Genomic DNA, 57,671 nt, shown 5'->3' on the forward strand with positions numbered 1-57,671 from the left:
GTATCGACCTAAATAATACTCGAGCGATTGATTGTAAAAACTCCAATAAATCGACCATTCATTCAGATCTAATTGGCGAATTTGAGTTTTACAATTGACTGGCATGCGACGTAAAAAAACTTCTTGTAACTGTTCGGCTGCCTGTAGCGAATCTAATTTGTATTGTTGTTGAAAGAAAATTTCCGCAATATCATCAAAAAGTTGCTGTTCATATTCATCTACTTCAATGACTTGATCGACGTCACGAATAGCATCATCATTCGATGCTAAAGAGATACTTTTCGATTTTTTTGGTGCTTGGTAACGCGTATATTTTTGACGATATTTTTCTGTTTTTATTATTTTTTTGACCACGATTCCTGCTGCAGACAACGCAATCAGAATACACATCACAATGAGAAAATTAACCATAATAACAACCTACTGCCGATGACGCGCATACACATCATTAATCACCGAATATTTTTATGGACTAATATAACGCACAATAACGTTTAAAATTCATACAAAATTATTTTAAAGCTGAAATCCTGCCTATTTTCTTTGCTAATTTATTTCAAACTATTACACCTGCTGAAATCATTGAGTATGTATACATTTCTAAAAAATCTATTATTACTTTTAAAACAGTATAGTTAGATGCATTTATGTGGTTATTTATCCGTATTTAATGATTAATTTATAAGTATACATTTGTAAATTTTGCAACAATTTTGAAATAAAAACCCAACCCAACGGCGCAATGGCTGCAAAAAAACATAAAACGCAACAAGAAGCCTCTTTAAGCACAAGGCGATATCTTCTGAAATGACAGGCTGTTGGAGTTTTCTATAAAAAGAAAAAATTATGATACGCGAAGCACAAATTCAGGATATACCCGAAATTATTCACGTGATTCACAACAGCATTCGTTCATGTATCCAGGACCATCAACGTAATGAAAGTGTGATTCAAACTTGGCTTGAGGAGGCAAATCAATCAAATATCTTAATGTGGATGCTTTATAACGATAGTTGGGTCTACGTCAGTGACAATCGAGTGGTCGGCTTTATTTTAGTCAGTGATCAGGGACAAATTTTACTGAACTATATCTGCCCTGAACGTCAGTACCAAGGCATTGGTAAGGCATTATTGTTAAACATGATGCACTGTGTCAGGAAAAAGAATATTACCGAGATCAGTCTAGAAAGTACTCATACGGCACTCGCCTTTTACCAAAAATATGGCTTTGTCGCACATCAGGATTTTGAGCCTGCCGATGTTCCGCTCAAATTGGTCAAACAGCTCTGTTAGTAGAGAGGCAAACCTCATAAAAAGATAGATTTTCAAATAGGATGATTATGATAGGTGAATTTAAAAAGAGATCAATCTAAATAAGTATTGGCAAAGGATACTAGCGATAGCACCGCAAAGTTTTCACCGTTTATAACTAGGTATCAAGGCTTAAGTTGATCGCGTCCTGCCTGTTTAGCCATATATAAATAATGGTCTGCACGCTTCATTAAGGCTTCGATACTGTCGAAGTCATTTTGCTTATCCATCCATGCCATGCCCAAACTCAGTGTGACGTAATTTTTATCATCACCCCGATTAACATGTTCAAGCTGTTCATTACGCATGGCTTCGAGTACCAATTGGAATTGCTCTTGGGCAATCGCATACGGAACATCATGCATCAATATGGCAAACTCTTCTCCCCCATATCGAGCCACATAGGCTGAACTTGGCAGGGTATTTTGCATGGTTTTCACGATCTGCTGTAACACCTCATCGCCTTTGAGATGTCCATAGTGGTCATTATAATTTTTAAAATAATCGACATCTAACATGGCAAAGACCAATGTTCGATGACTATGAAAACGGACTTCTGAATATAAACGTTGAATTTCGGCATTCAAAGCACGACGGTTGAATGCCCCCGTTAAGGCATCAATACGAATTTGTAGCTCTAATTTTTTATTCAGCTCATGGAGCTGTAAGGTGCGCTCTTTGACTTTCTGATCGAGTGAACTGTTTAGCTCAAGCAGACTATTATTTAACTGCTCGGTATGCATCGACTGCTGTGCATAATGGTGCGATTGCTGAAACATGATCAACAAGGCATACAAACTGGTTGAAATGAACGATAAATTGACTGAATCAATCAAATTCATCATCAGCAAAAAGTCGTTTAAAAAAGTAATGCACAGGAAAATAACCGCGATTAAATTTAATTTTGAATACGGCTCTTTCTTTTTCAGTGTTAGGTAAAAACCATAAGCAAAATTACTTAGAACAACGATCACATAGGCAAAACTGTAAGTTGCCAAAGGTTGAAAAATTTCAGGCGTCGAAACAAAAGTCACTGAAATATTCAACGACAACAGCAACATCGCGATCTGATAATTTAAGGTAAATAAATAGCGACGACTGAGCAAGTGGATATAACTTAAAAAGAAAATCGATGCCAAATAGGTAAATAAGTATTCTAATCGCGTGCCCCACAACCAATTAATATCGGTAAAAGTGGTATAGGCATAAGGTGCTGAAAATAAATTATGGAGTGCTAAAAAGACAATAAATAAGCCAAACACCAAATTACTTCGGCTATTGCGACCGCGTAAACCTCGAAAGACTGAAAATAGGATCGTAAATAATCCCACACCCAAGACGGCGCCAGACACCATCCCGATACTCATCATTTGTTGTTGGAATTGGCGGTTTACTGTCTTGGCGATACCAATACGCATTGGGTTTTCAAACCCGCCATGCATACTGTTAAAACTTGAAGCCTGAATGGTTAAAGTGAAATATTCATCTTGTGCCACAAAATAGGCAATTCGCGGCGCATTCTCCGTTTTTTGTTCTGCTTCAGTACGCCCAACTTCTCCCAAACGAACGATCACATCACCATTTAAAAATACCCGATATGCACCGTACTGATTTGGAATCAATACCGCGATACGTCGGCCAATAAATTGTTTGGGAATTTGGAAATGCCCAGTGTATGTCCCAAAACCTTTACTGTCCCCTGTAATATCTTTAAATGAAGCAGGCAGATAGACCGTTTGACCGACTAGAACTGAACTCGGAGACGTTAAAAATTGATTTGGATAAAACAACCATTTGCCTTGTAAGAGGCTACTGGTGTCTTCCGTGAAGTAGATTTGGTTAACTTCGTTTTGATGTTTTAAATAAAACGATTTAGGAGCAGTTTCATACTGTGCTTGAGCAGTCGATACAGTGAATGCCAATATAAAAATAATAAAGGTAAGAACCCAGAACAATCTGGTGCAAGGCAACTGTAAAGACAACGACTTTGATTCCTGCGTTTATACTCGAGCAATTATTCTAATCTACGGTAAAAGACAAAAATAACAACTACTATTTTATCAAATTGATCAATAACTTCCATGTCACTGATCTAAAACAGTCGCTGTATTAATCGCGAGTTTTTACATCATACAATTCAATCTCAAAAATAAGATTTGAATTGGCAGGAATTACATTACCCATTTTACGTTCACCATAAGCCAAATGTGATGGCACGATTAACTTACGTTTACCACCGACTTTCATCCCCATGATGCCCTGATCCCATCCTTTAATTACACGGCCAGTACCAATCACCGTTTCAAAATAATTACCACGATCCAGTGATGAATCAAATTTTGTACCGTCTTCTAACCAGCCTGTATAGTGAGTTGTAATCAAAGCGCCTTTAACCGCTTCTTTACCTTCACCTACCACTAAGTCAATAATTTCTAATTCCGTGCTCATGCTCTCAACCTCAAATGCCGCAATCTAAATAAAGCACTATTATAAACAGAATCAGTCTGAACATGATGCCCTTGAATGCGTTAGAACTTACCGACTCAAAGTTGAGAACACAATGATTTAGATCAGCATGCAAAAAACATTTACATGGCAAAGGTCAAATGCCGTGAAATATAGGAGTATTCCTTTATCACCAAGATATGTAGAGCAAAACGAAACTAAAAAATCAAAACGCTTGAACACTTTGAACGTTCATTGAATGAAGGCGTTTATGCGGTAAGAACAACGCTATTTACATAGTTAATAAAGAGGATTCATCCATAGGCATTACATAAATGGGGGGCTAGAAAATTTCCCGAATTAAATTTTTATTTTGGTTTTAGGTCAACTGAGTTTTAAATCGACAGTTAAATTAACAGAATTGTATTAGCTGAAAAATAGTTATAGCGACAAGGATGCAAGCCTAAACTCACACCCATCATGAAAAGTTAAATCAAATAATAAACTTATTGCAATTGTGTCCATTCAATCACAGCTTGAGCTTTATCACCTATCAAAGTCCATTCGCCATCCATTACGTTTAATTGTAAAGACATGGTTCGTTCGCATAACTCTTGAATGGCAGCTGTACTCGCTTCAGATAATTGCCAAATTTCAACATTCTTCAATGTTTTCAGTTTGCTGTTGCGTTTATACCATTCGTCTACTGATGAGCCATAAGTAATCACAGCGACTTGTGGGCAACGAGCACTGGCTTTTTTGACTTTGTCTTCGTCAGGGCAACCGACTTCAATCCATTTCACCAATTGACCTGTTAAATCTTTTTCCCACAGCGCTGGTTCGTCTGTTTCGAAAAGATCTTTGGTAAATTCTAATGCTTCATCTGCATAGCGTGCATATGCCAAGACACGCACCATCAAACGTTCAATCGTTTCAGAAGGATGCAAAGCCATCGTCAATTGATAATCACCATATTGGTGTACATCCATATTGGCAATGTTCAAATCTGCTTTATAAATTGTAGCTTTTAGCGCCATGGTAAAGTCCTCAAATTTGGCGCCTAGCATATAAGATTTAGCAAGCTTTTGCTGCGTTGATTTACTTATTTCTCAGCTTTATCGGCATCGATACGACACTGCATTAAGCGATCTTCAAATTCGAGCCATTCACGATCAGTTTGGTAAATAATTTCGACACGATTATCGATACTTTCCTCGCTCGACTGATAATTAAACTGATCGGGATTAAAGTTAAAGGTTTTCCACCCTTGGTCTGTCTGAAAAATACCTTTGATCCGTAGCCAATCTTGCTGCTCACAGAGTAAATCTAACAGCTCAAAAAAGTCGAAGGTCCATCGTTTTGGGAGTTTCCAACCTGCGACACTATAGCCCTGAGCGGATTCAACATAATGATAAGGCAACTGTTTAATTTCTGTGGGCACATCGACCAACGTTTGCTTTTGTATCGCCAATAAAGGCTGAATTTTACGAGGACTTCCCACATAGGCAAGATCAATATTTGTTAGTTTTAAATCACCTTTTACAACATTGATCCATTGCTGCTGATACGGTAAATACGCTTGTTTGAGTCGTTCCAAACCAGCTTGATCGGCCTCACTCATACAATCGACATGCGACACCACCACGATTTGTGCCACTTTGAGTTGATCGGCATACAGATTTTGCGAAGTCCACTCTTGATCATGTAAGCGTGAGCCATCAACCACGGTTACCAATGCCCGCATGGCTAAATGCGGATGCCAATGTGGCTCGGTCAATTGCTCCAAAAGTTGCCCAGGATGTCCCAAACCTGTCGGTTCAATAAACAGTCGGTCGGGTTTCACCTCTGACAATAACCGTGACAACGCAATTTGCATCGGCAGTTGGCTGCTACAACATAGACAACCACCCAATAATTCCTTCACCGCAAAACCTTGATCTTGCGACAACATCTGTTGATCGACCCCGATTTGTCCAAACTCGTTCATCAGTACGGCCCAAGTTTCACCCGCTGGCTTTTGCTTCAATAACTGCTGTAAAACTGTGGTTTTACCCGCACCTAAAAAGCCAGAAATAATATGAACAGGAATCGCACCGTGGGTAGAAACTAATTTCAAAAGTGATTCACTCAAATAAATAGCCAATGATTGATGGCCTTTACCATAATGATTTCAAAAAAATGCCGCAAGTCTAGTCCTCATTTCTCTGTCTTCATTTTTCTAAAGCATAGATCAGCCTAGTATCCGAGGCATTGAATGATGATCTGGCTGTTAAACAGCCTGTTTATTCCATTTGCATGAATGCATGACATATCTGGTCATACTTTATTGGCAAAGTTAACTCTTATATTTAAAAAAATAGCCATATCGAAAAGAATCCTTACATTTGGATTTTAGGGAAATTTCTGGATTCTGCTTATTTACGACATCGATGTAATCATCATGTAAACAATGAATGAATCATGAAGCCGATTTGGTCATTTTTTCTTGCAAAGTTAAATGAAGATTCCGATATTTTTTACATTTAAAACACAGGATGGACGGTTATGTATTCATCCAGTTAACCAGTCTGTTTCACTTTGTTGCTCGCATTGATCACTCGGTTTTCTCGATTTAGCATGAGTTCTCTCCTGATGGACGTGATGATCTTTTCAGGACTTACTAAAATATATAAGGATGCTCAAAATGAAATTAACTCAAATTTTACTTGCTTCTACTCTAGCTGCTGCAGCTGCAACAAGTTTTGCTGCGAGCAAAGATAAACAAGAAGCGCCTGAACAAGAAAAAGTAGTGGTTAGCACTCAAGAACAGCCAGCGACTGAAACAACTGCTGCTGAAGGTACTGCTGCTCAACCTGCTTCAGAAGCAAATGCTGAAGGTTCTGCACCAGCTCAACCTGCTCAGTAATATACGAATAGCGTACTCCACACGCTAAATTCATTTAGTCTGCTGCTCAACATTTATCCCTCACTAATAGAATGTTGTGCTAAATGAATTAAAGTCGCCGGATCATTGAAAAATGGTTCGGCTTTTTTATGCTCAAAGCCACTGATTGATAGATTTTAATGATCGATAAATCATTCAAAATGATTGATGATTTTCATATAAATAAATATATATCATTCACTTAAAATAAAACCCTGCAAAAAACACGATAATTCGATTCATCGTTTCGACTTATGCCTAGCTTGTTGAAAGCCTAGCTTTAGAACTTAATAGTGGCATATGTGAAGTGATTGGATGTTTACGCATGAGCAATAAAGCAAATTACACAACGGAAGTTGCCATTCTGGGCGCAGGTCCTGTCGGCTTAACCATTGCAAACTACTTAAGTAAGCAAGGTGTCAAAGTCACTGTGATTGAACAACTAGACAGCCTGATTGACTACCCACGTGCGATTGGTATTGATGATGAATCATTACGTACCATCCAATCATTAGGTTTAGTGGACCAAGTGTTACCGCATACGACACCGAACCACGCGATGCGTTTCTTAACCCCTAAAGGCCGTTGTTTCGCAGACATTCAACCGCTCACTCGTGAATTTGGTTTCTCACGTCGTAATGCCTTTATTCAACCACAAGTCGATAATGTACTGCTAGAAGGTTTAAAACAGTACGAAACCACAAATATTTTATTCTCTCGTCAATTGTCTGATTTTAGCCAAGATGCCAAGGGTGTAACGCTCAATATTCAAAATAAAGACGGTGAAGCTGAAATAATTCAAGCGCAGTATTTGATTGCTTGTGATGGTGGTAACTCTGTGGTACGTCGTACCCTCAACATCGGCTTCGATGGTAAAACTGCACCGAACCAATGGATCGTGATCGACATCAATAATGACCCACTTGCAACGCCACACATTTACCTATGCTGTGACCCTGTGCGTCCTTATGTATCTGCTGCACTTCCACACGGTATTCGTCGTTTCGAATTTATGGTGATGCCTGGGGAGACTCAAGAAGAATTAAGCAAACCTGAAAACATTGCCAAATTATTGTCGAAAGTACTTCCAACGACCGATGGTATTGAAGTGATTCGTCAGCGCGTTTATACCCACAATGCCCGTATTGCAGATAAATTCCGTGTAGACCGTATTTTACTTGCAGGCGATGCTGCGCACATCATGCCAGTTTGGCAAGGTCAAGGCTATAACAGTGGTATGCGTGATGCGTTCAACCTTGCGTGGAAAGTTGCAATGGTTGTACAAGGCAAAGCTGGCCCAGCGCTTTTAGATACATACCAAGTTGAACGTAAAGATCATGCCAAAGCGATGATTGATCTTTCTGTAATGGCGGGTCATGTTCTTGCGCCACCAAAAAAATGGCAAGGTTTCGTGCGTGATGGTATCGCGTATGCGCTCAATTACATCAAACCGATCAAACAATATCTATTGGAAATGCGCTTCAAGCCAATGCCGAAGTACAACGACGGTGCGTTGATCAATAACGGTGTTAAAGACTCACCTGTGGGTAAAATGTTCATTCAACCACATGTTCAACTTGAATCTGGTGAGAAAGTCCTACTTGATGAAGTCATCGGTAACGACTTTGCAATCATTGCTTGGGGCGTCGATCCGAAATGGGGTCTGTCAGATGCAACCATGAAAAAATGGCAAAAATTGGGCGTTAAATTTATCCAAGTATTGCCTGCTGTTCAGCTTAGCAATGAAAATCGCACCAAGTACGACAATGTGATTACGATTGGTGATATTGGTACTGATATTCGTGGTTGGTTTGGTAAAACCACTGAATCTATTACGATTCTTCGACCAGACCGTTTTGTTGCAGCGATTGCAATTCCACAAACTTTAGACAGCGTGAGCCAACAATTGTTTGCAAAATTGCATGCTTAATTGGGTTTAGTACCCAATTAAAAAAACCACGCACATCGCGTGGTTTTTTTTGACGACAAATCGGTTTAAACCGACTGAAACCAATGCACATCTTTTACCGATTCACGTTGCTGAATCTGCTGAATAAAAGGTTTAAATTCCTCTAAATATGGCAATATTTTGAATGAAATGGCATACACCATCCAATAAGCTAAATACAAATCTGCTGCGCTAATTTTATCCCCCAACAGATATGGCTGGGCCTGCGCAAGCCCTGTTTTAATAAAATCTAAAAGTATTTTTTCATTACCAAAACTCAAACTGCCACGTTTCTCATCCATCAACTCTGTGCTAATGCCGACATTTTTCATGTCCATGTATTCAGTCAGCGGACCATGACAGAAAAACATCCATTTCAAATATTCACCACGTTTGGGATCATCCAAGGCGGGTGCCAAACCTTTGTCACTGAATTTATCGGCTAAATAACTAAAGATGGCTGCGGTCTCACTAATCACGACAATACCATCGACTAAGCAGGGAACTTTGCCCATGGGATTAATCTTGAGATATGCCGCTTGGTGCATCTCTTCATATGGCACTTCAATAATCTCAACTTCTGACTCGATGTCTAATTCTTTCAATAAAGGCAGAATAGTATTACTGCGTGAGCGTGGATTGCTGTAGAGTTTCATTGTTGGGTTCATTGTAGATATCCTTATTTTCATCCTTGTTGTTCTGTCTATTACTATACGCGGCTTTATGTAGAATTATGTTGCGTTCATCCCTGCTTTAAACACTTTCCGATACAATACGCCCGACTAATAATTACGCTAAATTTGAATTGATATTTAAAGCAAAAAGTATTTACTCCGACTTTCTGATAATCAAACAATTGAGCTCTACATCGATGAAAAATAAATATTTAATTGCCATGTTTACGGTAATTTTAATTTCAGGCTGTTCCAAGAAAACCGAAGAAATGGCAACTGAAGCCAGCGCAGATGCACAACCTGCTCAAGTCAGTACACAGCAAGATCAAGCAGCGGAAAGCACTTCCAATGAGCCGTCTACCACGCCTGCAACAACACAAAAACCTGAAACTATTTTAAATGAGCAGGTCAACCCAGCTGAAGCCTCACGTAAAATGGTACGAGAAGCCAATGTCAGTTTTGAGTCGAAAGATGTGGTTAAAACGGCCTTAGAAATTGAAAAACTGACGCTAAGTTTAGGCGGCTTTATTGAACAGAAAAATATCGACTTTGTGGTGCAAGAGAGTCAATCCTACCCGATTGCTGACGGCAAAATTAAAATCTTTGAAAAAGTAAATCCGCAAGCGGAAATGATCATTCGTGTGCCAACTGAAAAAGCTGCACATTTCGTTAATCAACTGTTGCCCCTTATGCATTTTTTGAACCGTCAGCAATATTCGGCAAAACGCTATGAGCTAAAACTACTCGAAGAAATAATGTCACAAACACAGGTCGTGCCCGACCATGTTGCAGCTGCGCAAGTCAATGAAATCTCACGACTGACCCGCTTAGAAGTTGAAGATCGTGTCCGCTATAGCACGATTGTGATTGGCTTTACTCAACCTGCCACTGTCCGTGAACATATCGATATTAACCTTGATGCTGTTGCGCAGTTAAATGGCGATAGTTTCTGGCAAAGAGCGTGGTATGGTATTCAAAAAGGTTGGCAATTTGTGTTGAGCCTACTGGTTATTCTCATTACGATTTGGCCAATCTATATGATTATTATTATCGGTTTGATTGCCTACCGTGTGATGAAACCTTATTTACAAAAGTGGTTTAAATAAATCAGAGTGACAATGACTATGTCTCATTGAGTCTTTGATTAAAAATACGATAAATAAAAAAATCCCGAAGCGCTTAATTCGGGATTTTTTCATTTAAATCTTAGGGCAATATTTAAAGGCTTAGAAAAAGCCCATATAGAACTGCTCTTTTAATACTTTTAAAATCAACTCGATCGCATCATTTTTACGATCTTTTCGATAGCTCGCATACAAACCAATGGTCGGCAAAGGTTCAACGGTACTTTTAACCAATATTTTATCACCGAGCAATGGAATGACATAAGACGGCACCAAACTCCATCCCACGCCCATACCGACCAAATTGACATTTAACAAAATATTGGTCGAATGCTGTACCAAGTTCACATTCAGTTTATTTTGCTTAAAGAAATCTTGAATAATTCGGTATAGCTCAGGTGATGAGTGTTCATCGCTAATAATAAAATCCTGATTATTCATGTTTTTAATGCTGATATGCCGCTGTTCTGCAACAGGCGAATTTTTCGGTACAATCAGCGCCAAAGGCTCAGTAAAAATCTGAACAAATTCTATATCAGGGCTTTCTTCGACATAACGGGTAAAGGCAATATCAATCTCTCCCTTACGCACTGCACTGATCTGATCGACATCCATTAAACTATGAAAATGAATTTTTAACTCAGGAAACTGAGCTCGAATATTTGGCATGATATAAGGAAAGACCTTCATTTCAGCCACAGGAACAAAGCCGATATTCAGTTGTTCTTTACTGAGCTGCGCGATTTGACGTGCATCTATCATGGCTTTTTCAGCATGCTCTAAACTCAAACGCGCTTCTTTTAAAAAGGCCTGACCTTCTGCAGTCAGCTCAACTTTTCGGTTGGTTCGCATCAATAATTGCACCCCAACTTCCTGTTCTAGGTCTTTAATTTGCTGACTTAAAGAAGGTTGCACAGTACACATTCGCTGCGCAGCCTTGGTAAAATTTAGCTCTTCGGCAACCGCAACAAAATATCGTAGATGTCGTAATTCCATTATTCAGCTCCTAAAGCACTGCGTTTAAATTGGTTTGCCACGAATAGACGATACATCCACAAAGTGAACAGCACCATCACCGCACAAAATAAATAGGTTGCCTGAAATCCAAAGTATGCAATCAGCACACCCATAATGACCGAACCGACAGCAAGGCCAATATCAAACAAGGCAAAAAAGGTGGATATTGCATGTCCTATTCGGGCTTTTTCTACCGTTTGAATCGCGACCGTTTGCAGGCATGGGAACACTGAACCGTAGCCGATGCCCATAAAAACTGCCGATATCCAAAGCACCCATTGATTCGTGAGAAAACTCACAACCACCAAACCAATGGCAAAGCAAATAAAGGATGGATAGATGACTGCACTCGGGCCTTTACGATCATAGACTTTGCCAACCCAAGGACGGACGAGCAACATCGACACAGCAAAGACAATAAAAAAGATACTGGTATAAGCGAGTAAATGCTTCAACTCTGCATAAGCGGTGATAAAACTCATCACACTCGAATATGCAAATGCGGTCAGCAATGCCACAAAACTGATGGCAAGTACCCGTGTTTCTATCACATCACGCCATTGGATGGCTGCGGATTGGCTCGCTTGATCACTTGATTTATGCTGTACGTGTTCTTGTATTTGAACTAACCACGTAAAAATATAGCCCACTGCAACCAATAAGGCTAATACTGCAAATAAGGTACTAAAACTGCTGAATTGAATCATACTCAGCGCTAAAAATGGCCCGATCACCACGCCTAAGTTGGTCGACATGACAAAGTAGCCCATGCCTTCGCCCTTTCGATGATCTGGGATGTAATCATTTACGATGGGAACATTGACCGTGGTTAATATACTGAACCAAAAACCATGTAAAAAACGAATGACCAACAACGACCACATGCTGTCAATCCACAAATAACTCAGCGCAAAAACGACAAAGATAAAGCCTGAAATACGTACAGAATTGGCTTTACCAAAACGTTCAATGATCATGCCGGAAAATGGACGAATCGCAATGGATGACACCAAAAACAGCGTTAAAGCCATACCCGCTTGCTGAATCGAACCACCCAATTCTTTCATAATATAAATGGGCAATATTGTCAGCAGCGCAAAGTAATAGCTAAATAAAAACAAGTTATTACACAGACAAAAAACGAAAGACTTGTTCCATAGCGATGCCTGATGTTGAGTAGTCATGAGGTCATTGCCTCGCTGCTACGCGTGGCTTGGGACTGCGTAAAAATCGGGTTTAGCGCCAACTGCACCAGTCGCTTGATATAGTCTTCATCTGGCTGGGTATTAAAGAAAATGATCTGATAATGAATCGGGCCATACAACATATCCAACATGAGTTCGAAAGGATAATCTGCGCGAATTTCTCCTCGTTGAATGGCCAATTGGATCAGCTCACGTGTCGCTTCTCGTCGAGGTAACAAATACTGTTTAAAAAACTCACCCGCTGCTTCACGATGCTCCACCAAAACCACGAGCAATGCTCGACCCACGTGCTGATTTAAAGCCCGTGATAGTTTGAGCAATTGTTGATTTAGATTGAACTCTAAACTTTGTGATAAATCAAGTTCAAACACCGACGCGGTGTGCGCTTTAAAAGCATCGAAAACCAGATCGGACTTATGCTTCCACCAACGGTAAATCGTCGATTTTCCCACGCCTGCACGAGCCGCAATATCTTCAATGGTCATGCTTCGATAATCACTTTCCGCTAAAGCATCTGTGACCGCTTGTAAGATACATTGCTTACGCCGAGAAGTTTTTTCAGTTTCACTCATAATTTAAAAACGAAACGCTACGTATCGTTTTATATTAAACAGTATTGGACTGAATGACTATCTTTAACTGAGCTTTGAAGGATAAACTTTAGTCGCACACTCGGAATTCAAATCCCTATTGCACTATCCAAAAGAATTTCAGAATAAAAAAAGATCGCCTAAGCGATCTTTTCAAATATTCAGCCACCAAAGTGATTAGCTTTGTGTCGACTTTTTATAAATACTGCAAGAAGGATGATGATTTTCCTGTAAACGTGCCACTTTACGTTGTTCCGCAGCTTCGAAACGACAACGTTTCCAGTCATTATCTAGATTCAATGCTGGAATTTGTTTCGGCTTACCTTGATCATCAACAGCGACCATTGTGAAATAGCAACTATTGGTATGACGTACTGTACGTTTTTGAATGTTCTGCGCTTCAACACGAATACCAATTTCCATTGAAGTACGACCAACATGGTTCACACTTGCAAGGAAAGTCACTAACTCACCCACGTGAATTGGTTCTTTAAAATTCACTTTATCAACTGATAGTGTCACCACGTAGCTACCAGAATAGCGACTTGCACAAGCATACGCGACTTGGTCTAACAATTTTAGAATCGTTCCACCATGCACATTACCCGAAAAATTCGCCATGTCAGGAGTCATTAAAACTGACATCGATAATTCTGACTGGTCGTCTAGTGCATTCGCAATTTGATCTAATGGGGACATCTTGTTTCTCTAGACTCGTGATATAACAATGATTAATGTGATTATTATATAGATTTTAATCCAAATTAAATGTTCAAATCGGCAAAAAAACCATCATTATTATTTATGGTGATCATACCATCATTCAGTAAAATATATATCGATAACGATATACACCCGATAAACAAGTAGTTATCGCGATTACTATCAGTTTTTTAATCCAAGCTATGCTGTGTTTTATATTTAAAACATATTCATTAAAACGCGTTGTTCATCGATTCAACATAGCACGGCATTAAACTTAATCTTCTAAGACTTTTAACATCTCGAAAGATACGTTGTCATAGCTGGTTTTTTGCCCAAAATCATTGGTACTTTCTAGCGTGTAAGAATTATCTACATGTACATGAGTGACAATAAATACCCTCTCTTCCATCATCGCAAGCTTTACTTTTTGTCCTACATCAAGCGTTTTCATCTACAGCTACCTTTAAAAAATTTATTGGTTTTAAGTATTAATAACCTGATGATATTCTAAACACTTCAACAGTATTGGTAAACGTAAGCACATGAATAAAAACGCTAATATAGGCATATACTCTTAAAATCTACGTAAAACCAATTAATATGATTTTTTTAATTAATTTCAAATAATTAACTGTATATTTTCGTATTATTAAGATTTTTATATTTGGAAAATCTTTTGATTAAGACCTAAAACCAATAAACATCCAAGATATTAATGATTACTAGATACTATTGAGCATGGGAAAAGCTGAGAGCAAAAATTAAAATGCTTTGCTGAAATAAAAATGCACCCTGAGAGGTGAACAGGATGCGTTTAAATTTGCGAATCGTATCAGCCTAGTCTTTGGCTGCCAAATAAGGAATATGATGTCCCTTGCTATATTGATGTTCAGCATAAACCCGAGAAATCTCTCCAAGTTTTTCCAAGGTTGCCTCTTCACCTGCAAGCATCGTCGCTTCACGCCCTTTCACATCAAATATATGTGCTTTTTCACGTAAATCAGGTTGAATCACAATGTCTGCTCGCTTGAGCTCTTCTTGAGCTAAACGATTTTGCATAATGTTGATATTTTGGTTAAACAAGCCCCATACATTCGACGTTTCGGTATGAATCGGTCGTGCCAAAATATCCACCGCAATAATAATATCTGCCCCTAAATCGCGTGCAACGTCCACAGGAACAGGACTGACCAAGCCACCATCAACATATTCTTTGTCTTCAATAATCGTTGGAATAAACATACTCGGAATTGACACCGAAGCACGAACAGCCTGCCCCGTATTACCATAATTGAACACGACTTTTTTGCCATCCTTTAACTCGGTTGCCACCACATACATTGGGGTTTTTAGCAACTCTAAAGGCACATCATCAACTTGCTCATTAATATAATCTTCAACTTTTTTACCGTCAAAAAAGCCTTTTTTGTCCAAACGTATTTCTCGAACATCATTGGCTTTCATATTTAAGGCGATATCTCTTAACTCATTGGCACTTTTACCTGAAGCATAGATTGAACCCACAATGCTACCCGCACTGGTTCCAACAATAAAATCTGGGTGTATTCCCTGCTGTTCAAGTATCTGAATGGCGCCAATGTGTGCATAACCACGTGCCCCACCACTCCCTAAAACCAAAGCAACAATCGGACGCATTTCCTGCTTTTTCACTTTTTTAAAGTCAATGCGGTTATTCGCCACTTGAGCAGGTGCTGCTGTAAAAGTTCGAATTTGTGATGTTGTTTCAGCGCTGACCTTTTTTGAGCCCACACTTTGACAACCTACAAGGCTGATTGCGAATGCAGTCATCAAAACAGTTATGCTTTTCATTGAGAGATATTCCAAATGCAACTCGAGATTTGAAGAGAAAAAGTAGTCTAATCAGTCCACATTCACGTCACTGTTATTATTCGTTAATGCCTCTGACCGATGCACATTATATTGACATACAACCTAGAAAGTCATTGGCTGTCAAAATTTCAATGTTTAGCAGAATTTCCACATCAGGATCCAAAACATTGTCTAGCAAAAAAAGCCCCGATAACGGAGCTTTTTAAAGTTAATTTTTGACTTTACCAAATATCGGAATTAACGCGATCCTTATATTTTGGATGTTCATCCATCTTAAATACTGGCTCTTTTACACCCCGTTTTAACTGTGAGGTGTAGTCTTTCATCAGCATCAATAAGAATGGAGTCAGCAATAAAATCGCAAAGAGGTTAATACTCGCCATCACGCCCATGAAGAGATCCGCTAAGTTCCAAATCAGTGGCACACTCATGATTGAGCCAAAGTACACCATCATGAGGACGACTACGCGGAATATAAACATGACCTTAGGATTGTTATTGATAAACTGCACATTACCTTCAGCATAAGCATAGTTACCGATTACTGAAGAATAAGCGAATAAGAACAAGATTATGGCAAGGAAGTCATCTCCCCATGCGCCAATCTGGCTTTCAAGCGCCATTTGCGTCAAAGCAACACCCTCAAAGCCTGCATTTTCATACAAGCCAGATGCCAAAATAATGATCGCCGTACAGGTACACACCACAAATGTATCGACAAAGACACCGAGCATCTGAACCAGGCCTTGATTGACCGGGTGTTTAACATCTGATGCTGCCGCAGCATTCGGAGCAGAACCCATACCCGCTTCGTTTGAGAATAATCCACGCTTAATGCCTTGCATCATCGCCATAGAAACCATAGCACCGAAGAAACCACCAGCCGCAGCATCAAACTCAAATGCTTTGCTGAATATTAACTGGAAGATATCAGGCAAGATTGCAAAGTTAGCAAAAGCGATATATAGCGCGACTGCCAAATAAAGTAATGCCATAAATGGAACAAAACGTTCTGCCACTTTTGCAATACGCTTAATACCACCAAAAATAATCAGCGCTGTTATAAAGACAAGGAATAACCCTACCCATGAAATTTCAAAACTAAAACTGCCCAAACTCAATACTAGATTGGCTTTATCCCAACCCCAAGCATGTGAAGTTGCACCCGTAATGGCATTGGCTTGTACTGCATTAAACACAAAGCCATAGGTTGAAATCAGCGCAATGGCAAAAACCACACCCAACCACTTTTGCTTTAAGCCTTGCGTGATGTAATACGCTGGACCACCACGGAATTGCTGATTTTGCGTATCACGCACTTTAAAGAGCTGTGCAAGTGAAGACTCCACAAATGCAGAACTCATCCCTAAAAATGCGGTAAACCACATCCAAAACACTGCACCCGGCCCACCAATTGCAATCGCAATTGCAACACCTGCGACATTACCCACACCGACACGACTTGCCAGTCCAGTCACAAAGGCTTGGAATGGTGTAATACCATGATCATCATCGCCTTCTTTACGGCTAGATTTCATCACTTTAATACTATGAAAAAATAGACGAATCTGAACTGCACCAGTGATTAAGGTATAAAAAATACCAACAGCCACTAAAAATATGACTAAGAAATCCCAAAGCGGATCATTAAAAACTTTGACCCAGCTCATCAGGGTTTCGTTTAATTGTTCATTCATATTCAACCCTAGTTTTAAATGGTCAAAAGTATAAAAGGCTCTTTTTTGAAGAGCCTTTCTAAATTAAGCAAAGAATTTAAGAATTAATTGAATAACTGTTGCGTTAATCAAATCAACAAAAAATGCGCCACATAGAGGTACGATTAAGAAAGCCTTATGAGATGGACCATACATATTGGTAATGGCTTGCATATTTGCGACTGCTGTAGGTGTTGCCCCCATACCAAAACCACAATGACCCGCCGCTAAAACCGCAGCATCATAATTTTTGCCCATTACACGGAAAGTGATAAACGCAGCATATAGTGCCATTGTTAATGTTTGGGCTCCCAAAATCACAACTAAAGGTCCTGCAAGATCTGATAGCTGCCATAGTTTCAACGATAATAGTGCCATTGCTAAGTACAGTGATAATGAAGCATTACCAAATACATCAATTGCACGATCAAATATTTGTACGCGGAAAATACCTTCTAATACATTACGTAAAATGACACCACCAGCTAAAGCCCATACAAATGTCGGTAATTCAAACATCGTACCTTTACTGAAAGCCGTCATAAAATCAGCAAATGCTAAACAGCCAGCAAATAGGCCCAAAGTCGTAATTGCATTATCTGCGGTAATTAAACGAACACGATGTGGATATTCAAAAGGTACATATTCTGTTGAATTAATATCAGCTAGTGGTGTGTTATCACTACGCTCAATTTGCTCATTCGTGCGCGGAGTTGCTAGGCGATAACGATTAATTAGCAACTTAGCTAATGGGCCACCAATAATACCACCAATAATTAAACCAAAAGTTGCACTTGCCATACCTAAAGCTAATGCACCTTGTATACCGTGTTCAACTTCAAGAATTTCACCCCATGCACCAGCTGTACCATGACCACCTGTCAACGTAATTGAACCTGCAATCAAACCAATCAGTGGATCAATACCCAATAAAGTGGCAAGACTGATACCAACGACATCCTGCACAACAATGAAAGAAGCAACGGCTACCAGAAAAATAACAAGACCAATTCCACCTTCTTTCAATTTGGCAAAGTTTGCGCTTAAACCAATGGATGCGAAGAAAATCAGCATAAAACTGGTTTGTAATTCACTACTCGTAGTAATGCTATAACCCCAAATGCTATGTACAACCAATGAAATTATTGCAGCAACCAAACCACCAGCTACGGGCTCAGGAATATTGTAACGCCTCAAAAAACTGATTTTATTTACCAGAAAACGTCCTAATAAAAGAACGATCACCGCCGCAATTAAGGTATAAAATGCGTTAAAGCTAAATTCCATAATAATTTGTCCAAAATGGTTAGAATATTTATTAGTCCAATTAATAGAAATTAGTAGCGTTTATTAATTAAAATACAATTCCAATTTGTAAATTTAACCAATAAATCAGGCTACCAGCTATTCATTGCCAATCATAAATATTCATCATCTGATTCAAATATGTATGCCTGAGTTGAAAAAAGTGAAAACTCAATTCGACAAAACAAATCCATAAAAGCAGTTCATGCTTACTAAACCAACACTTACTACAATATTCACATCATAGATGAAATACATAAAATCAAATGCTGATTAGAAAAGTCGCACATTATGCGTGGAGTGAGATAAAATTTCAGCACTTTTTATTAAAAAAAGTTAATTTTCCTATAATTTAAAGTTATATCTAATTGTTTTTATTTAAATGCATTCGCATTTTTTATCTATATAAAATATTAAAGATTTGAACATGATGCCCATGTAAGACGGGGTTAAATGAATGCTTTAACCTGTACGACATCATGACTCAGGCGATTTAGTGAATCCATCTACTTAGTACTGTGAGTTCATTTGCGTTGATATATCCCCTGTTTCAACAAAAAAGCCTGAACTGAGTCAGGCTTTTTTGATTGATTAGATCAGTAGTTTGAGCTTAGAAGCTATATTTAGCCATTAAGCCAACGCGGTTATCTTTATATGTTTTCCCCGTAAACGCTTCACGTTTACCATTCACATATTCAACACCTAAATCAATTGGTTTCACTGGTGTATAAATCACATTTAACCAAGCTTGCTGTACTTCTTTGTTTGCAGAGTTATTTCCAACATCTTTAAATGCTTTTGCATAATCTGTATCTTCATCAGCAAATAATGCACCATAAGCTAAAGTTGAACGCAACTTTTCATTAAACTTATAGGTTGCACCGATTTGTACTGCGGTAAATTTATTCTGCTCAATATCCCCATTAGCATCAACAACATATGCGGTATTTGAGCCATATAAATAGTTGCTGTTCCCTTCTACATAAGATACATCACCATTAATTTTTAGCTGTTTCGTCACATCAAACGTTGTACCAGCTGCCAAACCCCACCCTAATTCATCATCATTACCGCTTTGAACTTTATGATGTTCCACAAGCGCACGTGCAGATGCATTCCCCTTACCATTCGCATAACCTTGAGTCAGTTTAGCTGTCAACGCTGGTAAGCTATATTTGACTGTTGAATCCTCAAGCGTTGTATTACTTACAGGAGGCGTGCCCGCTGTTTTGGTAGTCAGTGCTTGAGCTTTACTATCACCTTCTTCAGCAGCTACAAATAATTGTGTTTGCGGTGCAAGTTTTACGTTGTAACGCACTTGTGGCAAACGAGTTGTACCACCGCCCACGTTAGTAGCAAAATCAATCATTTCTGGTGCATGGCTAGACAAGAAGTTTGATGTGGTCTGACCAAATAACCAGTTGTTAAAGGTTAAATAACCATGACGTAGACGAATAGTTTCGCCACTTCCATTGAAATCGACCTCGATTTTACCGCCCACTTTATCATCACCACCGACGGGTGCTGTAAAATCTAAACCAAAACGTGTGGTTTTTGCAGTTGCGCGAAGTTTATCTCGTGCTTCTTCTTTAGACGTATGTACGTTGTTAAAGTCGTTATCCGCACCTTCAATAATGTAGTTCGCATCACCACGAACAAAACCGTAAAGACTTACATCTGCACCTGTTTTAGATTTTAAGCTTGCAGCTGGAGTAGCTGGTTGCGGTGGTGGTGCAACAGGACGCGCTTTAACTTGCTGAATCTCTGTTTGTTGCTGTTGTTGAACTTGCTGCTGCGCTTTAATCAAACTTTTCAGTTCTGCAACTTCTGCACGTAATTGTTCAATTTCAGAAGTATTGCTGCCTGCATGAGACATTGATACCGTTGCCAAACTCATTGCAACAACAAGGGTTTTCATTGGGTGGAATACAGTTTGAGTTTTCATCCTAAGCTCTCTATTGTCCTGTCATTGTTGTATACCCTAAATCCGGGTGCTTTGTTATTCAGCTATTTGAGCGGACAAATTTCATGCTGCATATCCGTGCTTTAGTCGCATTAAAGCCTTAACTTGTAGCCCCCAATAACGAAATACTTGAAAGCAAAAAGCAAGAAACCTGAATCCATTACTGAAAATAGACTGAAATATTTAGTTAAAATTCGGACTTAGCCGATTCAGATTGCAAAAAATCTCAATATTCATACCTTAAAGGTAAAAATCCATACTCTGTAGGTATGCAATAAAAACTATAAAATCCGACATATTGCCGATAGAGACATTCACAATGTATTTATCCAGCATAACGTAATGTATTTAATGCGAATAATACTTATTTAACAATTATTCTATTTCCTTAGATTAAGACAACAATGATGCGCAGTTTCATTAATTATTTTCAAGTGGATGATTTCTTAGATATAAGTTTCGAGAAAATAGAAACTGACCTCACAATGGGAAAATAGCACAATCATTGGGAAAATAGCACCCTCATTCATCGTTATGGATGATGAACATTTATAATGAATGACGCGTATGCTTAATACACATACATTGATGACTGACGTATAAACAAAAACAGCTAAACGTCTTCACCCTCATTCAGTTCACCCCATGGCTGAAGCTTTTAAACTACGCATGGTGAACATTGCAACAACCACAAATAGAAGCATAATCAGGGCCATATTGATGAGCGCTGACCATACTAAAAAGTTCAAAAACACTCCGGCCAATAGACCACAGGCAAATTGCATACTTCCCATAATGGCACTGGCTGTACCAGCTCGTGAGCCTTGTTCAGACATCGCCAATGCCATGGCATTTGGCCCAGTGAAGCCGATTGAAGCAACACATAAGAACATGCCCAACATTACAACAATGATAGATGAAAGATAAAATAGCCCCGCCGCCAATAAGATCAGCACACCACACAATTGAAGTGCATTACCCAATTGCAAACGATGGCGAACATCCAGTCGATTTGCAAGTTTCTTGTTGAGGGTCGAAAACACCATAATCCCTAAAGCATTCGCACCAAATACATAAGCAAATTGCTGTTGGCTCAGACCATAACCATCCATTAAAATGGCAGATGAGCCACTGATATAACAAAATAAAATTGCGCCAGAAAAACAGCCTGTGAGCATCGGTTTACGGAAGGTTTCGTCTTGCAAAATCGCACCATATAAACCTAAGACTTGTTTTAAACTTAAGTTTAAGCGCCGCTCAACAGGGAGGGTTTCTTGAAAGAAAAAATGTACGCAGAAAAGACAAAAAATACCGACAAGTACCAATACCGCAAATATGTATTGCCATTCAAACACCTGTAACACCCACGCGCCTAAAGTAGGTGCAATGATTGGTGCAATTGTTGTCACGATCATCATACTCGCAAAGGCTTGAGCAGAAGCTTGCATACTTAAGCGATCACGAATTGCAGCACGGGCAATCACCACACCGACACAGCCACCCAACGCTTGCAAAACACGAGCAGCGATCAAGCTCCATTCACTATTGGCAAAGACACACAGAAAACTGGCACAAATATATAAAACCAAACCGAAATATAGCGGTGTTTTACGCCCAATACGGTCGCTGACTGGCCCATAAATTAACTGCCCAATCGCCAAACCCAAGAAATACGCTGGAAGACTATTGGCCACTTGTTGCGTTGTGACACCAAAATCATCGGCCATTTGAGGTAAAGCCGGCAAATACATATCGATTGAAAGTGGCCCCAAAGCAGTGAGCAACGCCAATAAGACAATCCAGCGTTGAGAAAATTCCTTTTGTGATTCGGCGCTTTTCATAAGAATAATTCATTTATCGCAAGCAAGTTTTGCAGACAAGTTTACACTGCACATAGTATTATTTCTTGGCTTCAATGTGAAAATTCACACGATACACATTGCTTACTGCCCCATCGCTTTAGCAAAGGAATAATTTTGAACGCCTGGCTCGCACGACTGAAACAAGCAACCTATAACACGACCTTTATGTATAACTTGCGCATGGTCATTGCCTTCGCAGGAACAGCCTTTGTCCCATATTTTTTAGATCAGCAATTGATGACCATTCCCCTCACCTTGGGTGTGGTTGCCGCAGGTCTAAGTGATATCGATGACCGCTTTTCAGTCCGTGTGCTCAATCAAATTTATACCTATATCGGGTTCTTTGTTACTGCGGTATCCATTTATCTGTTGTTCCCGCATCCGATCTTATTTGCATTGGGCCTGATTGTGTCTTGTATCGGTTGGATTCTTTTGGGTTCATTGGGTCGTCGCTACGCCACCATTTCTTATGGCTGTTTGGTGATCTCCGTGTATTCCATGCTTGGGGTTGAACTTTTTGAAAATTGGTATACACAAGCAGGTTTATTGGTCATCGGTGCGATGTGGTACGGACTGCTTTCGACTTTGAGCTTTCTGCTGTTTCCTGTGCGTCAAGTTCAGGACAAATTGGCCCAAAGCTATTCGTCTCTAGGTGACTTCTTATTTGCAAAATCTAACTTGTTTGATGTCGATATGACACCGGAAAGTTACCAGCAAAGTTTGATTGAGCTGTCGCTCGAAAATGGCAAATTAATTGGCATTTTCAACGATATGAAAACGGCCTTATTAACGCGTTTAAAAGGCGACCGTGGACAAAAAGATACACGTCGTAGCCTACAATATTATTTTGTCGCGCAAGACATTCATGAACGTGCCGATTCCGCGCATATTGATTATCAAAAATTGACCCGTATTTTTGAACATAGTGATATTTTATTTCGCTTTCAACGTGTGCTTTCGATTCAAGGTAAAGCCTGTAAAGATTTAAGTATCAGCATCTTACAGCGAAAACCTTATCATCATAATCAACGTTTCAAACATGCGTTCCACAATCTAAAACTGTCACTCGAAAAGCTGCGTGAAGAGCAAAAATACGATGAAGTTTGGATCAATTCTTTATTTGCTTTATACCAAAACCTAAAAGGCATTGATGCGCAATTACGCAACGTCGAAACCGAGCGTTATATTGACCGACAAGCCCTGATTGAAAATCGTTTAAAAGATGATGATTTAAAAGGTTGGGACGACATCGTCATTCGATTCAAACAACATTTGAGCCCTGAATCGGTGCTGTTCCGTCATGCTGTGCGTTTATCGACCGTGTTATTTATTGGTTATATTTTTGTCCAAGTGACCAATATCAGTTATGGCTATTGGATTTTATTGACTGCCCTGTTTGTCAGCCAGCCGAACTTTAACGCCACCAAGCGCCGCCTCTATTTACGTATCATTGGCACCTTGGTCGGAATTATTTTAGGTTATGCAATTTTATATTTTGTCCCTTCTGTCGAAGGTCAGTTATTGCTACTCATTTTAAGTGGCGTATTGTTTTTTGAACTACGTAGTAAGCAATATGCACAAGCCACTGCGTTTATTACCATTTTGGCGCTGATTAACTTTAACTTAGATGGCATGGGTTTTGCCGCAGCAATGCCGCGTATGATTGATACACTGATTGGCTGTGCCTTGGCATGGTTTGGTGTGAGTTTCATTTTCCCAGATTGGAAATTCCGTCGCCTGCCTCGAACCATCAGCCGTTCGATTCAAGCGCAGTGTGATTATTTAGCTGAAGTGGTTGAACAATACAAATCTGGTCGTAATAACGGGTTGAATTATCGTGTTGTCCGTCGTGCAGCCCATAATACCGATGCAGAAGTAGCTTCACTGATTTCCACCTTAGCTACCGAACCCGATACCGATCCAACTCAAAAAGCTTTAGCCTTTGAGTTTTTGTGTCTCAATCACACCTTTATTAGTTATATCGCGGCCTTAGGTGCGCATCGTGAAAAAATTCAAGACCAACAGGTCTTAACCTTATTGGATAAAGCCACAGATGACATTCAAGGTGCATTGCTGCGTGACGAAGTTCCAGACTTATCTGCGCAAAATATGTTGCAAGAAATCCGTCAGCGATTGTCACAAAATAGTGAGGAAGATCAAAAATCCTTGATCGTGCTACAACAGCTTTCGTTGATGTTTAACGTGTTGAACCAATTTAGCCAATTGAAACAAAATCTAAGTCATGAGCATGATCAGGCATCGACTGAACTGGCTTCGCTATAATTTGGATGATTTTGGAACAATATACTCACTGAATTGGTATAAATAATGCTAAACTTTTTACAGTTTTAAATCTGTTACTTTCACTATGACCGCAAAAAATTTATACGCCTACACGCTAGAGCCAGTGGCTTATGAAATTTCTGAAGAAGAACAACGTTATGCTCAACTTGTTCTGTCTCGCAGTAACTTCAAAATTGGCAAAAAAGCATGGCTAATTATGGGTGCAATTCTTGCACTGGCACTCTTGGGCCTCATCTTTATTAAGAACTATTCAACAGTATTTTGCTGGGTAGCTATTGTCTGTGTCGTGATTTACTTCCTTGTGCGTAAATTCGGTATCGAATGGTATGCGAAACGCAAACTGAACGAAGTCCCTGTTCAAGAAATTAAAGGCATCCGTATGGGTGTTCAGCCGCATGGGATCTCTATGCAGCAACGTATGGGCGCAAACATGGGGACGATGACTGTCGGTTGGAAAGACATTCATGAATGGTATGACACCAAAGACTTCATCCTTTTGAACTTTAAAGTAAAGGGTCAAGACGGCGCATACATCTTGCCTAAACGTATGGATAGCAAGAAGTTTCCATTTTCGACCATTCGTAAACATTTAAATGAAACTGTAGGCCCTGCTAAACCAATTTAAGCCTAACAGACATTTGTTTATAAAAAGCCTCCTCTCTTTGGAGGTTTTTTATGTGTTTAATTTTTGAATAATTATTGATAATTACAATAATGAGAATGAATATTACTTACTTTTTCCACATTCTCTACTACATCATCGTTTATAATTCGTCGCAATTCAGCAACCTTTTATCAATATTAAATCCATCATGTTTAAGAAAACCCTTTTCCAGATTCACTGGTTCTTGGGGATTAGTGCCGGCTTAATACTCTCGCTCATGGGGGTTACAGGTGCCATTTATTCCTATGAACAGCAAATACTTAAAGCAATCAATCAGGACAGTTATGTGGTTCAGGCTCAACAGCAGCCTAAACTAACCCCTGCTGAGCTTTATCAGCACTTTAGTCAGTCTGATCCTGACATGAAAATTAACAGCATCTCTATTGCCTCAGATGCTACCGCCTCAAGTACCGTGAATATTGTCAAAGAAGGTGCTCGTCGTGGCTATAACATGATGGTTAACCCCTATACAGCCGAAGTCTTACCGGAAATCAAAGGTCAAAAATTCTTCCAGTTTGTACAACAACTTCACCGTAATTTAACTGTTGGCCCTGTAGGTAAACAAATTACCGGCGCATGTACACTCATGCTGATTTATTTTGTATTGAGTGGGTTGTATCTGCGCTGGCCAAAAAGACATTCCGTAAAACAATGGCTTGCAGTTAAACCAAAACTCAAAGGACGTAATTTCCTGTGGGATCTACATGCTGTCGTCGGCACATGGGTGATTATTTTCTATCTCATTTTGGCATGTACAGGTTTGTATTGGTCTTATGACTGGTGGCGTAATGGCATGTTTAAAGTCATGGGCGTTGAACGTCCACAGCCCCAATTACAAGAAGGTCCAAAACCGAATGGACAACCTGCAGAACAGGCGGGTGAAAAGCAAAGCGGTGAAAAACCAGCCACTGAGGCAGAACAAACTCGTGGTGAACACCAAGCACGTTCTGAAAGAAATCCTGCAACGTCAGGCCAATCTGAACATGGCGCTCAAGAAAATAAACATGGTGCTGAAGGTCGCGGAGAAAAACGTGGTCTAAAACCAGAACAAGTGAATATTGCTCTAACACAAAGTTGGAACGGCTTTAATCAAAATATTGGTCGTGAATACTCAAGTGTCACTTTTAATATTCCGAAAAAAGCCAATGGTGAATTAGAAATTAACTTTGTAGATGCCGTCCCTCAACATGAGCGTGCGCGCAACAAAGCGACTTATAACTACCAAACGTCTGCACTCACCGATATCGAGTTATACGAAGATAAAAAGTTAAATGAAAAAATCATGACCAGCATGTTGCCTGTGCATCGTGGTAGTTTCTTCGGACCGATTTATCAGTTCTTTGTGGTTATTGCATCCCTCATGATGCCGCTGTTCTTTGTCACAGGATGGATGCTCTATCTCAAACGTCGTAAACAGAAAAAACTGACACAGCAAGCTCGTCAAAGCTTAGCATCAGTTGCCATCGATCCCAATGCACAGCCTTGGTTAATTTGCTATGCATCACAAACGGGTCTGTCTGAACAATTGGCATGGCGTACAGCAACAAGCTTACAAGAGGCTCGTCAGCCCGTCACAGTGAAAGCTGTTCAGCAACTTTCTGCTGATGACTTAACGCAAGCCGCTCAGGTTTTATTTGTTGCAAGTACGTATGGCACTGGCGAAGCACCTGACCTCGCTTCAAGCTTTGAACGTAAACTGATGACACAAAGCCTCGATTTGAGTCATGTTCAGTTTGCCATATTAGCTTTAGGTTCAGAAGAATATCCTGATACTTTCTGTAGCTTTGGTCATGCGATTCATCGCTGGATGCGAAGTAATGCTGCGAAGCCCCTGTTTGATACAATTGAAGTCAATAATGGCGACACCCAAGCCATTCAAGCATGGAATAGCGCTTTAGCCAAAGCGACTAAACTTGAACTTCAGCACATGCAAATTGAAAAAACTTTTGATGCATGGACATTGACCAAACGTGATTTACTCAACCCGAACAGTTTAGGTGCACCTGCATTTAATATTGAGTTAAAACCGCAACATGAAGCCAACTGGCAAGCGGGTGATATTGCAGAGATTCAGCCGGGTAATAGTGCTGAACGTATTGCAAACTTCATGCAAAAGTATCAGATTCAGAGTCAGCAAGTGGTTGATTCTACCCAGCAACGCATTGAAGATGCATTATGGGATCGTAACCTAAATACGGATGTTGAACCATTTGCCAACCTTGATCACTTGCTCGAACAGCTTCCACCGCTTCCAACTCGTGAATACTCCATTGCCAGTATTCCAAGTCAGCAAGTATTACGCTTAGTGGTACGTCAGCAGTCCAATGTGGATGGTGAGCTTGGTTTAGGCTCAGGGTGGTTAACACAACATGCAGCGATCAATAGCACACTACAACTGCGTATTCGTACCAATGAATCATTCCATTTGATCGCCGATAATCGTCCTGTGATTTGTATTGGTAACGGTACAGGTATTGCTGGTTTACTCAGTCTTTTACATGCACGCGTTCGTCAAGGCTATACGCAAAACTGGCTGATTTTTGGTGAGCGTCAACGCGCACATGATTTCTTCTATCAAGACATCATTGAAGCATGGCAAAACACAGGCTTAGTTCAACGTATAGACCTCACCTTCTCTCGTGATCAAGCGGAGAAACGCTATGTGCATCATGAGCTACGTGACCATGCGACCTTATTAAAATCATGGGTAGAACAAGGTGCCGTGATCTACGTTTGCGGTAGTATCAACGGTATGGCAACGGACGTTGACCACGCACTGATTGATATATTAGGTGAAGACGTTGTTGCTGAACTGCGTCAAGCTGGGCGCTACCGCCGTGATGTTTATTAATAAGATGTTTACTCATAAATAGTCCCAACTAAAAACCAGACCTCGTGTCTGGTTTTTTTCACGCTATACTTAGGCCAAATACGAATACTGCTTTAATTTTTTGCATGAAAAGAATACTACTGCTTTGTGTAGGCTTGCTGCTCTGCGTAGATGCCATTTGGTTACTTACATTAGATAAAATTCATTTAGGAATCCTTTTACCCTTAGTCATTGGGTGTATTTTTCTTTTATCGGGACTATTTTCAACCCAAATCCACAATATTTTAGATCAATACCCTAAACTCAAAAGGCTCTGGCGTGCTACATGGTGGTTGTTTTGGCTTTGGCTATTGAGCCTTTTACTGTTTTTTGCGTATTTACACTTCAATAGCCAGCAATCCAAGCCATTTACTTCCGTCCAAGCCATCATCGTTTTGGGTAGTGGTATTGAAAATGGTCAACCCTCTCCGACCTTAAAGGCGCGTCTCGATGCCGCAGCACCGTATGCCTTGCAACAACCCAATACTATTGTGATCATGACCGGTGGTTTAGGCTTTAATGAAAAAATGACCGAATCTTCCGTCATGAAACGCTATTTACTTCAACACTATGACATTTCAGCGGCAGGCATATATGAAGAAAGTAAAAGTACCAGTACAGAACTCAACCTGATCAACAGTAAAATGATTTTAAAACAACATCAGATTTCTCTTGATGCCCCCATTGCAATTGCCAGTAGTGACTTTCATCTCCCACGTGCAAAAGCAATTGCACGAAAGTTAGGTTATACACAGGTGTATACCATTGCAGCACCTACACCGCTTTACATCCGCTACAACTCTTGGTTACGTGAATATTTTGCCTTTTTGAGTGGTTTTGTACTCAATGAATATTAAAAAAGCCCTTGTTTGATCAGTAAACAAGGGCTTTTTATGCTGTAAATAAACCATTAATTTAAACGAATACTACGTGGCAAAGGAATTTTAAGGTTTTCAAATACTTCTGGGCGCTGTTGATAGACTTGATATAAATAATTTTTAATATCTAACAGCATCTTTTCAGGCGCAACCAAAATATTTTGCCCTTCTGGGGTCAAATCTAAAGATACCGTAGTGCTCTCGCTGCGTAAAAACGGAATGACTTTTTCGATAAAGTCTTTTAATGAAATTTCCTGAATTTCATAATTGGACCAATTGTCTTTAATTAATAAACGTGCCAAACCACGATTTTGCCAAATGGCGAAGGAACGCTGACCTGTAGGTGTCGCACAAAGTGCCCAACCATCTTGATATAACGCAATCACGCCACCTTGAGCGACCATATTTTCAATAAATTGTTTATAGGTTTCTTGAGGATTGTAATTTGTAGTTTGAGTTTTAGACGCTGCCTTGCGCTGATATGGATTTCTCATAGATCACATACAATATTAAAATTATTATAGAGCGGATTCTATGTAAATCAGAAAATTTAGGCAAGCTTTTGGATAAAGAAGTTTTTATAGAAGAATATGGTGGGCGCTGACGGGATCGAACCGCCGACATTCTGCTTGTAAGGCAGACGCTCTACCAACTGAGCTAAGCGCCCTGAGCGAAGAGTAACAAAGCGAAGCCTTGTCTGAGCGCAAGAGAAAAATCAAAGATTTTTCTAAAGGCATTCTCTTGAACAGAGATTTTTAAGATAAATGGCGCAGCGGACGGGACTCGAACCCGCGACCCCCGGCGTGACAGGCCGGTATTCTAACCAACTGAACTACCGCTGCATCACGTAGTTTCTTTCGAAACACAACCTATATCTTAAAAGATATGGTGGGCGCTGACGGGATCGAACCGCCGACATTCTGCTTGTAAGGCAGACGCTCTACCAACTGAGCTAAGCGCCCTTAAAGGGTACAACAATTATATTCTTTGTAATGGCGCAGCGGACGGGACTCGAACCCGCGACCCCCGGCGTGACAGGCCGGTATTCTAACCAACTGAACTACCGCTGCATCGCAAAAAATATGGTGGGCGCTGACGGGATCGAACCGCCGACATTCTGCTTGTAAGGCAGACGCTCTACCAACTGAGCTAAGCGCCCTCAAAAGGTCTATCATGTAAATGGCGCAGCGGACGGGACTCGAACCCGCGACCCCCGGCGTGACAGGCCGGTATTCTAACCAACTGAACTACCGCTGCACTTACACAATGTCGCTATTGTGGTTCAAACGAATTAAGATTTAAAGTGGCGCAGCGGACGGGACTCGAACCCGCGACCCCCGGCGTGACAGGCCGGTATTCTAACCAACTGAACTACCGCTGCACTCTAAATATCTTAACGCTGAAAAGGTTTGGTGGGCGCTGACGGGATCGAACCGCCGACATTCTGCTTGTAAGGCAGACGCTCTACCAACTGAGCTAAGCGCCCTTTTCAAAACATGTTCATCGTTTGATGAGGTGCATTATAGAGAATCCTCACGGTCTGTCAAACGCTTTTCTAACTCTTTTCCACTTTTTCTGTTTGAGTGATTAAAAAATAAGTTATATTGCGGAAAAATCAGTATTTTTGAACATTTTTTAGCTATAAACCTGTAAATTTATTATTAAAAATATGACTTATATTCTGCATCATTCACATAAAAAACAGTTTTTCGCGTGGACTCATAACTAATCATTCAGCGAACCGACGATTAATTCACCACACACTGCATTCTAAAACACATTAGTGTACAAAATACATTCAAACCTGATTTTCTGTTAGTTTACGAGCATTATTTCTGACAAAAAATGCCTTTAAAACTCACTTTAATTTTTCAAATCTTTATTTTGATGCCATGAAATTCGGTTTTCATGGCTTGTGCTTTTAACGACGTGTTCAATGTTCAGTGATGTAAACCAGCGCATTTAATGGAATCAGTTGATAAAGTTCTATAACATCGCTGTTTCGCATGCGAATACAACCATGTGACATCGGTATACCCATAGGCTCTCTATCTGGTGTGCCATGAATATAAATATAACGTTTATAAGTATCACAGCCCTCACCTGCATTAAAGCCGGGTTCTAAACCACTGAGCCATAATATTCGAGATAAAATCCAATCCCGATCAGGGTGTGATGCAGCAAGTTGCTCGTCGTAAACCTCTCCGGTCCACTGACGTGCTTTAAAAACTGCATTTTGAGGATGTTGTCCACCAAACTTTTCAGCCACTTGATGCCAGCCTCGTGGCGTCTTTCCACTATTTTCCTGCTCACCAATGCCATTTTTACCCGATGAAATGAGGTAAAACTTATTCAGTTTCGGCAAAGTTAAAGTTTGATCTTTCAAGTTAATCAGGATATCTGCTTGATCTTGGGTATATTCAGACATGCTCTTGCTCTTTCTGCTTATCTTTATCTTGTGGTTGTGTCTGCGGCGATGTTTCAATAGTTCTAATCTTATTTGGCTCTGGTCGTGTCCATAACCAAATGCCAACAATCAACATGGTTAAGTCAGTGAAAATCTTGACGGCAATCGGTGCTGATGTAAAAAGCATAATCAGACCACTCACAAACATCATGATCGATGCAAACCATTTTGCTTTGCGTGGGACTGTGCCATTTTCGCGCCAAGCGCGTAAGGTTGGCCCATATTTAGGATGATTCAACAACCAAGCATCCATTTGAGGCCAACCTTTTGAAGCCGCCCATGCCGCTAATATTAAGAAGACTGTCGTGGGCATTCCCGGCAATAAAGCCCCTATAAAGCCTAAAATGACAAAGACAACCACTAAGCTTCGCCAAAACAACGTCTTCATACCGCTACCCTGAACTTTCAATTCAGGTAGTATAAGATGTTTTTAACAAATATCCGTTGTTATTCTGCATTATTCAAAAGGTTTCAATATGGCTGTAGCCCCGACAATGTCGTCTTATTTTGAGCCATGGTTGCAATTTAAACAGCCCTTAGTTCGCCAATTGGCTTTCTGTATTGCTAGCCCAAATATTCTGCAGCAAATTCCCAATGAACTCGAAATCCGCTATCCCTTTCATTTTCATCCAAACGAGCTTTGGCATAAATATTTTGAAGCCTACCTTCCCCGTTTAAAACAACTCGAACAACACCCAAGTGAATTAGTAGAATTTTTACAAAAATTAAAAAGTACTCGCCTTGGTTTACGTTTCGAAATGTTTATGTGGTTTTGGCTTCTCGATCACCCATACCATCCCTACCAGTTACTCGGACATAGCATTCAAAAAATTGACGGCCCTCGTACAGTTGGTGAACTGGATTTTGTTTTAAAAAATACCGAAAGTGATGAAATTGAACATTGGGAAGTGGCTTTAAAATATTATCTAGCCGAGCGCGATTTTCAATTACCCTATTGGTATGGCTTAAATCGTAGTGATACTTTGGCTCGTAAGCTTAATCATTTTACCCAAAAACAATTCCAATTTGATGAAGCACTTGGGCAGCAGATTCAACAGCGCTATTGCGTTTTAAAGGGCCAATTATATTTACCTATTCAGCGTACCAACGCATTGCCAAACTGGGTCAATCCTGCGCGTAGAATAGGTCAATGGGGACATGTCATTCCATCTACGAGTCAAGGCTATTATCGCCTACAACGACATGAATGGATCTGCGTGCAGCAGCAACCGACGAGTGCAACCGCACATTGGTGGACAGATGGTTTATATAAAAAAGACAGTGATGAAAGCTATTACATGTATAGACAGCCACGCTTGGTTTTGCCGCAAACAATTTAAGACTCAATGCACCATTTAGTAGAAATTTACATTTATTTACTCAACCACCGTAAAAACCACCTACTGTTTGATACGGCTATTTTTTAATCTAAATCTCACAACAGAATAATTTAGTCTTCTAAAAATTATTCTTTCATAATGGAGATTACATTCAATGAAAAAAATTTTAGCTGCATCACTTATGGTTGCTTTCGTACTGACAGGTTGTAATACAGTAAAAGGTGTTGGTAAAGACGTATCTAAAGCTGGAGATGCGGTAACCAATACTGCTGAGAAAACTTCGGAAGAAATTCGACGCAATTAATTTCTTTCCCAAGAATTTATAAAAGAGCCCTATTTTTTAAATAGGGTTTTTTCACGTCTAAATTTCCCTTCGCTTGTCGATTCGCCTATTATATTGCGACATTTTTGACTTCTGTATTTAGCATGACCTCAACAGCAACTCTTGATCTCAGCCTAGAATTACTGCGCCAACCTTCGGTAACACCGATTGACCATACCTGCCAGAACATTATGGCGGAACGTTTAGCCAAGATTGGCTTTAACATTGAAAATATGCGTTTTGATGATGTAGATAATCTTTGGGCACGTAAAGGGACTGAAGCACCAGTATTTTGTTTTGCAGGTCATACTGATGTTGTACCTACGGGTAACTTGGATGCATGGGGTTCTGACCCATTTCTTCCTGAAATTCGCGACGGTAAACTGTATGGTCGTGGCAGTGCAGATATGAAAACAGCGTTGGCAGCTATGGTTGTAGCGTCAGAACGTTTTGTTGCAAAGCATCCAAATCATAAAGGTTCGATTGCCTTTCTCATTACTTCTGACGAAGAAGGCCCTTCGATCAACGGGACAGTCAAAGTTGTTGAAACTTTAGAAGCGCGTAATGAAAAAATGACTTGGTGTTTGGTGGGCGAGCCATCTAGCACCAACACACTCGGCGATATTGTTAAAAATGGTCGTCGTGGTTCGCTAAATGCCAATTTAACAGTTAAAGGTAAACAAGGGCACGTTGCTTACCCACATCTTGCGATTAACCCAATTCATACTGCATCAAAGGCACTGGCAGAGCTTTGCGATACCGTGTGGGATAATGGCAACGAATACTTCCCTGCAACGTCGTTCCAGATTTCCAATATCAATGCGGGTACAGGTGCAACCAACGTTGTTCCGGGCACGATGAATTTACTCTTTAACTTCCGTTATTCAACAGAAGTAACGGCAGATGAACTCAAAGCACGTACTTTGGAAATTTTAGATCGTCATGGCGTTGAATATGACATCTCTTGGACGTTATCTGGTCTGCCTTTCCTAACCCCTGTCGGTGAGTTAGTGAATGCTGCACGTGATGCCATTCGAGATGTTACTGGGACAGAAACAGAACTTTCGACCAGTGGTGGAACTTCTGATGGTCGATTCATTGCGCCTACAGGAGCACAGGTGCTTGAACTGGGTGTTTTAAATGCTACAATTCACCAAATCAATGAACACGTCAATGTGGCAGAGTTGGAGCCACTTTCTGAAATTTACGAAAAGATTTTAGAAAACCTGTTGGCTTAAATATTCCCTGCATAGTCAAAAAAAGGAACTCCATTGAGTTCCTTTTTTTATATCTCGTTTTTGAAAATATTAAGCCGCTTGAAGCCCAATACTGTTTTGAATATTGGCTAAATGTGGAATATGAAATACCTGATCGGCCATGCGTACATATTGGAAAATATTGGCGTCTTTCACAGCTTTATCTTCATCAACCACTTCAGAAATACGCAGACGAATGGTTTTCGGCATTTCATTACACATCAGTGCAAAACGCTGTCCAACATCATCGCCTTCAATCACCAAAGCCACGCCCTGATTTTTTGCAGGATCATTGACCGAGAAAACAGGCAATTTCAATTCATGCCATTCAACAAAAGGAACCTTGGTTGCACTATCGAGCGCTGAAAGCACAATATTTTGTGGCAACAACATTGGCTCTTTACCATGACAATCAATGATATACGCATCTATAAAACCGGTTGAAACCGTAATGAGATGTTGCAGTTCCTGTTGATCAACTTTATCGCTGACAACCTGAGAAACAGTATTTTGGCTCATAGATTACCCCTGCTTTTCTGCAATTAAAGCTTCAATATTGGCAAGCAATTCAGCTTCTTGGAATGGTTTACCCATATAGTGAGTCACACCTAAGCTAAAAGCACGCTCACGATGTTTTTCACCTGTACGCGATGTAATCATAATGATTGGCAAGTCACGGTGAATGTCATGGTGACGAACTAAGTTTGTCACTTCGAAACCATCCATACGTGGCATTTCAATATCGAGTAGCATCAAGTCTGGACGGACATTTTCAAGCTGCTCAATTGCATCCACACCATCTTTCGCTGTCACGATGTCATAACCTTGACGTTCAAGTAAGCGTGAAGTCACTTTACGTACAGTTACCGAGTCATCGACAATCATCACTAAACGACGCGCATTGGCTTGACGGCCCAAGTCACGCTGCTCAGCTGAATGTTTAACACGCTGCGTAGTTTGAATCTGACGTGCAATATTTTGCCCATCCAAAATCAAACATACATGACCATCACCTAGAATCGTGGCACCTGCAATCGCGGCCACACTAGTAAATTGTTGACCAATTGGTTTCACCACGATTTGAGAACGTGAACCCACCAACTGATCGACCAATAAAGCAATGGTTTGACCACTGTTGCCTTTTATTAGCAATACAGGCAATGAATGACCGACATTATTTAAACGTGGAATTGGCTGATTACCCACAAACTCTGATAGATAACGTAGTTTGTAATTGGTGTTGTCAATTTTAAACACGTCATCATTACTATTGAAATAAGTTTCGAGTGCCGTAGGTGCAATACGAACAATACGTTCAATTTGCGCTAATGAAATCGCATATTGCTGATCGCCCGCTTTCACCATCAAGGCATCGCTGACCGCTACAGTCGTTGGTACACGAATGGTAAAGGTCGTCCCTTTACCTAACTCAGACTCAACGGAAACATGACCACCCAAGGCTTTAATTTCACTTTGCACCACATCCAGACCAACACCACGACCCGAAATTTGCGTTACCGCTTGTGCCGTTGAGAAACCTGGATGGAAGATCAATTGCAAGATTTCTTGTTTATCGAGGAACTGATCCGCTTTGATTAAACCAAGTTTTAAGGCTTTGTCTTTAATTTTGGTTTCATCAACCCCTTTACCATCATCACTGAAAGACACCAGTACATCAGTACCCTGACGACTAATGTTCAAGACGATGCTACCCACTTCTGGCTTTTTCAAAGCCAAACGGTCAGCAGTATCTTCTAAACCATGGTCGACCGCATTACGCAGCATATGTTCAAATGGTGTCACCAAACGCTCTAAGATCGTACGGTCCAATTCACCTTCTGTATTTTGAACAATCAATTCTGCAGGACGGTTCAAGGTCGAAGAAGTTTGACGCACAATACGTTGTAAACGTGGTAACAAACGATCAAATGGCACCAAACGGGTACGCATCAGACTTTCTTGAATTTCTGACTGAATACGTGATTGTTGTAATAACAAACCTTCCGCATCACGGATTTTTTCTGCCAAAGTACTCTTGAAGTCAACCAAATCTGACGCAGATTCGGCTAGAGATTTTGACAATTGGTTAATCGATGAATATTGGTCCATCTCCAATGGGTCGAAATCCGCATAGCGTGAATTTTCAGAACCATGTTTGGCAATAATTTGTGACTCAAGCTCACCATCCATTCGACGTAACTGGTCAGCAAGTCGCTTAATCGCCAACTCCATTTCATTCAAGGTATTGCCTAGCTGACCTAAGTCCATTTCAATACGTGAACGGTTAATCGAGTTCTCGCCTGATAAATCAATCATCTTCTCGACGAGATCAGCCGAGATACGAATCATCTCATTGCTGTTATCAGAAGAATTGGCTTCAGACCATTCACCCAACATCGATGGCGGTTCAACACCATCACCCTGAATAAATTCAAAGCCTTTACTGACAATACCTTGTTCTAATTCTGCAACACGGTTTGGCAATTGAACCGTAACATCCACATACTGAATGGATTCTAAGCTCAATTTGATGCTGTCAAAATTACTATAGTCATGGTTGAAGATCGCTTCTTTTAACCATGCCAAAGTCGTTTTGAGTAAGCCGTCATATGCATTTGAGTTGAAATGATGAACCGCGAAATGCTCAAACGTTGTCTCAAGTTGATATGCAATTGCAGCAACAGGTTCATTTTCAACCATACGCGCTCCACCTTTAATACTGTGGGCAGCACGTTGTAATTGAAGCAATACGTTACGGTCACTACGTTGTTCAGTCCATTGATTTAATAATTGAACGGCTTGTTCAAGAATTTCCTCAGACTCTTCAAGGAAGGTTTCTTCCATGACAGAACGTAGATCGTCATCTGGATGCTCAACATGTTCAGCAACCGCATGTTCAAGATGTTCAACAGCAGACTCAGTGTGAGCAATCGTTTGAGCTTCAACCACTGCTTCTGCAGTGTCTTCAGCAGCATCCATCGGCTCTGACACCGACACATCTGGCTCTACTGTAGCTTGTAGAGTTTCAGCTGAAATAGGAGCCGAAGCCAATGCAACAGGTTCTGAACGCTCTCCTGCCACAATTGACTGAATATTCCTTAGAATATCGATCACATTATTCGCAGGGTAGTCGATCCCTTGGTCACGAATGGTTTGAATACGATCTGAAATATCATCTTGCACCAAACGAATAATTTGAATTAACGTAGGGGTAATCGAAATTTGCTGACGAATAATGCGCTCATAAATCGATTCCAATTCATGCGAAATTAAACCCACATGAGACGCGGCAATCATATTTGCACCACCTTTTAGGGTATGCAAATAGCGCATTAAATTATTCAAAGCTGAAGTATTGGTTTGATCGTGCGTCCAAGTACTAAGGTCTTGGTCAATACCTACCAATAACTCTTCTGCCTCTTCAATAAAGATCCCTAAAAGATCTTCATCAAAGTCATTATTCGCATCCGCCGCTTGCATCTGTTGATGATCAAGTTGAATACGCTGACTTAATTGTGCAAAGTCTACTGCTGTTGTATTTGCAACAGCGGCTTTATCTTCTACTGTGGCAACAGGTTCAGCAACTACATGGGCTTCTGGTGTTGTCGTCGCTACAACTGCTTCAATGTCTTGTTGAACAAATGCAGTCAGCTCATTTAAGAAACGCTGAACCTCTTCACTTAACACCACACGCTGACCCGCAGCTAAAGTGTCAAATAAGTGAATGAACTCTTGATGTGCTTGCGCAAATAACTCATAGCCATAATCAGCATGGAGTAATTCAGGCTTTTCAACTAAAGACTGATACGCTGCACGCAGTTGAGTTGTGAAATCATGGATTCCAACAGAGGCACGATTATCCGTATGTTCAATCAACTCTAAAGCTTGCTGACTGAGCTGTTGAATATAGTCTGGGAATTCAGCAAGGGCACGTTTATCAAACTCAAATTCAGCATCTAATAACTGATCAATATTTAATTCGATTAGTTTAGAAACCAAACCTTGTGGATTATCTTCAGGCGCCAATTGATCTTGGCTAGCAAAACCATAATCATCCCAAGCGGCTTTGAAGGTTTCATAAATAGATGCAAGATTTGCCTTATCTCCTGAACGCAGCACGTGTAAATAATCACGAACAAATTCAGCATATTGAATCAATAAAGTAGTTTCTTTCGAGCTCGATACAATTTCGTCTTGTAATAAGGTTTTGAATAAGTTTTCAACTTTTGAACTGGCTTCAAAAATCTCTTCGATTTGCGCCATCGACGAACTACCACGCAATGTGTGTAGCGCGCGAATCAAACCATTATAGTCTTGTGATTTACTGTCATCAGATTGGAGGAACTGATCAATCGTTTGTAGATGTTCTTCAGCTTCTTCAATAAAAATGCTCACTGTCTCTTCGACCAGTGATGCATCTGCATCCACTTGTTCAGGAGCAGGTTCTGATTCAACAACCGCATCAATCGTGTTTTCAAGCACTTCTACAGGTGCTGTAGCTTCAACATCAGTCAGTTCTAAACCAGTGACACCATCTTCAGATTTTAATTGATCTGCCAGTTTTAATAATTCTTCGAGTGCAGGCTCAAGGCTAATATTTTGTTGTAATTGTTGCCCCATTAAAACCAATGGACGTAAGTCAACATCCAATTCGGCAACATTTTTAAACCGTGGATAGAGCTTATATTGATAAACATTTAAAACTGTTTGTGCAAACTTTTGAACGGTTGGCGTTAACTGTACTGAACCCGCAATGACACGGTTCAGCGTATCTTCAACTGCCCATGCAGTTTCACCCGCCGATTTTGCCCCAACCATACGACCTGAACCTTTCAGTGTATGGAAATGACGACGAATCGTCGTTAAAGTGTCTTTATCTTGTGGATTTTCCAACCAAGTTGTAAATAAACCCGCCAGTTCTTCAAAGATTTCTTCTATTTCTTCAACAAAAATCTCTAAAATTTCTGCATCTTGATCAAGATAACTATCTTCAGGAAGCGTAGTTGTTTCAACTAAATTTTTTAATATTTCTTTCATAGCTAAGGCTTCTTATGTTTTGCCACCAAGAAGGTTGCTCAAACTTAATTGTAACCATCACCTAAGACTTAACTGTGACGTTAAGTTCACCTTATCGATGTGTTATCTGTAATCGGTGCAGTACCCTAGCCGTAGCTAAGGTACTGCAGGTTTTCGCCTGACTTACTCTGGGAGTTTAAAGTCAGATACAGATTCACGTAATGATTCAGCCATGTTCGCCAATTCAGATACCGAACGTGCAGTATCAAATGTTGCACTGGTGGTTTGCGAGGTAATTTCTTGTACAACGTTCATCGTTGTCGCAATATGACCAGCTGAAGCAGACTGAAGTTTTGCGGCATCCGAAATGTTTGCGATCAGTTTCGCCAAGTTACCCGATACAGACTGAATTTCATCTAGTGCTACGCCGGCATCCTTAGACAAGTTCGCACCACGTACAACTTCCGAAGTCGTTTGTTCCATTGAAATTACGGCTTCGTTAGTATCCGTTTGAATGGTTTTTACCAAGCCTTCAATCTGTTTGGTTGCAGACGCTGAACGTTCCGCAAGACGCTGTACCTCATCCGCTACCACGGCGAAACCACGACCTGCTTCACCCGCCATCGACGCCTGAATTGCTGCGTTTAATGCCAAGATGTTTGTTTGGTCGGCAATATCGTTAATCAGTGCGACAATATTACCAATCTCTTGAGAAGACTCACCCAAACGTTTAATACGTTTAGACGTTTCTTGAATCTGCTCACGAATCGTGTCCATACCTTCAATTGAACGGTTTACGACATCTGCACCGTTTGCAGCAATTTGTACAGAACGTTCTGCTACGACAGCTGATTCTTCAGCGTTCGAAGATACTTGGTCAATCGACATTGCCATTTCGTTAATCGCGGCAGATGCACCAGCAATTTCTTGCGCCTGATGTTCAGATGCTTCTGCAAGCTGGTTGGTAATACCCTGCGTATTCGCCGTATATTGCGCAACTTCTTGAGAAGTTTCTGTAATACGCGATACAAGGTCACGTAATTGGTCGATTGCGAAGTTAATCGAGTCGGCAATCGCACCAGTAAAGTCTTCAGATACCGTCGCATACGAACGTAAGTCACCGTCTGCAAGATCGGCAATTTCATCGAGTAAACGTAAAATCGCGTTCTGGTTACGGTCATATTCTTCTTGAAGACGGGTTACACGGAATTTATCCGATTGACCACGTAAAGAAAGAAGTTTGAACACACAGATCAAGAAGGCCGTTAAAGCAAGAATCAACAGTACCGCAGGTAAAATGGTTTTCAAGCCTGTGCTAGAAGACAATTGATTTAAGTTGTCCAACAATTTGTCTGACTCAGCAAAAATTTGTGAAGATGCTTTACGTACGTTCACAATTTGCGTTGAGTTTTTCAAAATTGTCGCAGCCGCTGATTTTAATACATCGTCATATTCAGCTTTAATGCCTTCAAGTGACTCACGTAATTCAGGGCTTTCAATACGTTGTACACCAAGCTCTGTACTACCATCCAATTGGGCATTTAAGTACAAACCGAAGGTTTCAGTATCGGCACTGAAGTCATCTGCAGACTCACGTGAGCTATCAGAACCTGAAAGCACCGAACTGATCGAACGTAAAATACGTTCTGCAATGAATACTTGGTTTTTCGCAATCACCACCTGGTTCGAAGGCATGTCTTGACGTGCCATTTGGTCGACCATCAAGTTATATTCCGCCTGAATCCCCGGAATGGTTTCACCAATCGCGATGTTCGTGTCATATAATTTATTAATGATTTTTTGTTGCGAAGTAATCAAGTCAATACTTTTTGAAACCTCAGCCCACTGCGTATCTACAGATTTCAGCGCATCTGTATTTGCATGAATGTCTTTTACAGTTTCTAAGTTTTCTTTGAACGAATCTTGAGAGGCAATTAATTTTTTCATTGCATCTTCAGTACCTGATGCAGTTGCCTCAGTTGCTTGACGCGAAATTGTTTGCGAAAGAAGACGGAGTTCACCCAAACTTTGCGTTAATTGGTTACCGCGAGGAACGCTATAGAATAGGTATAATAAAATAATCGTTGCCAGTACTAATGAACCAATCGCACCATAAATAAATGGTTTGGATTTTTCACTATCACCAAAAACTCGAGATAATTGATCTGTCTGTGATTGCAGTTTTGCCAGAAAAGCATTACCGCCTTTACGACCACTGGTGCTTTCACCCGTATTTTTCTTTTTAAGTTTAAAGCCCATTCAGCTTCTCCCCGATTACGCCTTCTTTCGTTCGTGCGCGACAATTAATTTATAAATTTTATAGATGCGTTCATGTATTTTGGATTTTGCAGTAAACGACTGAAGAGAAATACATTCCACTGCTGGTTATGCTGGTGGAAATACCCCTGACAATATTCCTGCAAATTTCGATCCAACTCATTATCTTTAGAAAAATAACTTTTCTTATTAAAGTGTTGAATACCCAAAACTTGATCGACTATCAAACCGACATAATGGTCATTATGACTAATACATAAAACTTTTTGAGTGGGTGAAAAACTACTTCGATGACCGGTTATATATTGTGCTAGGTCAGACAAAGAAAGTAAGCGTCCCCGAATATTGGCTAGTCCCATCACCCAAGGTTGGGTGTTGGGAACTGGCGTATATTTTGGTGGGTAGATCACTTCAGCTACTTCACCTAAAGGAGCAACGTAATATTGCCCCATCATCTCAAAAGCAATGCCTGACCATCGGTTTACTTCATTTTCAGTGGAAACGTAGTTTTTGTTTCCTCGTTTTGCGATTCGAAGTAATTCGATAAATCCATTTGCTGCCATAGAGCTTTATCCTGCATTGAGGTGTTGCTTAATCACATCAATTAATTGTTTTTCGTCTACAGGTTTAGTTAGATAATCAGAAGCACCTTGGCGTTTACCCCAAACACGGTCAGTTGCCTGATCTTTGGTACTTACAATGACAATCGGGATATGTTTGGTGGTCGCACCACGTGCAATTTGACGTGTTGCTTGGAATCCATTCACACCCGGCATTACCACATCCATTAAGACCAAATCAGGTAACTCAGCTTGAGCCATTGTCACCCCATCAGCCCCATTTGAAGCTTCAATCACTTCAAATCCGTGTTTACCTAAAATTTCTTTAAAACGGAATGTTTCTGTTGGTGAATCATCAACGATTAGGATACGTGCCATGCTTTTTCCCCAAAAAAATAAAAAATCTAATTAAGCTGTAACGTGATTACGAATTGCATTCAGCAATTCATCTTTACTGAATGGCTTAGTCAAGTATTCATCCGAACCCACAACACGACCCTTCGCCTGATCAAATAAACCGTCTTTACTTGAAAGCATAATCACAGGAATATTTTGATAATTTTGAGAGTTTTTAATCAGGGCACAAGTTTGATAGCCATCTAGACGTGGCATCATAATATCGACAAATACGATATCTGGATTCGCATCTGCAATTTTTGAAAGTGCTTCAAAACCATCTACAGCAGTGACTACTTCACATCCTTCACGCTGAAGCAGCGTTTCGGCCGTACGACGAATGGTTTTTGAATCATCAATTACCATGACTTTTAGATTTTGGAATTTATCGTCCATTTATTGACCCTACCCATTGAGGATGTACAAACAATTAAGTTAGCAGCATTATTATTTACAAGTTATGAACATTTTTAACATATCTTTACTTGCGTTTTCAATGAACATTTTCTGCGCAAACACACAAGATTTCTTGTTTTTATTAACTGCTTCACACTTTCCGATGACCAACGATTTTTTTTTAACTTGGAATAGTATTTAATTGTCTTAATTAAGCATATTATAGCAAGATTATTACTTTAAAATAAGTAATTTAGTCAACTTTAAACTGGGGAGTACAAGGTTGAGTCCGCTTACAAAAAAAATTCACTTGATTGGCCTTAAACATTTCTCAAAAAAAGTCATCCTGACGACTTGTTTACTGGCTTATACCCCGCTTTTATTTGCTGCACCAAACAATATGCAGCAACCACAAAAGGCGACTTGGTATCGCTACTATGACAATAAAGGTGTAGCAAACATCAGTACCAATGTGACACCAAATCACATCCGCTATGGTTATGAAGCACTTGATCAAAATATGCAAGTGATTAAACGTAACCGCCCCTACAATGCTGAAGCTGACGTTAGACAAGCTCCTCAGCGTGCTGCTCAAGCACGTCAGCAAGCGTCAGATATCAAACTTAAAAAAGCCTATACCAATAGCCGAACTGCGGCCATCAAAAAGCGTGATGCACTGACTGGTATACGTAAACAGATCGTGTTTGAACAAGAACAATTAAAACAATTACAAAATGATCGTGTATTATTTGTTCGCCAAGAACGTGAACATTTTCGAAAAGGTGAAACCGTTCCGGCAAAATTAAAAACAATGTTGGATAATAATCAAAAAAATATGGTAGCGAAAAAAGAATACATTCAATCGTTACAAACTCGCTATCGAAATACAGAAGCTGAATACGACAGAATTATTACGCGTTTAAAAGCGATGGAATAAACTTGTTATTCAATTGCTTTTGTAGACCGCTGATATAAGGACCATTATGCACTCTGCACAGCAATCATCCCCATTTTTAAAGCTTAGCCTGCTTTGCATAAGCCTGACTTTGGCTGCATGTCAAAAAGAAGATCCGCAGCAAAGTGTAAAACCAGAAAATAAGATTGAATTGATTCAACAAGATCTGGTCACGATCGAACAAGGCAACGCCATTTCAAAAACTGCCTTTACTGGTACCATTCGGGCGGTCAATCAGAGCAGTATTCAAGCCCAAGTCACTGCGACTGCAACCAATGTTAATGCCGAAGTCGGACAACGTGTCAGCAAAGGCCAAGTGTTGGTGCGTTTAAATAATCAAGACAATGCCGCACGTCTTGCTCAATCTCAAGCAAACCTTGCCTCCACGCAAGCTCAAGCCAATCAAGCCAAACTGATGATGGAACGTAAACAGCGTTTGCTGAATCAAGGCTTTATTTCCAAAGTAGAGTTTGAACAAAGTCGTGTCGATTACCAAGCTCAAATGGAAAATGTTCGTGCCCAACAAGCTAATGTCGACATTGCGCGAAAAGCCAATCAAGATGGTACCATTTATAGCCCTATCCAAGGCGTGATTACCAAACGTGATGTTGAACCCGGACAAACAGTTGCTGCCGGACAAACCCTTTTTGAAATCGTTAATCCAGACCAATTAGAAATTCAAGCCAAATTACCAAGTGATCAGCAAGCTGCACTGAAAATTGGACAAAAGATTGAATATAGCATCCAAGGTAATAGCAATTTACTCACAGCACAAATCAGCCGGATTTCACCGATCGCCGATCAAGCCAGTCGTCAAATTGAATTTTTTGCAGCCCCAAATGAAACTATTACTTCATTAAGTATTGGTGCTTTTGTCGAAGGTCACATCTTAGGCACGGATAATATTTCAGGCCAAAAAATTCCACTCGATACCATTCAAAGTCTAAAAGATAAACCTTACGTCTGGGTCATTCGTCAAAATAAAATTGCCAAAGTACCTATACAAATTTTGAATCAGAGTTATAGCAATAACACCGCGATTGTTCAGGGCTTACAAAATAGTGATCTGATCAGCCGAATTAAATTTAATGATTCAGATATCAAACAAGATGTAAGTATCAGCCAAAATTAAAAGAATAAGGCAGGACAGTTGTTATGTGGTTAACCCGAATTAGTGTGAAATATCCTGTTTTCACCATCATGATGATGTTTTGTCTGATGGTGTTAGGACTTGCTTCTTGGCAACGTATGGGCGTTGAGGAGTTTCCTGATGTCGACTTCCCTTTTGTTGTAGTCTACACCAACTATCCGGGTGCTTCTCCTGAGTCTGTCGAATCTGAAATCACTAAGAAACTTGAAGATCAGATCAATACGATTTCAGGCCTCAAGCAAGTCATTTCACAGTCCAGTGAAGGTTTATCCACGGTTATTGTCGAATTTAATCTAGATGTCTCGTCCTCTGTAGCTGCACAGGATATTCGAGATAAAATTGCACCAGTAACCGCACAATTTCGTGATGAAATTGATGACCCGATTGTAGAACGCTACGACCCTACTGCCAGTGCGATTATGTCGATTGTTTTTGAATCGAAGGACATGTCTTTACGTGATTTGAGTTCCTATCTGAATCAACGGATTGTGCCACAGCTTAGAACGGTTCCCGGTGTTGGTACGGTCAATTTATTGGGCGATGCGCAGCGTCAAATTCGGATACAAGTAAATCCACAAAAATTACAAAGTTTCGGGATTGGGATAGACCAAGTTATAAACACCCTAAAATCTGAAAATATTGAAGTTCCGGGGGGGACTTTAAAACAAAAGAACTCAGAATTGGTGGTCGAAATTAAATCTCGGGTTATTCACCCAAATTCTTTCGGAGATTTAGTGGTTGCCAATAAAAATGGCGCGCCGATTTATCTCAAACAAATTGCTGAAATCGAAGATAGCCAAGCTGAAATGGAGTCGAGTGCCTATCTGAATGGTAAAACAGCCGTCGCTGTCGACATTCTGAGAAGTTCGGACTCTAATGTAATTGAGGTGGTTGATAATACCCGTAAAACCTTAAGTAAAATCCAACAGCAATTGCCGCAAGGCACGACCGCAGAAATTGTGGTTGATTCTTCAAAAGGTATTCGTGGCAGCATTAAAGACGTGGCACGTACGATTATTGAAGGTGCAGTACTTGCGGTACTCATTGTTTTGTTATTTCTCGGCTCATTTCGTTCGACAGCCATTACAGGTTTAACCCTACCGATTTCGCTACTGGGCACCCTCACCTTTGTTTGGATTTTTGGTTTTACCATTAACATGATGACCCTACTGGCTCTCTCACTAAGTATCGGTCTCCTGATTGATGATGCCATTGTGGTTCGTGAAAATATTGTCCGCCATGCCGATATGGGCAAGGACCACGTCACCGCTGCACTCGACGGCACGAAAGAAATTGGTTTAGCCGTATTGGCCACAACATTGACCATTGTCGCAGTATTTTTACCTGTGGCATTTATGGGCGGCATTATTGGGCGTTTCTTCTATCAATTCGGTGTAACCGTCAGTACCGCTGTACTGATTTCGATGTTTGTAAGTTTCACCCTTGACCCGATGTTGTCTGCTCACTGGGCAGAGCGCCACGATCCAAATAAAAAGCCGGGTAAAATCAAACGTTTTTTTAACTGGATTTCGGGCAAGCTCGACAACCTAAGCCATCATTATGAAAAATTACTCAAGCTTGCTTTAAAATTTAGGCTCATTACCCTTTTAATCGCCGTCGCGTCTTTATTTGGTGCATTAGGTTTATCCAAAATGATCGGAACTGAATTTGTACCCGTACCAGACAAAGGTGAAATTCGGATCAAATTTGAAACACCAGTTGATGCAACCCTTGAATATTCGCAGGCTAAGCTTAAGCAAGTAGATCGTATCATTCGCCAACATCCAGAAGTCAAAGCCACTTATGGTGCAATTAATAGTGCCACTGATCGGGGTAAAAACCATGCTAGCATTCGTGTCACTGTTTCACCACGTACGGAGCGTAGTCAAACCTTAACGGATCTCAACAATGAATTCCGTACCCGCTTAAAACATGTAGCAGGTATTACCATTACCTCGATTGCTTCAGCTGATGAAACAGTATCTGGCGGCCAAAAGCCGGTTATGATCTCGATTAAAGGACCAGACTTAGATGAGTTACAACGCATTTCTGACCGATTCATGAAAGAAATTTCGAAAGTCGACGGTATTGTCGACTTAGAAAGCTCACTCAAAGAACCTAAACCGACATTAGGTGTACATATCAATCGCGTTTTAGCCAGTGATTTAGGTTTATCCGTCAATCAAATCGCCAATGTTTTACGCCCTCTTCTTGCTGGTGATAATGTAACAACGTGGAAGGATGATAAAGGCGAAACCTATGATGTAAATTTAAGACTCACTGAAGATCAGCGTCGACTGCCAACTGACATTCAAAGCATGTACATCACATCACAAAAAACCGATGCTGCAGGCTTACCTATTTTAGTTCCATTGGCAAGTGTGGCAAGCTTTGAAGAAACACTTGGTGCTTCACAAATTAACCGTCGTGATCTGGCACGTGAAGTGATGGTTGAAGCCAACACAGCAGGACGTCCTGCGGGTGATATTGGTGCCGAAATCAATGAGATAGAGAAAAACTTCGACTTGCCACCAGGTTATAGTTTTGTCACGCAAGGTGCCAATAAAGATATGGCTGAGTCTGCGGGTTATGCAATGACAGCGATTACCCTCTCTATTGTATTTATTTATATTGTTTTGGGTTCACAATTTAATAGCTTCATTCACCCTGCAGCCATTATGGCTTCATTACCCTTATCATTGATTGGGGTTTTCTTAGCCCTATTCTTATTTAATTCAACCATGAACCTCTTTTCCATTATCGGGATTATTATGCTCATGGGCTTGGTGACAAAGAACGCAATTCTACTCATCGACTTTATTAAAAAAGCCATGGACCATGGTGTAGATCGTTATGAAGCGATTATTGAAGCAGGTAAAACCCGTTTACGTCCCATTTTAATGACTACCAGTGCAATGGTAATGGGTATGGTTCCGCTTGCACTTGGTTTAGGTGAAGGCGGTGAACAAAGTGCACCAATGGCACATGCCGTGATTGGCGGGGTGATTACCTCTACCCTACTAACACTTGTGGTTGTGCCGGTGATTTTTACCTATTTGGATGATTTCCGAAACTTCCTTGCACGTCAGGCCAAAAAAATCATGTCATAATGACAAAATCTAAAATGAGGTGACTTTGGAAAATGTTCACCTCATTTTTTATTGTATACTCTCCACTTTAACGCTTAATTTTTTAGGACAGTTTCCATGCGCGCGAGTCGCTTTTTATTTGCAACGTTAAGAGAAACCCCAAACGATGCTGAAGTTATTTCACATCAGCTTATGCTTCGTGCCGGGATGATTCGTAAATTGGCTTCAGGTTTATACACTTGGCTGCCGATGGGCGTTCGCGTATTAAATAAAGTTGAAGCGATTATCCGCGAAGAGATGGATCGTGCTGGTTCACTTCAAGTCCTGATGCCTGTCACTCAACCCGCATCTTTATGGGAAGAATCAGGTCGTTTCGTACAATATGGTCCAGAACTTTTACGTTTTAAAGACCGTCATAACAATGACTTTGTACTTGGCCCTACACATGAAGAAGTGATTACAGATCTTGCTCGCAATGAATTGAAAAGCTATAAGCAATTGCCTGCAAACTTCTACCAAGTACAAACCAAATTCCGTGACGAAATCCGTCCTCGTTTCGGTGTGATGCGTTCACGTGAATTCATCATGAAAGATGCCTATTCTTTCCATGTTGACCAAGCTTCTTTACAAGAAACCTATGACAAGATGTATGCAGCTTATTGCAAAATTTTCACGCGTTTAGGTTTAAATTTCCGTCCAGTTCAAGCGGATACAGGTTCAATTGGTGGTTCGGGTTCACACGAATTCCACGTCCTTGCTTCTAGCGGTGAAGATGATATCGCATTCTCTACAGAGTCAGATTATGCTGCTAACGTAGAAATGGCGGAAGCAGTATTAGTAGGTGAACGTGCTGCCCCGACTAAAGCACTTGAGATTATTGATACACCAAATCAAAAAACCATTGCTGAGGTTTCTCAATTCCTTAAATCAGACCCTACTCAATCTGTCAAAGCATTATTGGTTCAAGGTGTTGCTGAAGAAGGTAAAGCTGCACCAGTGGTTGCCTTATTCCTACGTGGTGACCATGAACTGAATGAAATTAAAGCAGAAAAACACCCATTAATTGCTGCTCCTTTAACTTTTGCAACTGAAGCACAATTAGCTGACTTAGGCTTAACTGCTGGTTTCTGTGGCCCTCAAGGCTTAACCGAAAAAGGCATTACCGTTATTGTTGACCGTGCAGCGTCTGTACTTTCAGACTTTGTTGCTGGTGCAAACCAAGTCGATAAACATGCTGTAGGTGTAAACTGGGAACGTGATGCACAATACACCGAAGTTTATGACCTTCGTAATGTTGTTGAAGGTGACCCTTCTCCAGATGGTCAAGGTACAATCTTGATTAAACGTGGTATCGAAGTTGGTCATATCTTCCAGTTGGGTCAAAAATACTCTGAAGCGCTTGGCTGTAAAGTTTTAGGTGAAGATGGCAAACCTCTCGTTGTGACTATGGGTTGCTACGGTATTGGTGTAACCCGTGTTGTTGCTTCTGCGATTGAACAAAACTTCGATGACAAAGGGATTATTTGGCCGTCTGCAATTGCTCCTTTCGAAGTTGCTATTGTGCCCATGAATGCACATAAGTCACCGCGTACAATGGAAGCTGCTGAAGCACTGTATGCAGAATTAACTGCTGCTGGTTATGATGTGCTTCTTGATGATCGTAATGAACGTCCGGGTGTTAAATTCTCTGATATCGAGTTAACAGGTATTCCACACCGTATTGTCATTGGCGAGAAAGGTTTGGATGCTGGTACATTTGAGTACAAAGGTCGCCGTGATGAAGAATCAAGCAACTTAAGTAAAGAAGACCTTTTAGCGAAAATTGCAAAATAATTTGCGCTAAACATAAAAAATCCCGCTAAGTGCGGGATTTTTTTATATGAAATATTTTAAGCCTTAACAGAATTTCAGACCGCCGAAGCAGTTAGAACGAAACTCCTGTCCAGACAGTTTTAAATTGGTTAATGGGAAATCAATTAATGACGGGTTTTTAATCTCTTTAACATCCAAAGAAGAACCTGCAACACAACCAAAGAGTAAATCTCCACAGTTACGAACATTGGTACTTAGGTCATGGTTAATTCCGGCGATCGTTTGTTTCAATACTTCATCCGTAATCGCCACTTTATCTGATGGTGTAATACTGCCCAAATCGACTTCATCTTCCATCGCCAGCCACCACCCTCTTTCTGCTGCGACTGCAGCACCAGGCCAGAGTATTTTTTGAGCTTGTAAAGATAGCGAAGCAGGGTTATTTAGATAAAGTGCGTGAATCAAACCTAAACTTTGATTTACCGTAATATCGGTTTTTAGCCCAGTAAGATACCCCGTCACATCTTTATTCAAATTAATGTTTAAACCGAGTAAAGAGATTTGAGCTTCTAATGGACCACTAAAATCTAGACGATCAACAGTTCCTGTACCCTTTAACTGTACATCTGTCATTCGATTCCCACTTACAACAGTGGCTGGAATCGTAAAAGGAGCCGTGGTTGATTTTAAATTAAAAGAATAATTATCTGATTTGTAGTGAAGCGGTAGATCAACTTCAGCACCAAATAATGTCCCCTTAACAGCCCCTTCAATGTATTGCTGCGTAGAAGCATAGTCCATCACACGCTCGGCAGTTGTTGCAACACCCGCAGACGCTTTTGTTTTCATATAACCACTAAAGGTATTGATACCATTGGGTGTATTGCTATTTTCTGTACCTAATGTCATTAATCCAGAAATTTTTTCAGCACTCAAACGAAAGCCCATCACTTCACGTGTTGCCGCTGATTTCGGATCTTTAATTGCAATTTCGATAAAAGGATTGGTCAGCAAAGCTGAAGTTGCCGCACGTTCATCCGACGTATAATTGCTATTTGCAGGCAAGCCACTCAGTGAAATATGATCAATATCAATATCACAAGCACCTGAGCCATTTGCACCACCACAACCCAATTGGAGCTTTTTAATATTGGCATTGAGCTCCATTTCAGCTTCCAAACCAAGTTTATAAAAGCCAACTTTGGATTGGTCAACGGCTTGTCCACTCTCATCCACAGAATTATACCCCTGCGTATATTCCATGGAGAGTAAAGCTTGACCATCAACTTTTGATAAGCTTTCATCATCTAAAGCCATCATTGCATGAGATAAGCTACTCATCGCAAATGTCGAGAATATCAAACCTCTGATTAACTTCTTTTTCATAACAAATTCCCTGTTCGTTATTTTATTTATTTGTTATTGATTTAATTTTACTAGCGTGGAGTAATCCCCATCGTACTTCGCATTGTTCCACCGGTTAGGGCAATATCCGCCATCTTTTGCATATTGCCATTTGTTAACATCGAAACTTCTGCACGAAACGCTTTAGACATATTATTGGTTGGATTGAATTTTACCTGATTATCAAACTCTACCGAATCTTGTTTCATTTTAATTCGAGCATCAAAGCCTAGATCGCCCTGCATTTTATTAATATTGATACTTGAAGCTGAAACGACACCGCTGGCATTTACATCTTCATTCATCAAACTTAAATAGCTTCCCATAACTTTTTGATCTTTCTTTTCAGCATCAGTTAATGCTTTAAATTCAAAGCTTCCACGGAAAGACAAATAGTTATTTTCTGCACTGTCATTTAGACCCGGCACTATAAATAGCTCACCCTTACCATCGAGTTTAAACGCAATATTCGTCAACACATCATCACGTTTAGAGAAATTATCTAAAGGTACTGTAGTCCCACATTTGGCAGAAGCTGTAGTCGCACAGTTATAGGTTGAACCCGGAAGTTGACCAATCGCTAACTCGGCATTGGCTGCAATCAATAAATTATCTGCACGTACATAGATGCCATCATTTTCATAACCAATCACACCATCAGATTGAATAAGTGCATTGATGTTTCTTAAGCCTGCATAATAATTGACTTCTTGACCATTAATACCTTTTTTACCATCAATCAAAATAATGGATGTTGTACTTGGTGTTCCTGTTTTTTTATCAACACCATAACCATCTGTGCTCATTACAAGGTTATAGCCAATACCTGATTTTTCAGCCGCATTTTTATAACTGTATTTTTTCTCTGATAATGCAACGTTGGCATTCATATTATAAATCGGGATACCAATCCCCCAACTGTTGTCATTACTTGCAATTGCAGCAATTGAGTTATCCGAAATAAATCGTGCGGTACGCGCGATGGACTGAAAATCCATACCACGAATCGCCACAAGTGCAAAATTTCCACCCGCCGTTTGATTTGACAGATTCTGGGTTAAAACATTATTGGTTAAACCTAATGTCGCTTTTAATTTATCATTTACCAGAAAATCAAGGCTTTTTGCTTGAATGGTATTGATATAAATATCGCCAAAATCAATATATGCATTTTTATCAGCAACTAAAGACGTTAAATTAGAAAATTCAATGGAATAACTACCAATACCCGTATGGCCAATTTCTAAGGTTGTCGGTGCTTGACCTGCAACAAGACTCGGATCATCTTTTGAAGTGAAATCCGCGCGCACACCTAAATGTAAACCACCTGAACCAACGGACTCATATCCTGAAGCTTTCGTTGCTAGACCAAAATCTTTAATTCCTTCTTGATTGGCATTTAAGGCAACTCGTGCATTAGTGACAGCACCCGATGCTCCCATACGAATTAAATTGCGCTGTGCACCACCATCGGTACCGTATCGTAAATCGATATTAACGCCGGGGTTTGTGGCATCGCTACGTGAGCTATGTACATCTGAAGTATCTTTTACCCGCCCCAAATTGACCGCATGGTCTTTGCTCCCTGTGGATTTTGTGGTGAGAACAATGCCTTCATCAGCTGCGACATACATATAACCTGAACCAGCAAAGTTAAAGTTAAAGTCCTTTAAGGTTACGCTATGTCCATTCATACCATGACTAATACTGGCATTTTGCAATTGAAATTCCATATACGCCGTATCATTACGGTTAAATAGACCATTGCTGGTTTCAAGTAATACTTTTAAAGGTGAAGATGTTGCAATCGTAAGTGAACCTAAATTTTGTGTAGGCGTTTGGCACGTTGCACCTTGACACAGCAACATAATATTTTGTGCAACAGCCGTAAAAGGGCTGACACTCGCAGCTATACGCATGCCTACACCAGCATCCGTAGTCCCAACATCAAAATCTAATTTTGATGTAATGGTGCTTTGCCCAACGCCATCTATTTGTACATTGTGCAAACCCATTTTCATCTTATTTTGGTCAGTTGGGTCAACCCAATTTAACTGATCAACTTTGACTCTAGAAACTTCATGGGTAATCGAAATACCATCTTGGCCAGTAACTGCACCCAAGCTTTCATCGGTCATCGCTTCAAAAGCATATGCATGTTGAGCAAGTAAAATACTGGTTGCGAGTGCCGTTAAAGTTGTTATTTTTCTCATCACAATATCCTTATATTCAGTCACAGCTGATTAACAGCGACCTGCACCATTTCCAGTGCAGTTAAAACTGAAGATGTTTAACTTTCCACTCATGTGCATGTTGCCATGCACATTAACACCCATAAATCCTTGTTCTGAACCACGATCAAAATCAGGCACTGCTAAAGTTGAAGTTGTTCCATCAGCTTTCTTTTCGGTATAGGTCGTATAAGTACTGGTATTTTCATAACCTTCCTTACCTGTCGTCCCTGTTTCCACCGCCAACGTAGCAAAACCTAAATTTCTAATTTTTAATGGCTTATCATCATAAAATGTCAACTGCATAGCCGTTTGTGGATTGCCTTCACGATTGATAATCGTCACACCATCTAGTGAAAATTGATCGATCTGTAACGTTCCTTGAAACTGTTTAAACACCAACCATTTCTTATTACCATTTGCATCCACATGATTATTGGGCGCAAGTGCTAAGCGACAAAACTCATTGGATGAACATTGATATCCATAAAAAGCTTGAGTCGTTTTTCCATTCGCATCCATGATAGAAATGTTGTTTTTCGACATATCATTGGCGTATTGATGGTTTAATGAAAGTGTCCAACTGAGATCAGCACCGCCTTGACCGGTTGCAGCAGTGAGTTCGGTATTATCCATAGACACTAAGCCTGCATGAGTTTGTGTCAGTGCAGCACAAACAACAGCGCATAAAATTTTATACATTTAATTTCTCCTACAGCCCTGTTGTTCTTATTTTTAAGTGCTGAATCAATACGCCATCTATGGCAACAGATCCTAAATTCGTGCTTTGTCCATTGACACCTTTAAAGACCACACCTGTCGCCGTATCCGTACTTTTTGCATTCAGCAGATTACCAGGCAAGCGCTCTACTGTACCGATTGCAATACTACTATGTGTTGCATTACGCCCTTGATATAGTGCTGTCGCATCTGAAGAGTTTGCTTTTAACTCCGTACCACAACTATAGACGTTACAGGTTGAACCTTTAAAGTCAGCAGCGGTTAAACCCGATGTACCTGTGGTATTTCCAGCGATATCTGTATAGTAAGTATAAATTTTACTGTATATAGAAGGCACGTTAGGAATACGTGTTACTTCCAAAATAATATTTCGACCTTCCGATCCCACAATAAAGGGTTGATACATATTGCCTAAAACTAAATTGATGTTTGGGCTATATAAATATAGACCTTCCGTTTCATGGAAAATCGGAGCGACAGAACGATCCATAGCGGGTGTCGCTGCAGTACCATCATCCAGTTCGGAGCGTGCAGCTGTACTGATACGCATACCGCGAGCATCCAAATCACCGTCATTGATACTCAGTGACTCAGCACGATCATTGGTATTAATACGAATTAAACTGGCTAAACCTAAAGTTTGGTTATAGTTGGTATTTGTTGATTTTAGGGTTTGAAAAATTCGAACTTGTGAACCATTAAAACTCAAACCATTCGCAACAATTTGAGTACGTAAACGATAGTCTTTATCTAAGCCACTGGTCGGCGCACCGGTAATCGGATCGACGACATTACTTGAATTTAAAGACCGTGAAAATACATCCATCCACAAACCAAGCTTGATGTTGTTAGATGCATCATCTGCCGCAATTTTCTTTAATGGTGCCTCAATCGCTAAGTAACCAACATTCCCCTTATTATCTTTCGCAAATTGTTCAACATCTTGATTCCCCGCATGGAAAAGCCATGGGTTTTCTGCTGTACCCCAATTAAATCCTTGGTCTGTATAGCGCGTTGCTAATGAACTTTTGCCATTTTTATCTTTGCTATTGGACAGGGCTAAGCCATATATAAATACATCTGCTTTCGATCTGAGACTCGATACGGTCGCAGTCGAAGCAATTTGTTTTGCTGTAATCTCAGCATTTTTCTTCACGGTTGCTAATGCTGCATCGCTTGCCTTTTGAGCTTCAAGCTTGGCATAGTCCGTTGCCAACTGATTGAGGGTTTCTGCAGCTTTGGCATTTAACTGAGCATCTTTTGTTGTATCAATAATATTTGAACGTGTAATTTTTCCTGAGACATAATTTTTATAAAATGTCGAAGTGGTCGGTAAATTACCCGTACTATTGTTACCGTATAGTAACTCAATCATTTCATAGGTATTTTTTAAAGCGGCAGCTTGAGACTTTTCTTTTAAGAACGGTGTAATTGATTCTTTCGTTGTGCCATCGTTTTCAAAAGATAAGCCAGCCGATGAACCATCATAATAATCTGCATAACGCTGATCGTAATATGCCTTCATCGTTGGTGATTCAAGATAAGACTGTACTAATCGGCCACGATATTCTGTTGAATATGTTGCGATGGTTTCATTGGTTACTCGTGTAGCATTATTGGTCTCATAAGTGCTTTTAGAACTTATAAAAGTTGAGTCATAAACACCGTTATAGCCCGTAACTCGGCCTTGCTGATAAGCATCAACATAAGCTGCTTTGTAGATTTTATCGTAAGCACGCTGCCCTAATTGTTCATAGTTTTCACCTGTAGGAATAATCCGAATAAAACCTGTATCGTTTTTCCCAGGATCAACCATACCAGACGCATAACTAGAAGCCGTAGAACGGTCATTTGGCCCTTGAAAGACCATTTTGAAATTCTCTAAAGTGAGTGCAACACCTTCACCAGTTGTGGCTGAAAGTGCTTCATCTGATAAATCTTGAAGCGCATAAACAGATGGTGCAGCAAAAATGCTGACTGCGGCTGCTAAGCAACTCTGGCGGAATAACTTAGCCTGGGTGAATTGAGTCATCTCGACCTTCCTTTTATCAGATGCTCTGCATCTCTCTTATATTTATTCCTGAGAACTGGCTTTGATGTTATTGTCCATTTATTCCTTAAATGGAGACTTGTGATAGACCAGTCACTTAACTTTTTATTATGCTGAATAATTACTCAATTGCAAAAACTTCCCCACCGAATGGTCTATTTTCCGATGAATGACCCAACAAAAAAGCGGGCTAATTCGCCCGCTTTTTTAAACTCAATCCGAAGGATTAAGCTTTCGGTAATGTCACACCGGTTTGACCTTGGTATTTACCACCACGGTCTTTATAAGAGGTTTCACACACTTCATCTGATTCGAAGAACAACATTTGTGCGACACCTTCACCCGCGTATATACGTGCAGGTAAGTTGGTTGTATTCGAAAATTCTAAAGTCACGTGACCTTCCCACTCTGGTTCAAGAGGCGTCACATTGACAATAATACCGCAGCGCGCATAGGTTGATTTACCTAAACAAACGGTTAACACATTACGTGGAATACGGAAATATTCGACTGTCCGTGCTAGTGCAAACGAGTTCGGCGGAATGATACAAACGTCCGATTCGATATCAATAAAGCTTTTATCGTCAAAGTTTTTAGGGTCAACAATTGCTGAATGAACATTGGTAAAGACTTTAAATTCACGAGCACAGCGCACGTCATAACCATAGCTCGACACGCCATACGAAATAAGCTTTTCGCCATTTTCATCATAACGGACTTGGTTTTCTGCATACGGTTCAATCATGCCGTGTTTTTCGCTCATTTCGCGAATCCAACGATCAGACTTAATAGCCATTTATCTCTATCCAAAAACTTAAATCAATTATTGCGTGGTACTTTAACTGAAATCCGACTT

General features: G+C 40.3%; 45 protein-coding genes and 8 tRNA genes (1 of these 53 only partly in view). 15 read left to right on the forward strand and 38 right to left on the reverse strand.

Features of this window, described 5'->3' with window-relative positions; all coding sequences use genetic code 11:
- Positions 1–411, reverse strand: partial view of a hypothetical protein gene (locus AC25JC_RS08165; protein ID WP_078192232.1) — the 5' portion only. 78 nt of this gene lie to the left of the window's left edge; only the first 411 of its 489 coding nucleotides appear in the window; it begins with the start codon at positions 409–411; its stop codon lies off the left edge, out of view.
- A 435-nt stretch (positions 412–846) separates the two neighbouring features.
- Here AC25JC_RS08165 and AC25JC_RS08170 point away from each other — a divergent pair, with 435 nt between their 5' ends.
- Positions 847–1,293 carry a GNAT family N-acetyltransferase gene (locus AC25JC_RS08170; RefSeq protein ID WP_078191420.1) on the forward strand — a complete coding sequence of 149 codons (447 nt, stop codon included), beginning with the start codon at positions 847–849 and terminating at the stop codon, positions 1,291–1,293.
- 143 nt (positions 1,294–1,436) lie between these two features.
- On the opposite strand, the gene AC25JC_RS08175 is transcribed toward AC25JC_RS08170, so the two are convergent.
- The 4 genes from AC25JC_RS08175 to AC25JC_RS08190 all read right to left on the reverse strand — a co-directional run bounded on the left by AC25JC_RS08175 (position 1,437) and on the right by AC25JC_RS08190 (position 5,872).
- Positions 1,437–3,293 (reverse strand): sensor domain-containing diguanylate cyclase, encoded by a 1,857-nt coding sequence (locus AC25JC_RS08175; RefSeq protein WP_486923833.1) that lies wholly within the window; start codon positions 3,291–3,293, stop codon positions 1,437–1,439.
- 127 nt (positions 3,294–3,420) lie between these two features.
- On the reverse strand, positions 3,421–3,759 hold the full coding sequence (locus AC25JC_RS08180; RefSeq protein ID WP_078191421.1) for an FKBP-type peptidyl-prolyl cis-trans isomerase: 339 nt from the start codon (positions 3,757–3,759) through the stop codon (positions 3,421–3,423).
- Between the two features lie 503 nt (positions 3,760–4,262).
- Positions 4,263–4,793: a YaeQ family protein gene (locus AC25JC_RS08185; protein WP_168379277.1), complete on the reverse strand. Its 531-nt coding sequence runs from the start codon at positions 4,791–4,793 to the stop codon at positions 4,263–4,265.
- Between the two features lie 65 nt (positions 4,794–4,858).
- Positions 4,859–5,872 (reverse strand): CobW family GTP-binding protein, encoded by a 1,014-nt coding sequence (locus tag AC25JC_RS08190; protein WP_486923834.1) that lies wholly within the window; start codon positions 5,870–5,872, stop codon positions 4,859–4,861.
- A gap of 567 nt (positions 5,873–6,439) precedes the next feature.
- Here AC25JC_RS08190 and AC25JC_RS08195 point away from each other — a divergent pair.
- A complete protein-coding gene (locus AC25JC_RS08195) occupies positions 6,440–6,661 on the forward strand; it encodes a hypothetical protein (protein ID WP_078191424.1) in 222 nt (73 codons plus the stop codon).
- 343 nt (positions 6,662–7,004) lie between these two features.
- Positions 7,005–8,609, forward strand: a complete 1,605-nt coding sequence (locus tag AC25JC_RS08200) for a bifunctional 3-(3-hydroxy-phenyl)propionate/3-hydroxycinnamic acid hydroxylase (protein ID WP_486923835.1) — start codon at positions 7,005–7,007, stop codon at positions 8,607–8,609.
- A gap of 65 nt (positions 8,610–8,674) precedes the next feature.
- Here the strand turns inward: AC25JC_RS08200 and AC25JC_RS08205 are convergent, their stop codons facing one another.
- The gene (locus tag AC25JC_RS08205) at positions 8,675–9,283 is read right to left on the reverse strand and encodes a glutathione S-transferase family protein (RefSeq protein WP_180055598.1); all 609 of its coding nucleotides are present in this window, start codon (positions 9,281–9,283) and stop codon (positions 8,675–8,677) included.
- A gap of 215 nt (positions 9,284–9,498) precedes the next feature.
- Here AC25JC_RS08205 and AC25JC_RS08210 point away from each other — a divergent pair, with 215 nt between their 5' ends.
- Positions 9,499–10,407, forward strand: coding sequence for a DUF4349 domain-containing protein (locus tag AC25JC_RS08210; RefSeq protein ID WP_180034493.1), 909 nt, complete (start codon positions 9,499–9,501; stop codon positions 10,405–10,407).
- Between the two features lie 120 nt (positions 10,408–10,527).
- Here AC25JC_RS08210 and AC25JC_RS08215 read toward each other — a convergent pair whose 3' ends face one another.
- From AC25JC_RS08215 to AC25JC_RS08260, 10 genes are all read right to left on the reverse strand, one after another.
- Complete coding sequence (locus AC25JC_RS08215) at positions 10,528–11,421, reverse strand: LysR substrate-binding domain-containing protein (protein WP_180034494.1); 894 nt, start codon at positions 11,419–11,421, stop codon at positions 10,528–10,530.
- A complete protein-coding gene (locus AC25JC_RS08220; RefSeq protein WP_180034495.1) occupies positions 11,421–12,626 on the reverse strand; it encodes an MFS transporter in 1,206 nt (401 codons plus the stop codon). The genes AC25JC_RS08215 and AC25JC_RS08220 overlap by 1 nt, the downstream gene beginning before the upstream one ends.
- Positions 12,623–13,219 carry a TetR/AcrR family transcriptional regulator gene (locus AC25JC_RS08225; RefSeq protein ID WP_180114753.1) on the reverse strand — a complete coding sequence of 199 codons (597 nt, stop codon included), beginning with the start codon at positions 13,217–13,219 and terminating at the stop codon, positions 12,623–12,625. Before AC25JC_RS08225 ends, AC25JC_RS08220 begins: the two co-directional genes overlap by 4 nt.
- Before the next feature lie 195 nt (positions 13,220–13,414).
- On the reverse strand, positions 13,415–13,936 hold the full coding sequence (locus tag AC25JC_RS08230) for an acyl-CoA thioesterase (protein ID WP_078192241.1): 522 nt from the start codon (positions 13,934–13,936) through the stop codon (positions 13,415–13,417).
- Between the two features lie 280 nt (positions 13,937–14,216).
- Complete coding sequence (locus AC25JC_RS08235) at positions 14,217–14,393, reverse strand: hypothetical protein (protein WP_171319286.1); 177 nt, start codon at positions 14,391–14,393, stop codon at positions 14,217–14,219.
- 386 nt (positions 14,394–14,779) lie between these two features.
- Positions 14,780–15,772, reverse strand: a complete 993-nt coding sequence (locus AC25JC_RS08240; RefSeq protein WP_486923836.1) for a patatin-like phospholipase family protein — start codon at positions 15,770–15,772, stop codon at positions 14,780–14,782.
- Between the two features lie 242 nt (positions 15,773–16,014).
- Positions 16,015–17,490 carry an alanine/glycine:cation symporter family protein gene (locus AC25JC_RS08245; protein ID WP_486923837.1) on the reverse strand — a complete coding sequence of 492 codons (1,476 nt, stop codon included), beginning with the start codon at positions 17,488–17,490 and terminating at the stop codon, positions 16,015–16,017.
- A 63-nt stretch (positions 17,491–17,553) separates the two neighbouring features.
- Complete coding sequence (gltS, locus tag AC25JC_RS08250; protein ID WP_180034498.1) at positions 17,554–18,795, reverse strand: sodium/glutamate symporter; 1,242 nt, start codon at positions 18,793–18,795, stop codon at positions 17,554–17,556.
- 628 nt (positions 18,796–19,423) lie between these two features.
- A complete protein-coding gene (locus AC25JC_RS08255; protein WP_486923838.1) occupies positions 19,424–20,758 on the reverse strand; it encodes a DcaP family trimeric outer membrane transporter in 1,335 nt (444 codons plus the stop codon).
- Between the two features lie 656 nt (positions 20,759–21,414).
- Positions 21,415–22,617 carry a multidrug effflux MFS transporter gene (locus tag AC25JC_RS08260; protein ID WP_486923839.1) on the reverse strand — a complete coding sequence of 401 codons (1,203 nt, stop codon included), beginning with the start codon at positions 22,615–22,617 and terminating at the stop codon, positions 21,415–21,417.
- Between the two features lie 135 nt (positions 22,618–22,752).
- Between AC25JC_RS08260 and yccS the strand changes: the two genes are divergently transcribed.
- The 4 genes from yccS (at position 22,753) to AC25JC_RS08280 (ending at position 29,332) form a co-directional block, all read left to right on the forward strand.
- A complete protein-coding gene (gene yccS / locus AC25JC_RS08265; protein ID WP_180023177.1) occupies positions 22,753–24,921 on the forward strand; it encodes a YccS family putative transporter in 2,169 nt (722 codons plus the stop codon).
- Between the two features lie 85 nt (positions 24,922–25,006).
- On the forward strand, positions 25,007–25,567 hold the full coding sequence (locus tag AC25JC_RS08270) for a YcxB family protein (protein ID WP_180004995.1): 561 nt from the start codon (positions 25,007–25,009) through the stop codon (positions 25,565–25,567).
- Positions 25,568–25,754: 187 nt separating this feature from the next.
- Positions 25,755–28,457, forward strand: coding sequence for a PepSY domain-containing protein (locus tag AC25JC_RS08275; RefSeq protein ID WP_486923840.1), 2,703 nt, complete (start codon positions 25,755–25,757; stop codon positions 28,455–28,457).
- Positions 28,458–28,561: 104 nt separating this feature from the next.
- Complete coding sequence (locus AC25JC_RS08280; RefSeq protein ID WP_180130073.1) at positions 28,562–29,332, forward strand: YdcF family protein; 771 nt, start codon at positions 28,562–28,564, stop codon at positions 29,330–29,332.
- Between the two features lie 53 nt (positions 29,333–29,385).
- Here the strand turns inward: AC25JC_RS08280 and AC25JC_RS08285 are convergent, their stop codons facing one another.
- The 11 genes from AC25JC_RS08285 to AC25JC_RS08335 all read right to left on the reverse strand — a co-directional run bounded on the left by AC25JC_RS08285 (position 29,386) and on the right by AC25JC_RS08335 (position 32,208).
- Positions 29,386–29,847 carry a DUF2750 domain-containing protein gene (locus AC25JC_RS08285; RefSeq protein ID WP_180007534.1) on the reverse strand — a complete coding sequence of 154 codons (462 nt, stop codon included), beginning with the start codon at positions 29,845–29,847 and terminating at the stop codon, positions 29,386–29,388.
- 97 nt (positions 29,848–29,944) lie between these two features.
- Positions 29,945–30,020: transfer RNA gene (locus AC25JC_RS08290), tRNA-Val, on the reverse strand.
- Between the two features lie 98 nt (positions 30,021–30,118).
- Positions 30,119–30,195 (reverse strand) — tRNA-Asp (locus AC25JC_RS08295).
- 44 nt (positions 30,196–30,239) lie between these two features.
- Positions 30,240–30,315: transfer RNA gene (locus AC25JC_RS08300), tRNA-Val, on the reverse strand.
- A gap of 31 nt (positions 30,316–30,346) precedes the next feature.
- A tRNA-Asp gene (locus AC25JC_RS08305) sits at positions 30,347–30,423 on the reverse strand.
- 13 nt (positions 30,424–30,436) lie between these two features.
- Positions 30,437–30,512: transfer RNA gene (locus AC25JC_RS08310), tRNA-Val, on the reverse strand.
- A 21-nt stretch (positions 30,513–30,533) separates the two neighbouring features.
- Positions 30,534–30,610, reverse strand: a tRNA-Asp gene (locus tag AC25JC_RS08315).
- A 47-nt stretch (positions 30,611–30,657) separates the two neighbouring features.
- Positions 30,658–30,734, reverse strand: a tRNA-Asp gene (locus tag AC25JC_RS08320).
- Positions 30,735–30,763: 29 nt separating this feature from the next.
- A tRNA-Val gene (locus AC25JC_RS08325) sits at positions 30,764–30,839 on the reverse strand.
- Between the two features lie 447 nt (positions 30,840–31,286).
- Positions 31,287–31,781 (reverse strand): cell wall-recycling L,D-carboxypeptidase ElsL, encoded by a 495-nt coding sequence (gene elsL, locus AC25JC_RS08330; RefSeq protein ID WP_486923841.1) that lies wholly within the window; start codon positions 31,779–31,781, stop codon positions 31,287–31,289.
- Complete coding sequence (locus AC25JC_RS08335) at positions 31,774–32,208, reverse strand: YbaN family protein (protein WP_180004991.1); 435 nt, start codon at positions 32,206–32,208, stop codon at positions 31,774–31,776. Before AC25JC_RS08335 ends, elsL begins: the two co-directional genes overlap by 8 nt.
- Positions 32,209–32,296: 88 nt before the next feature.
- Between AC25JC_RS08335 and AC25JC_RS08340 the strand changes: the two genes are divergently transcribed.
- From AC25JC_RS08340 to dapE, 3 genes are all read left to right on the forward strand, one after another.
- Positions 32,297–33,160 (forward strand): DUF1853 family protein, encoded by an 864-nt coding sequence (locus AC25JC_RS08340; RefSeq protein ID WP_486923842.1) that lies wholly within the window; start codon positions 32,297–32,299, stop codon positions 33,158–33,160.
- 154 nt (positions 33,161–33,314) lie between these two features.
- Positions 33,315–33,464 (forward strand): entericidin A/B family lipoprotein, encoded by a 150-nt coding sequence (locus tag AC25JC_RS08345; protein WP_078191053.1) that lies wholly within the window; start codon positions 33,315–33,317, stop codon positions 33,462–33,464.
- 122 nt (positions 33,465–33,586) lie between these two features.
- A complete protein-coding gene (dapE, locus tag AC25JC_RS08350) occupies positions 33,587–34,720 on the forward strand; it encodes a succinyl-diaminopimelate desuccinylase (RefSeq protein WP_180023170.1) in 1,134 nt (377 codons plus the stop codon).
- A 69-nt stretch (positions 34,721–34,789) separates the two neighbouring features.
- Here dapE and AC25JC_RS08355 read toward each other — a convergent pair whose 3' ends face one another.
- The 6 genes from AC25JC_RS08355 to pilG all read right to left on the reverse strand — a co-directional run bounded on the left by AC25JC_RS08355 (position 34,790) and on the right by pilG (position 43,383).
- Positions 34,790–35,257: a hypothetical protein gene (locus tag AC25JC_RS08355; protein ID WP_486923843.1), complete on the reverse strand. Its 468-nt coding sequence runs from the start codon at positions 35,255–35,257 to the stop codon at positions 34,790–34,792.
- Positions 35,258–35,260: 3 nt separating this feature from the next.
- Positions 35,261–39,775, reverse strand: coding sequence for a hybrid sensor histidine kinase/response regulator (locus AC25JC_RS08360; protein ID WP_486923844.1), 4,515 nt, complete (start codon positions 39,773–39,775; stop codon positions 35,261–35,263).
- Between the two features lie 162 nt (positions 39,776–39,937).
- The gene (locus tag AC25JC_RS08365; protein ID WP_078192256.1) at positions 39,938–42,013 is read right to left on the reverse strand and encodes a methyl-accepting chemotaxis protein; all 2,076 of its coding nucleotides are present in this window, start codon (positions 42,011–42,013) and stop codon (positions 39,938–39,940) included.
- A 44-nt stretch (positions 42,014–42,057) separates the two neighbouring features.
- Positions 42,058–42,594 (reverse strand): chemotaxis protein CheW, encoded by a 537-nt coding sequence (locus tag AC25JC_RS08370; protein WP_111884922.1) that lies wholly within the window; start codon positions 42,592–42,594, stop codon positions 42,058–42,060.
- Positions 42,595–42,600: 6 nt separating this feature from the next.
- Positions 42,601–42,969: a response regulator gene (locus tag AC25JC_RS08375; protein WP_078191059.1), complete on the reverse strand. Its 369-nt coding sequence runs from the start codon at positions 42,967–42,969 to the stop codon at positions 42,601–42,603.
- Between the two features lie 30 nt (positions 42,970–42,999).
- Positions 43,000–43,383 (reverse strand): twitching motility response regulator PilG, encoded by a 384-nt coding sequence (gene pilG, locus AC25JC_RS08380; protein ID WP_078191060.1) that lies wholly within the window; start codon positions 43,381–43,383, stop codon positions 43,000–43,002.
- A 346-nt stretch (positions 43,384–43,729) separates the two neighbouring features.
- Here pilG and AC25JC_RS08385 point away from each other — a divergent pair, with 346 nt between their 5' ends.
- From AC25JC_RS08385 to AC25JC_RS08400, 4 genes are all read left to right on the forward strand, one after another.
- The gene (locus tag AC25JC_RS08385) at positions 43,730–44,320 is read left to right on the forward strand and encodes a hypothetical protein (protein WP_373683972.1); all 591 of its coding nucleotides are present in this window, start codon (positions 43,730–43,732) and stop codon (positions 44,318–44,320) included.
- A gap of 46 nt (positions 44,321–44,366) precedes the next feature.
- Positions 44,367–45,470 carry an efflux RND transporter periplasmic adaptor subunit gene (locus tag AC25JC_RS08390; protein WP_180114730.1) on the forward strand — a complete coding sequence of 368 codons (1,104 nt, stop codon included), beginning with the start codon at positions 44,367–44,369 and terminating at the stop codon, positions 45,468–45,470.
- Between the two features lie 23 nt (positions 45,471–45,493).
- Complete coding sequence (locus tag AC25JC_RS08395) at positions 45,494–48,598, forward strand: efflux RND transporter permease subunit (protein ID WP_486923845.1); 3,105 nt, start codon at positions 45,494–45,496, stop codon at positions 48,596–48,598.
- Between the two features lie 96 nt (positions 48,599–48,694).
- Positions 48,695–50,410: a proline--tRNA ligase gene (locus AC25JC_RS08400; protein WP_180114726.1), complete on the forward strand. Its 1,716-nt coding sequence runs from the start codon at positions 48,695–48,697 to the stop codon at positions 50,408–50,410.
- Positions 50,411–50,473: 63 nt separating this feature from the next.
- Here AC25JC_RS08400 and AC25JC_RS08405 read toward each other — a convergent pair whose 3' ends face one another.
- The 5 genes from AC25JC_RS08405 to dcd form a co-directional block, all read right to left on the reverse strand.
- Positions 50,474–51,775: a hypothetical protein gene (locus AC25JC_RS08405; protein ID WP_111884918.1), complete on the reverse strand. Its 1,302-nt coding sequence runs from the start codon at positions 51,773–51,775 to the stop codon at positions 50,474–50,476.
- A 50-nt stretch (positions 51,776–51,825) separates the two neighbouring features.
- Positions 51,826–54,006, reverse strand: coding sequence for a DUF6160 family protein (locus tag AC25JC_RS08410; RefSeq protein ID WP_486923846.1), 2,181 nt, complete (start codon positions 54,004–54,006; stop codon positions 51,826–51,828).
- Positions 54,007–54,036: 30 nt separating this feature from the next.
- Complete coding sequence (locus AC25JC_RS08415) at positions 54,037–54,726, reverse strand: hypothetical protein (RefSeq protein WP_067764582.1); 690 nt, start codon at positions 54,724–54,726, stop codon at positions 54,037–54,039.
- A 10-nt stretch (positions 54,727–54,736) separates the two neighbouring features.
- The gene (locus AC25JC_RS08420) at positions 54,737–56,797 is read right to left on the reverse strand and encodes a hypothetical protein (RefSeq protein ID WP_486923847.1); all 2,061 of its coding nucleotides are present in this window, start codon (positions 56,795–56,797) and stop codon (positions 54,737–54,739) included.
- Between the two features lie 244 nt (positions 56,798–57,041).
- The gene (dcd, locus tag AC25JC_RS08425) at positions 57,042–57,611 is read right to left on the reverse strand and encodes a dCTP deaminase (protein WP_005008040.1); all 570 of its coding nucleotides are present in this window, start codon (positions 57,609–57,611) and stop codon (positions 57,042–57,044) included.
- Positions 57,612–57,671 lie beyond the last annotated feature (60 nt).

Source organism: Acinetobacter sp. P37 (assembly GCF_057480965.1).

Coding starts and splice junctions, on each gene's coding strand:
- AC25JC_RS08170 (WP_078191420.1), top strand. CDS start 847: ATGATACGCGAAGCACAAATTCAGGATATACCCGAAATTATTCACGTG.
- AC25JC_RS08180 (WP_078191421.1), bottom strand. CDS start 3,759: ATGAGCACGGAATTAGAAATTATTGACTTAGTGGTAGGTGAAGGTAAA.
- AC25JC_RS08185 (WP_168379277.1), bottom strand. CDS start 4,793: ATGGCGCTAAAAGCTACAATTTATAAAGCAGATTTGAACATTGCCAAT.
- AC25JC_RS08195 (WP_078191424.1), top strand. CDS start 6,440: ATGAAATTAACTCAAATTTTACTTGCTTCTACTCTAGCTGCTGCAGCT.
- AC25JC_RS08200 (WP_486923835.1), top strand. CDS start 7,005: ATGAGCAATAAAGCAAATTACACAACGGAAGTTGCCATTCTGGGCGCA.
- AC25JC_RS08205 (WP_180055598.1), bottom strand. CDS start 9,283: ATGAAACTCTACAGCAATCCACGCTCACGCAGTAATACTATTCTGCCT.
- AC25JC_RS08210 (WP_180034493.1), top strand. CDS start 9,499: ATGAAAAATAAATATTTAATTGCCATGTTTACGGTAATTTTAATTTCA.
- AC25JC_RS08215 (WP_180034494.1), bottom strand. CDS start 11,421: ATGGAATTACGACATCTACGATATTTTGTTGCGGTTGCCGAAGAGCTA.
- AC25JC_RS08220 (WP_180034495.1), bottom strand. CDS start 12,626: ATGACTACTCAACATCAGGCATCGCTATGGAACAAGTCTTTCGTTTTT.
- AC25JC_RS08225 (WP_180114753.1), bottom strand. CDS start 13,219: ATGAGTGAAACTGAAAAAACTTCTCGGCGTAAGCAATGTATCTTACAA.
- AC25JC_RS08230 (WP_078192241.1), bottom strand. CDS start 13,936: ATGTCCCCATTAGATCAAATTGCGAATGCACTAGACGACCAGTCAGAA.
- AC25JC_RS08235 (WP_171319286.1), bottom strand. CDS start 14,393: ATGAAAACGCTTGATGTAGGACAAAAAGTAAAGCTTGCGATGATGGAA.
- AC25JC_RS08240 (WP_486923836.1), bottom strand. CDS start 15,772: ATGAAAAGCATAACTGTTTTGATGACTGCATTCGCAATCAGCCTTGTA.
- AC25JC_RS08245 (WP_486923837.1), bottom strand. CDS start 17,490: ATGAATGAACAATTAAACGAAACCCTGATGAGCTGGGTCAAAGTTTTT.
- gltS (WP_180034498.1), bottom strand. CDS start 18,795: ATGGAATTTAGCTTTAACGCATTTTATACCTTAATTGCGGCGGTGATC.
- AC25JC_RS08255 (WP_486923838.1), bottom strand. CDS start 20,758: ATGAAAACTCAAACTGTATTCCACCCAATGAAAACCCTTGTTGTTGCA.
- AC25JC_RS08260 (WP_486923839.1), bottom strand. CDS start 22,617: ATGAAAAGCGCCGAATCACAAAAGGAATTTTCTCAACGCTGGATTGTC.
- AC25JC_RS08270 (WP_180004995.1), top strand. CDS start 25,007: ATGACCGCAAAAAATTTATACGCCTACACGCTAGAGCCAGTGGCTTAT.
- AC25JC_RS08275 (WP_486923840.1), top strand. CDS start 25,755: ATGTTTAAGAAAACCCTTTTCCAGATTCACTGGTTCTTGGGGATTAGT.
- AC25JC_RS08280 (WP_180130073.1), top strand. CDS start 28,562: ATGAAAAGAATACTACTGCTTTGTGTAGGCTTGCTGCTCTGCGTAGAT.
- AC25JC_RS08285 (WP_180007534.1), bottom strand. CDS start 29,847: ATGAGAAATCCATATCAGCGCAAGGCAGCGTCTAAAACTCAAACTACA.
- elsL (WP_486923841.1), bottom strand. CDS start 31,781: ATGTCTGAATATACCCAAGATCAAGCAGATATCCTGATTAACTTGAAA.
- AC25JC_RS08335 (WP_180004991.1), bottom strand. CDS start 32,208: ATGAAGACGTTGTTTTGGCGAAGCTTAGTGGTTGTCTTTGTCATTTTA.
- AC25JC_RS08340 (WP_486923842.1), top strand. CDS start 32,297: ATGGCTGTAGCCCCGACAATGTCGTCTTATTTTGAGCCATGGTTGCAA.
- AC25JC_RS08345 (WP_078191053.1), top strand. CDS start 33,315: ATGAAAAAAATTTTAGCTGCATCACTTATGGTTGCTTTCGTACTGACA.
- dapE (WP_180023170.1), top strand. CDS start 33,587: ATGACCTCAACAGCAACTCTTGATCTCAGCCTAGAATTACTGCGCCAA.
- AC25JC_RS08355 (WP_486923843.1), bottom strand. CDS start 35,257: ATGAGCCAAAATACTGTTTCTCAGGTTGTCAGCGATAAAGTTGATCAA.
- AC25JC_RS08360 (WP_486923844.1), bottom strand. CDS start 39,775: ATGAAAGAAATATTAAAAAATTTAGTTGAAACAACTACGCTTCCTGAA.
- AC25JC_RS08365 (WP_078192256.1), bottom strand. CDS start 42,013: ATGGGCTTTAAACTTAAAAAGAAAAATACGGGTGAAAGCACCAGTGGT.
- AC25JC_RS08370 (WP_111884922.1), bottom strand. CDS start 42,594: ATGGCAGCAAATGGATTTATCGAATTACTTCGAATCGCAAAACGAGGA.
- AC25JC_RS08375 (WP_078191059.1), bottom strand. CDS start 42,969: ATGGCACGTATCCTAATCGTTGATGATTCACCAACAGAAACATTCCGT.
- pilG (WP_078191060.1), bottom strand. CDS start 43,383: ATGGACGATAAATTCCAAAATCTAAAAGTCATGGTAATTGATGATTCA.
- AC25JC_RS08390 (WP_180114730.1), top strand. CDS start 44,367: ATGCACTCTGCACAGCAATCATCCCCATTTTTAAAGCTTAGCCTGCTT.
- AC25JC_RS08395 (WP_486923845.1), top strand. CDS start 45,494: ATGTGGTTAACCCGAATTAGTGTGAAATATCCTGTTTTCACCATCATG.
- AC25JC_RS08400 (WP_180114726.1), top strand. CDS start 48,695: ATGCGCGCGAGTCGCTTTTTATTTGCAACGTTAAGAGAAACCCCAAAC.
- AC25JC_RS08405 (WP_111884918.1), bottom strand. CDS start 51,775: ATGAAAAAGAAGTTAATCAGAGGTTTGATATTCTCGACATTTGCGATG.
- AC25JC_RS08410 (WP_486923846.1), bottom strand. CDS start 54,006: ATGAGAAAAATAACAACTTTAACGGCACTCGCAACCAGTATTTTACTT.
- AC25JC_RS08415 (WP_067764582.1), bottom strand. CDS start 54,726: ATGTATAAAATTTTATGCGCTGTTGTTTGTGCTGCACTGACACAAACT.
- AC25JC_RS08420 (WP_486923847.1), bottom strand. CDS start 56,797: ATGACTCAATTCACCCAGGCTAAGTTATTCCGCCAGAGTTGCTTAGCA.
- dcd (WP_005008040.1), bottom strand. CDS start 57,611: ATGGCTATTAAGTCTGATCGTTGGATTCGCGAAATGAGCGAAAAACAC.